The organism is Saccharopolyspora sp. NPDC049426 (genome assembly GCF_040676935.1).
Lineage (GTDB): Bacteria > Actinomycetota > Actinomycetes > Mycobacteriales > Pseudonocardiaceae > Saccharopolyspora.
In genome coordinates this window covers 1-55845 of record NZ_JBFAPZ010000021.1, presented here as the reverse complement: position 1 = coordinate 55845, position 55845 = coordinate 1, and the positions used below count along the sequence as shown (strand labels likewise).

Here is a 55845-nt window from a genome sequence, read left to right as displayed (position 1 = left end):
CTCGCAACGTCTTCGGTCGCGACGCCGACGGCTACGGCATCCTCATCACGATGCTCGCGGTGGGGACGCTGACCGGCGCGACGCTGGCCGCCCGCCGCAGCGCCAAACCCGGTTCCCGGTTGCGGCTGATGCTCATCGGCGCGGGCGTGTTCGGTGCGCTGGAGGCGGTGGCCGGGCTGCTGCCGTCCTACTGGCTGTTCGCCGCGTGCCTGGTGCCGGTCGGTGTCGCGGTCATGACCTTCACGACCAGCGCGAACTCGACGGTGCAGCTGGCCGTCGAGCCGACCATGCGAGGTCGGGTGATGGGTCTCTACATGCTGCTGTTCATGGGTGGCAAGCCGCTCGGCGGTCTGGCGTCGGGCTGGCTGGCGGAGGTCTTCGGCCCGCGCTGGCCGCTCGTGCTCGGTGGACTGCTCTCGCTCGCCGCCGCCGTCGGGGGCGCCGTGGCGCTGTCGCAGCAGCGCAAGAAGGGGTTGATCCAACCGCAAGGTTAGGCTAACCTAATACATGTCCGCTTCGTGGTGGGAGCGGTAGTCAGTTCGGGAACAGATCGAGCCCCGGCCTCCTTCGGGAGACCGGGGCTCGATCATTACCGGCGGCAAGAACTTGTCGGAGCACTCACCGCCGAGCCCGGAGTTCGCGATTTCAGTGGAAATCAGGTCTCCGATTTCCACTGAAATCCGGTCAGGCCGTGGGCAGGCGCAGGCCGTTGAGGCCGTTGCGGGCGTCGTCGAAGCGCTTGGCGACCTCGTCCCAGTTGACGACGTTCCACAGCTGCTTGACGTAGTCGGCCTTCACGTTGCGGTACTGCAGGTAGTAGGCGTGCTCCCAGATGTCGAACACCAGCAGGGGAGTGGTGGCGATCGACAGGTTCGAGTGGTGGTCGCGCAGCTGCTGGGTGATCAGCCGCTGACCGACCGGGTCCCACGCCAGCACGCCCCAGCCGTTGCCCTGGATCGTGGTCGACACGGCCTCCATCTGAGCGCGGAACTTGTCGAACGATCCGAAGTCCTGGTCGATGGCCGCGGCCAGCTCGCCCGTCGGCTTGTCGCCGCCGTCCGGGGACAGGGTCTTCCACCACACCAGGTGCAGCGAGTGCCCGGCGAGGTTGAACGCCAGCGTCGTCTCCAGGCCCACGATCGAGGAGAAGTCGTTCTTGTCCCGGGCCTCGGCGATCTTGGCGATCGTGTCGTTCGCGCCCTTGACGTAGGTGGCGTGGTGCTTGCTGTGGTGCAGCTCGTTGATCTCCCCGGAGATCGCCGGCTCCAACGCCGCGTAGTCGTAGTCCAACTCCGGCAGCACGTACTCGGGCACCGAAGTCTCCCTCCGTAGTCGACACCTTCTGGTTGTTGCCACCCTATGGCAATTGACCAGGTGTGGCCACAGGCGCCCTGCGGAGTGTCAGCGGACCGGCCAGCTGTGGACCGGATCGCCGTTGTCGGCGAGCTCGATGTAGCGGCGGAGCATGGTCGTCAGCGCGGCGTGCCGGTCGGCTCCATCTGCCTCCAGGTGCGCGACCACGTCCCGCTGCCAGCTGGCACCGTTCTGCCTGGCCAGCGAGCGCTGCTCGATGACCCCGAGGTAGCGGGTGCGGGCCTCGTCGGAGACGCCGCAGGCCCGCAGGCCCTCGTGCGCCATCGGCAGCAGTCGACGCAGGACGAGTTCGTCCGGCGTGACCCAGCCCGAGCCTGGCCAGTAGAGATGCGCGTCGAAACCGTGCCGGGCGCCCGCGTAGAAGTTCTCCTCCGCAGCGGCGAACGACATCTGCGTCCAGAGCGGACGGTCCTGTTCGGTCAACGCGCGCTGGGCGCCGTAGAAGAACATCGCGTTCGCGACGACGTCGACCACCGACGGCCCGGCGGGCAGGACGCGGTTCTCGATCCGGAGATGGGGGACGCCCCCCACCAGGTCGTAGACCGGGCGGTTCCAGCGCCAGATGGTGCCGTTGTGCAGGCGCAGCTCGTTGAGCTTCGGGGCGCGGCCGTTGTCCAGCGCGGCCACCGGGTCCTCCTCCTCCGGTTCCGGCAGCAGCGCGGGGAAGTAGCGGACGTTCTCCTCGAACAGGTCGAAGATCGAGGTGATCCACCGCTCGCCGAACCACACCCTGGGCCGCACGCCCTGGTTGCGCAGTTCCGTCGGGCGGGTGTCGGTGGCCTGCAGGAACAGCGGGATGCGCGTCTCGTGCCAGAGCGCCTTGCCCAGCAGGAACGGCGAGTTCGCGCCGATGGCGACCTGCACCCCGGCCAGGCACTGCGCCGCGTTCCAGTGCGCGGCGAAGTCCTCCGGCGCGACCTGCAGGTGCAGCTGCACCGAGGTGCACGCCGACTCCGGCGCGATCGAGTCCGCGTAGGAGCGAAGCCGTTCCGAACCGCCGTCGGCCAGCGGAACGCCCTCCATGTCCAGCAGCATCTCCTCGCCGCGAGCCAGGATGATCTGGTCGTTGAGCACCGAGTAGCGCGGATTGCTCGTCAGCGTGGACGGGTCGAAGTGCAGGCTCTGCAACGTCGGTAAAGCGCCGATCATGGCGATCTTCGCGCCCGCGTCGTGCGCCCCGCCGTCAGCGCGCACCAATGCCGCCCGCACGCCTTCCTCCAGGCGCAGCGCGCTGTCCCCCGCGAGCACTCGCGGTTCGACGTTGAGCTCGATGTTCTGCTGCCCCAACTCGGTGGTGAAAATCGCTTCGCTGATTTTTTCCAGCACCACCGCGTTGTTCATCGACGGCTGCATGTGCTCGTCCACCAAGCACAATTCCATCTCCAGCCCCATCTGTTGATGGGGGAAGGAGAATTCGCCATCGGCCAACATCCGCGCCAGTGCGTCCAGGCCTCGTTGCATCTTGTTCCGATAGCGTTGCCGATCAATCGGTTTGAAGGATCGATCGTCCACGTGCCGTCCCATGCCGTCTCCCTTTATCGGCAGCACGTCAGCGCCCAGCGCTGGGGAAACCACCGTGACACATCCCCACCTGGTGAGCCAGCGGCCAATACGGTGTCAGCGATCACTCGGTCCGCGCGCTCGGGGCGAAGCGGCAATCAGCCTTTTCGGCTCCGCTGAGGCGCGTGGAAATCGGCCGCCGGGAGCAGAGACGCGCGGTGTTCGGTGTTGTTCGCACCGGCAATCGGGGCAATGGCGGTGCGAAGCGGACGTCAACCAGTCCAATCCGATCAACGGCGGTGCGGCATCACTCAGCGTCGCCCCCTCGTCTGTTGGGGCGAGAACTTTCCCACGGAATTCGTTCGACAAGTCGCTAACGCCGCTGAGCGCACTCGCCGCGGAGGTCTGAACAAATCCTCCACGCGAATCGGAAATGGGGCGCAACGGCTCCGATTCGTCCCATCCGCCGCCGAAGCGGACCGAGGAGTGAATGAGATCGACCCATTACCCCCTCGATTCCCGACCCCGCCTCGGCGAAGCAAGGGAACCTTCCTGTCACCACCGCGGGCCTGCGACGTGAGCGTGGGAACCTTCCTGTCACCACCGCAGGCCCGCAACTTGAACATGGGAACCTTCCTGTCACTCCCGTCGGCCTGCGGGGTGAGCGTGGGAACCTTCCTGTCATCGCCGCTCGCGGTGCGGATGGGAGAATGGCCGGCGTGGCGCACATGGTCGAGATCAGCGACGTGGACGATCCGCGGGTCGACGACTTCCGCGATCTGTCTCGTGCGGACCGCCGGCCGGACCGGCCTGGCGGGCGCGGACTGGTGATCGCCGAGGGCGTGGTGGTGGTCGAGCGGTTGCTCGCCTCGCCGTACCCGGTCCGGGCGCTTTTCGGGGTTCGCCGCCGGGTCGAAGACCTGGCCGAGGCCACCGCCGACCTGGACGTTCCCGCCTACGTGGCCGACGCGGACGTGATGGCGCGGGTCGTGGGCTTCCACCTCAACCGCGGTGTGCTGGCCGTGGCCGACCGGGCGCCTGCTGTCGATCCCGCCGAGCTCGTCGCGCGGTCGCGGCGGCTGGCCGTGCTGGAGGGCATCGGCGACCACGAGAACCTCGGGGCGCTGTTCCGCAACGCCGCCGCGCTCGGCGTGGACGGAGTGCTGCTGGGCGCCGGATGTTCGGACCCGCTGTACCGGCGCAGCGTGCGGGTGTCGATGGGACACGTGCTGCGGGTGCCCTTCGCCCACCTCGAAACCTGGCCCGAAGACCTGAAACTGCTGCGCGACGAGGGCTTTCGGATCGCCGCGCTCACTCCGCGCGGGGATTCGAAGTCGCTCCGCGACGCCGGGCTCGACCAGGGCAGGGTCGCCGTTCTGCTGGGTTCGGAAGGTCCTGGGCTGACCGGCGAGGCGATCGAGGCCGCCGACGTCGCGGTGCGGATCCCGATGGCGGAAGGCGTCGATTCGCTCAACGTCGCCACGGCAGGGGCCATCACCTTCCACGCCCTGAGCGGGACCTGATGGACACCGGCTGGGAGCTGCACGCGCGGTCCGGGCGGGCCGTGCTGGTGCGCGGCGGCGGGACCGAGCACGACCCTGCGCGGCTGCGCCTGCCCGAACCGTTGGTCGCGGCGCTGCACGAGTGGGCGGGTGTCGCGGAGTTGGTGCAGACCGGTGAGTCCGCGCAGACCGGCGACATCGTGTCCCGTCGCGGTCGGCAGTTGGCGATGCGCCTCGCCGCGGAGACGGGCGGTCGCGTCGGCTACGTCGACCCGCTCAGCGGTGAACTCGCGCAGATCGGGCGGCCGCGTTCGGCGCAGGCGGTGCGTCGTCGGGGGAGGCCGGTCGCGCCGGTGCCTCCGACTCCGTGGGCGACCGGGCTGACGATCAGCGCGATCGTCGCGGTGATCGTGGCGGTCACGCTCGCGGTGGTCTCGCAGGGCCTGGCCGACGTCAGCGGAGCACTCGCGGTGTTCGTCAACATCGCCATCGCCGCCGGGTTCGCGCCCTCGATCTGGCTGGGACGCAACATCCCGGTCTGGCGCTGGGTCGCCTTCGGCACCGCGGCGGGCCTCGTCATGTCCTGGGTCACCGGGCTGCTCAGCCTGCTGGGCCCGGGTTAGACGCGAGAACGGCCAGGCCGCGAAGGGCCTGGCCGTTCTCAGTGGAACCGCTCAGCGGTGCGAGCGCACTCCCAGCAGGACGTCTTCCCACGAGGGGACGATCGGGTGGTTCTTGCGCGCGCGCTTGGGATCGGTCTTGGCGTCCTCGGCGGACTCGGTCTCCGGTGTGGCCGGGTTCTCGGTCGGCTCCGGGGTCTCCAGGTCCAGCGTCGGTTCGGTCGGCTCGACGGGTGCCGGTTCCGGCGGTTCGACGCGCTGGAGCGTGGGCTCGACGCGTGCCGCCGGCGGTTCGGGCAGCACCGGCTCCGGCTCGGGGTCGACCTGGTCGGGAGCCACCTGCTGGTCGAGCTGCAGCGCCTCGCGGGCCAGCTCGGTCACCGGGCGGACGGTGCGCAGCGGACGGTTCGGCGACGGGTCGAGCAGGTCCACGGCGTGCTCGTCGAGCGAGGCGACGGTGCCGCCGTGCGCTCCCGGGTGGAACACCCAGTGCGCGCCGTTCTCCGAGCGGCCGGCCTGCCAGGCCAGCTGCACGACCCACTTGTTGTCCTCGCCGCGCCAGGCGTCCCAGTTGGCCTCGGCGTAGTCGTGGCCGCGCATTCCGAAGGTGTGCGCGATGACCTCGCCGAGGGTCTGCACGTCGGGGCCGTCCTCGCGGACCGGGTGGGCGCGCTGCGCCATCTCCGCGATCTGGGCGCGTTCGAGCAGCACCGGGTAGGCGTAGCGCTCGATGCGGTGCTCGGGCAGGCCCGAGGTGGCCGCTATCTGGGCGACGGACGCACCGGAGCGGATGCGGGCCTGGATCTCGCGCGGCCGCATCTGCTGTTCCATCTCGATCTGCACCTGGCCCAGCCGGGTGAGGTCGCCGCGGGCAGCCGCGCGCAACCGCTCGTCAGCGGGCACGGTGAATCGCTCACCGTTCTCCGGGTCCTCGCAGATGACGGATTCACCGTCCTCGTCGAGCCCGACCACTCGCAGCGCTCGCATAACGCCAGCCTCCCGCCGACCTACATGTCACCAAGCTGTGACAGTAACCCGGCGCGCCGCCTTGACGCGGGAGGCACGCCGGGTACTCGTGTCGTTTGTTGGTCGCCCTGTCAGCTTCGATCTTGCCCTATGCGGGCGGGTCGCGCGAATGAGTTGAACTACTCAACTCCAGCGAAAATCACTCGTCGTGATCAACTTCGTCGCGGATCGCGACCGTGAAATGGCAACGGCCGCCGAGGAAACCCGCAGTTCACGGGTTTGCCTCGGCGGCCGCATAGCGCGATCAGGACAGCTGCGAAATCACCCAGTCGATGGACTTGGTCAGCTGGGTGATGTCGTTCGGCTCGATCGCCGGGAACATGCCGACCCGCAGCTGGTTGCGGCCCAGCTTGCGGTACGGCTCGGTGTCGACGATGCCGTTGGCGCGCAGCGCCTTGGCGATCGCGGCGGCGTCGATCGAGTCGTCGAAGTCGATGGTGCCGACGACCTGCGACCGCTTGGCGGGGTCGGTGACGAACGGCTTGGCGAACTCCGAGGACTCCGCCCAGTTGTAGAGGCGCTGCGAGGACTCCTTGGTGCGCGAGTCGCACCAGGACAGACCGCCCTGGCCGTTCATCCACTCGATCTGGTCGGCGAGCATGAACAGCGTCGCCACCGCGGGCGTGTTGTAGGTCTGGTCCTTGCGCGAGTTGTCCAGCGCGGTCGGCAACGACAGGAACTCCGGGACCCAGCGGTCCGAGGCGCCGATCTCGTTGATGCGCTCGATCGCGGCCGGGCTCATCGCGGCCAGCCACAGCCCGCCGTCGGCGGCGAAGGACTTCTGCGGCGCGAAGTAGTAGACGTCCACGTCGGCGGCGTTGAACGCCAGCCCACCGGCGCCCGAGGTGGCGTCCACCGCGATCAGCGCGTTCTCCGAGCCCGCCGGGCGGGACGGGGGCAGCATGACGCCGGTGGAGGTCTCGTTGTGCGCCCAGCCGATCAGGTCGACGCTCGGGTCCGACACCGGCTCCGGGGCGTCACCCGGGTCCGAGGAGACCACGATCGGGTCGCCGATGAAGGGAGCCGTCTTGGCGGCCTTGGCGAACTTCGAGGAGAACTCGCCGTAGGTCAGGTGCAGCGAGCGCTCGCGGATCAGGCCGAAGGTCGCGGCGTCCCAGAACGCGGTGGTGCCGCCGACGCCGAGCACGACCTCGTAGCCCTCGGGCAGCGAGTACAGCTCCCGCAGTCCCTCACGGACCCTGCCGACCAGGGACTTCACCGGCTTCTGCCGGTGAGAGGTGCCCATCACCGCGGCACCCTCGTTCGCCAGCCGGGTCAGCTGCTCCGGACGGACCTTGGAAGGTCCGCAGCCGAAGCGGCCGTCGGAGGGCTGGAGTTCGTCGGGCAGCTTCAAGGTGGTCGGGTCGGTGGTCTCGGCCTGCGTCATTCCGGCGCCTCCGGGCGTTGTTGTGGTGACTGTGCGGGGTGACCGGGAGAAGCCCGTCCCCGCGCGCCAGTGGCCAGGTCCGCCGGCGCCATTGCCGGCTCGGCTCAGTGTTGCAGCAGGGTTACCGCTCGGTGTCCAGCGGCCGCTGCCGCACCGCAACTTACTGCTGTTCGCCGCCGGGGCCAACCACACTGTGTCCCAGTAGGCCCGTTCGGGTCGGAACGATCAGGCGAATCCGGGTGCTCCGCAGCACTTCTTGTACTTGCGTCCCGAACCGCACCAGCAGGTGTCGTTCCGCCCCGGTGGCCAGGGCAGGTACCGCCCGGCGTGCGCCTCCTCGAACACATAGTCGTCCGGGGTCTCGGGATCGCCGGGGTCGACTCCGTACGCCGCGGAGAACTCCTCCACCGCGGCGACGGTGGTGGGAACCAGGCAGGCGCCGGAGACGACCTCGCCGAGCTCCCGCTGCACCGCGCGCCGGTAGTCCTCGTGGCTGGTGTCCTCGTTCCACCACTCCGGGTGCTCTCGCACCGAGCGGTCGAACTCCTCGGCGCTCCACAGCGGCACCGGGTAAAGGGTGAGCGAGAGGTTCCCCTCCTCGTCCACCAGACCGGCGAGGTCGCCTTCGGTGCCGGACAGCTGCTGGATCTCGTCGCGGACCTCCTCGCTGTGATCGAGGCACCGCTGGAGGAACTCGTCCATCGCGTCGGCGGGCAGGCCCGTGTCCTTGCGGGTGTGCCAGCGCTCCAGGAGGAGGTCGAAGCCCTGGTCGGTCGGCTCGAGGAGCTCGTCGAGGGACGGGACGATGTGGGTCGCGCCCGCGTTGAGCCAGCGCAGACCTTCCGGGATGTTACCGGTGGTGGCGTAGCCGACGTGGATGTCCATGTAGGTCATGGCGACCTTGCTCGGCTTCCGGCGCAGCTCGTCGAGCAGCGGTGCCGCTTGGTCGGCGCGTCCGTGGGTGAGCAGGTACGAGATGTAGGCGCCGCGCCCGCTGAGCGGACCGGCGTCCTCGTCGACGTCGAACGCCCTGGTCAGCGCCGAGTGCTCGCGCTCGTGCTCGTCCGCCGCGTGCCAGTGCTCCGCGGCCTGGACCAGTTCGGCGCACGGGTTGTCGCTGATCGCGGCGTCCTCTTCGAGGGCCGCGGCGTACTGGGCGTGCAGGTTCGCCGAATCGGTCACGCCCGTCAAGGTATCCCCTGGTGGGTCGGCCACGCGGCCGACCCACCACGGGCTCACACCGGGGCGATGATCTGGGTGACGGTGTCCCAGCCGGCCACGTCCTGCGGCGAGCGCGGGGCCGGGCCGATGTACTGCGCCGACGGCCGGACCAGACGTCCGGTCCGCTTCTGCTCCAGGACGTGCGCCGACCAGCCCGCGAGCCGGGCCGCGGTGAACATCGAGGGCATCATCGCCGGCGGGACGGCGGCGAAGTCCAGGACCACGGCGGCCCAGAACTCCACGTTCGTCTCGATCTGGCGGTCGGGCCGCCTCTCGCGCAGCTCGGTCAGCGCCGCCTGCTCCAGCTGGCGGGCGACCTCGAAGCGAGGGGCCTTTAGCTGGTCGCAGGTGTTGCGCAGGACGCGGGCGCGCGGGTCCTCGGCGCGGTAGACGCGGTGGCCGAAGCCCATCAGCCGGTCACCGCGGTCGAGGATGTCGGCCACCACGCGACGGGCGTCTCCGGTGCGCTCGACCTCCTCGATCATCGGCAGCACCCGGGCCGGGGCGCCGCCGTGCAGCGGGCCGGACATCGCGCCGACCGCGCCCGACAGGCAGGCGCCCACGTCAGCGCCGGTGGAGGCGATGACCCGGGAGGTGAAGGTCGAGGCGTTCAGGCCGTGCTCGGCGGCCGACACCCAGTAGGCGTCCAGCGCCTGCACGTGAGCGGGATCCGGTTCGCCGCGCCACCGGGTGAGGAACTGCTCGGTGGTGGTCGTGGCCTCGGCGATCCGCGCGTGCGGAACCGGAGCCTGGTCGCCGCGCGCGGACTGGGCGATGTAGGACAGGCCGAGGGAGCAGGCTCGGGCGAGCTGCGCTCGCACCTGCTCGGCCTCGATGTCGAGCACCGGCTTGAAGCCGAATTCAGGCGCGGTCATGGCCAGCGCTGCCTGCGCGTCGGCCCGAACGTCACCGGTGCGCACCGGCAGCGGGAGGTCCTCGGCGAGCGGCAGTCCGCCGCCGAACCGGCCGTCCACCAGCAGCGTCCAGACATCGCCGAAGGAGACCGTGCCCACCAGGTCCTCGATGTCCACGCCTCGGTAGCGCAGCGCGCCACCGTCGCGGTCGGGTTCGGCGATTTCGGTCTGGAAGGCGACGACGCCTTCCAGACCGGGACGGAATTCGCTCATAGCTGCCTCGTCTCCTGGTCGTAGGGGTGCGCGCGTGCATGGCTGGGCGACGTGGCGGGGTTTGAGCCAACAGTGCACCCCGGGCGGAAGAAAGAGCAATGGCGCCGGGACGGGAAAAAATTCGAGGTTCAGTTGACCCACGGTGAATGGAACGTTTTGCACTTGGGTGAAAAATTCCGGAAATATTGCTGTTTCGCAAGTTGGCGGTCCGGATGTGGGCTGGGTGGTGTGGATTGCCAGCCCGTGGGCACGGGGACCTTTCTGTCACCGCCCGCGACGTGCGTCCGAGGGGTGCGATCCGTTCGAACCCGCCGAGCATCGGGTGGCCGGCTGCGTGGGCGATCCACTCCCACCATCCGGACGTCGAGGGCTTGACGCTCTCGCTGTGGTGAAGTGGGATGAGCGAAAGGTTCCCTTGCTCCTCCCGCAGCGCAACGGCTGTTCGGGTGACGTGGAGCTGTTGTGGGAACGATCACTGCATCGGTTGCGGAATCGATCGTGACCTATCGTCGATTCGGCTCCCGTTCCGATCCCGTTTACCGTCGTAACGAATGGCCGATGCGCCTCGCGCGCGTCGGCCTCGTCCAGCCCGTACCGTCCGGCGCCGAGCCGGAATGTCGAAGTCGAGTCGTGCCGTTCGCCGGACGAGTCAGGGAGGAAGAGGATGACGGAGGCCAACGTCGCGTTGCCGTCCATGCGTGTTTCCTACGAAGCCGGGGCGTTGCACGAGGATTCGCTCGCCGGCACTTGGCACGAGCAGCTGCAGCTCTGGTTCGACGAGGCCGTCTCGGCCGAACTGGTCGAGCCGAACGCGATGGTGCTGGCCACCGCCGATCCGGAGGGCTTCCCGTCCTCGCGGACGGTGCTGTGCAAGGGCTTCGACGAGCGCGGCGTGGTGTTCTTCACCAACTACACGTCCAACAAGAGCCACGACCTGAAGACGACCCGCGTTGCCGCCGCGACGTTCCCGTGGCTGGGCCTGCAGCGCCAGGTCAACGTGCGCGGCGAGGTCGAGAAGGTCAGCTCCTCGGAGACCGCCGAGTACTGGGCGGAGCGCCCGCGCGGATCGCAGCTGGGCGCTTGGGCGTCGCCGCAGTCGCGCGTGGTCAACGGCCGCGAAGCGCTGGAGAACTCCCTCAACGGCATCGAGCGCCGCTTCGGCGAGGCCGAAAGGGTCCCGGTGCCGCCGCACTGGGGCGGCTGGCGGATCCGCCCGGACTTCGTCGAGTTCTGGCAGGGACGTCCCGACCGGCTCCACGACCGGCTTCGCTTCCGCCGGACCGATGACACCTGGGCGGTCGAACGTCTCGCTCCGTGAGTGAGCCGCCGGGGAGTGGTGTAGAGCTCCGTCACACGGGCGGATAACCAGTGGTCCTTTAGCTTCGCGAAGGACTACGCTCCGTCCTTCGTGCGGCAGAGCAGCGGAACCATTCCCCGGCGTAGCTTCAAGTCCTTGTTCAGCAAGGTCTTCATCGACACCAGACCGCTGCACTACCCGGCCTACCGCAGGCTGTGGATCTCCAACATCGTCACCGCCGTCGGCGCCCAGTTCTCCGCCGTGGCCGTGCCCAAGCAGCTCTACGACATCACCGGCTCCTCCTTCTACGTCGGGTTGGCGGGCATCTTCGGACTGGTCCCGCTGGTGGTGTTCGGCCTGTGGGGCGGCGCGATCGCAGACGCCGTGGACCGCCGCAAGCTGATGCTCATCACCAACGGCGGGCTCGCGGGAACCTCCGTGCTGCTGTGGCTGGTCGCGTTCGCCGGCATCCCGTCGGTGTGGCTGGTGCTGGTGCTCTTCGCGCTCCAGCAGACGTTCTTCGCGGTCAACTCGCCGACGCGCGCCGCCGCCGTCGCCCGGCTCATCCCCGCCCACCTGCTGCCGTCCGCGCAAGCCCTGGGCTCCACCGTCTTCCAGCTCGGCTCGATCGTCGGACCGCTGCTGGCGGGAGTCCTGCTGCCGCTGCTCGGGTTGTCCGTGCTGTACCTGGTGGACGCCATCGCGCTGTGCCTCGCGCTGTGGGCGGTGTTCCGGCTGCCCGCGCTGCCGCCGCAGGACGGTGCGCCGAAGAAGGCCGGTCTGCGCTCGGTGCTCGACGGCTTCCGCTACCTCGGCCTGCACGCCGTGCTGCTGGCGTCGTTCCTGCTGGACATCATCGCGATGGTCTTCGGCATGCCGCGCGCGCTGTTCCCGGAGATGGCCGAGCGCACCTTCGGCGACCCGCCCGGCGGCGGTGCCGCGCTCGGCTGGCTGTACGCGGCGATCCCGTTGGGCGCCTTCTGCTTCGGGCTGTTCTCCGGCTGGCTGCACCGCATCGCTCGGCACGGCGTCGGCGTGACGATCGCCGTGGTGGCCTGGGGCGTGGCGATCATCGGCTTCGGCTTCGCCGACTCGCTGTGGCTGGCGGTGCTGTTCCTGGCGCTCGGCGGCGGGGCCGACCTGGTGAGCATGGTCTACCGCAGTTCGATCCTGCAGGCGGCGGCCACCGACGAGATGCGCGGCCGCATCCAAGGCGTGTTCACCGTCGTGGTCGCGGGCGGGCCGAGGCTGGCCGACACGCTGCACGGCCTGACCGGTGCCGCGCTGGGCACCGGACCAGCGGTGATGATCGGGGGAGTGCTGGTCGTGCTCGCCGCCGCGCTGTCGGCGGTGGCCCTGCCCGCGTTCTGGAAGTACAAGGCGCCCACCGGTGACGACGTGTGATCTGACCTGGGCGGAGCGTGCTCGTTGGGCACTTCGCCACGCTTGCGCCACTCGACGGAGTGCGTTTCGACCAGGGGCGGGCAGACAGTCGTCGGAGCCACCCTGCACACTTCTCCACTATGGCCAACGAAACGACCGTTAATGCGCCCGGCGGTGCGCACGAGCCTGGCCTCAAGAAGGTGATGGGCCCGAAACTGCTGCTCTTCTTCGTGGTGGGAGACATCCTCGGGACCACGATCTACTCGTTGACCGGGAAGGTCGCCGGCAAGGTCGGCGGGGCCCTGTGGGTTCCGTTCCTGGTCGCTTTCGTGGTCGCCTTCCTGACCGCGTTCAGCTACCTGGAACTGGTCGGCAAGTACCCGCGTGCCGGTGGCGCCCCGCTGTACGTGCACAAGGCGTTCGGCATCCACTTCGTGACCTTCCTGATCGCCTTCGCGGTGATGTGCTCGGGCATCACCTCGGCCTCCTCCGCCGCGCAGGCGTTCAGCGGTGACTACCTGACGGGCATCTTCGGCGACGGCGTCGAGCCCTACTCGTGGATGGTCGCGCTCGGCTTCCTGCTGCTGCTCGCCGCGATCAACTTCCGCGGTGTCGGCGAGTCGGTGAAGATGAACGTCGTCCTGACGTGCGTGGAGCTGACCGGTCTGGCGATCGTGATCGTCTTCGGTCTGATCGCGATCTTCGGTGGAAGCCACAGTGCCGACATCGCGCCGGACCCCAGCAGGCTGACGCAGTTCGACACCGACACCTCGCCGCTGCTCGCGATCACCTCGGCCACCGCGCTGGCGTTCTTCGCCATGGTCGGCTTCGAGGACTCGGTGAACATGGCCGAGGAGACCAAGGACCCGTCGAAGAACTTCCCGCGCGCCCTGCTCCTGGGCATGGTCATCACCGCGACCATCTACCTGGTCATCGCGGTGATCACCTCGACGCTGGTGCCGACCGCGGAGCTCGCCGAGTCCGACGGCCCGCTGCTGCTGGTGGTCAAGGCCGCGGCCCCGTGGTTCCCGCCGATCCTGTTCTCGCTGATCGCGCTGTTCGCGGTCACCAACACGGCGCTGATCAACATGCTGATGGCCAGCCGGCTGGTCTACGGCATGGCCAACGAGGGCGTCGTGCCGAGCGTGTTCGGCAAGGTGCACAAGGGTCGTCGCACCCCGTGGGTGTCGATCCTGTTCACCAGCATCATCGCGGTCATCCTGGTGAGCTCGCTGGAGATCTCCGACCTGGGCAGCACCACGTCGCTGCTGCTGCTCGTGGTGTTCGCGGTGGTCAACATCGCGGTTCTGGTGCTGCGCAAGGACGAGGTGGAGCACGACCACTTCAAGGCCCCCACCTGGGTTCCGGTGCTGGGTGCGCTGACCTGTGCGTTCTTCGCGAGCCCGCTGTCCGGCCGGCCGGCCACGGAGTACATCATCGCCGGGATCCTGCTGGGCATCGGCGTGATCTTCTGGCTGATCAACTACTTCGTGAAGGGCAAGACGGACTTCCAAGCGGAGTCCCTGAGCAAGTAGGAATTTCCACGTCCGACGAGGCGGTCCGGGACGCTGTTCGCGGTGTCCGGGGCCGCCTCGTGGTCGTAGAGTGGCGGAGTGCATGATCCTCTTCCCGCCACCGGCCGGCAGTTCGAGATCAGCTCGGGGACCGCGAAGGCGGTGATCACCGAGTTCGGCGCCGCGCTGCGCGCCTTCACCGTCGACGGTGTGCCGCACACCGAGACCTTCGACGCCGACCGGCTCCCGCCGTCGGCCGCCGGCGGCGTGCTGGTGCCGTGGCCGAACCGGGTCGCCGACGGGCGCTGGGCGCTCGACGGCGAGCCGCAGCAGCTGGCGCTGACCGAGCCCGACCGCAGCAACGCCATCCACGGGCTGCTGCGGCACGAGCCGTGGGCGATCGTCGAGCACACCGACTCCGCCGTGGTGCTGCAGGCGACGGTCTCGCCGCGTCCCGGCTGGCCGGTGCCGCTGCTGACCTCCATCGGCTACGCCCTCGACGGCGACGGGCTCACCGTGACCCACACCGTGGAGAACCTGGGTGGGCGCGCGGTTCCCTTCGGCGTCGGAGTGCACCCCTACCCGCGCGCGGGCAACGTCGAGACCGACGAGTGCACGCTCCGCCTGGCCGCCTCCACGGTGCTGCCGGTGGACGCCGACCGGCTGCTGCCGGTCCGGCCGCCGCGCGCGCTGGAGGGCGACGAGGTCGACTTCCGCACCGGTCGCCGTCTTGCCGGCGTCTGGCTCGACACCGCCTTCGGCGGCTCGGTCTCGGCCCCCGATGACCCGGCCGGTCTCGTGCGCCACTCGCTGACCGGGCCCGACGGTCACGGCGTCCAGCTGTGGGCCGATCCGGTCTTCAAGTGGGTCCAGGTCTACACGGCCGAGGACTTCCCCGAACGAGGTCGCGCCATCGCCATCGAGCCGATGACGTGCCCGCCGGACGCCCTCAACTCCGGCACCGACCTCATCACCCTCCAGCCGGGCGAGGCCTGGACCGCCCACTGGGGCCTCAAACCCCTCTGACCTGCGACACCTGCGGTACAACCGATTTCAGTGGAAGTCGGGTTCCCGGTTTCCACTGAAATCGGGTCAGGGTTTGGTGAGGTGGCGGGCCAGGACTACGCGCTGGATCTGGTTGGTGCCCTCGAAGATCTGCAGGACCTTGGCCTCGCGCATGTAGCGCTCGGCGGGGAAGTCGCGGGTGTAGCCGGCGCCGCCGAGGACCTGGACCGCGTCGGTGGTGACCTTCATGGCGGCGTCGGTGGCCACCAGCTTCGCCACCGACGCCTGCTCTCCGAAGGGCAGTCCCGCGTCGCGGCGGCGGGCGCCGTCGAGGTACATCGCGCGGGCCGAGTGGATGGCCGCGGACATGTCGGCCAGCAGGAACTCGATGCCCTGGAACTCGATGATCGGCCGGCCGAACTGCTTGCGCTGCTGCGCGTAGTCGACCGCGAGGTCCAGCGCGGCCTGGGCCAGACCCACCGCGCAGGCGGCGATGCCCAGGCGGCCGGAGTCGAGCGCGCACAGCGCGATCTTGAGCCCGTCGCCTTCCTCGCCGATCAGCCGCTCGGCCGGGACGCGGGCGTCCTCGAAGTACAGCGGCGTCGTGGGTGACCCGGTGAGTCCCATCTTGTGCTCGGGAGGTCCTGCGGTCAGGCCCGAGATCGCGGAGTCCACCAGCAGGCAGCTGATGCCTCGCGCGCCTTCGCCGGTGCGCGCCATCAGCGTGTAGAAGTCCGCCTCGTTGCCGTGGGTGATCCACGCCTTCTGCCCGTTGATCGCGTACTCGTCGCCGGTCCGCTCGGCGCGGGTGCTCAGCGCGGCGGCGTCGGAGCCGGCGTGCGGTTCGGACAGCGCGTAGGCGCCCAGCGTCGAGCCGCCGATCATCTCCGGGAGCCAGCGCTCCCGCTGCTCGGCGGTGCCGAAGTGGGCGAGCGGGAAGCAGCTCATGGTGTGCACCGACAGGCTCACGCCGACGGTCATCCAGGCGCTGCTGATCTCCTCCAGAACCTGCAGGTAGACCTCGTACGGCTGGGAACCGCCGCCGTGCTCCTCGGGGTAGGGCAGGCCGAGCAGCCCGGCGTCGCCGAGCAGGCGGAAGGCGTCGCGCGGGAACTTCCCGGCGGCTTCGTCCTCGGCGGCGCGGCCGGCGAGCTCGTCGCGGGCGATCTCGCGGGTCAACGCGAGCAGATCAGCGGCTTCCTGGGTCGGAAGCAGGCGGTCAACGGTCATGGCGCGCTCCCGCGGTCAAGTGTGAGTACCGGGCTGTCGTACTGCAACCAGTACTGTATGCGGTACTCCAGTACTGTGAAAAGGTCTGCTCTGAGGTTTCAGAGTCCTGTGGCAGGCTTCTCCCGATGAGCACTTCCCGAGCCGAGCGGGCGCTGAACCCCAGGCGAGCCGAACTCCTGGGCCGGCTTCGCGATCTGTTCCTCGCCGAGGGGTTCGCCCACTTCACCCTCGACGACCTGGCCGGTCGGCTGCACTGCTCGAAATCGACCCTCTACACGCTGGCCGGGAGCAAGGAGCAGCTCGCGGTCCGCGTCGTGGCGCACTACTTCAAGAGCGCGACCGAGGACATCGAGCGCCGCGCCGAGGTCGCCGACGACCCGCGCGAGAAGGTGCGCGCCTACCTCGACGCCGCTGCCGAAGCGCTGCGACCGGCGTCGCGGGAGTTCATTAGCGACATGGGCGCCAACCTCGCGACCCGCGCCACCTACGAGGCCAACGCTGGCGCCGCCGCCGACCGGTTGCGCGGGTTCATCGCCGAAGGCGTGCGGCAGGGCGTGTTCCGCGAGGTGCACGCGGGTTTCGTCGGCGAGATGGTCGGCCGCACCATCGCCGGCATCCAGCGCGGTGAGATCGGCGAGCGCACCGGGCTGTCCGACGCCGCCGCGTTCGCCGCGCTGTCGCAGTTCCTGCTGGGCGGATTGGCCCAGGAGAAGTCCCCTTCGGACACAGTGGAGGAAAATTGATCGTCATCGGCGGTGAGGCCCTGGTCGACCTCGTGCCGGATCCGTCCACCCCGGACGGAGAGCTCGGCCCGCTGCACCCGCTGCTCGGAGGTGGGCCCTACAACGTCGCCATCGCGCTGGGCAGACTCGGCGTGCCCGCCGCGTTCTACGCGAAGCTGTCCACTGACCAGTTCGGCGACCGCATGCTGCAACGGCTCACCGAGTCCGATGTGGACACCTCCCTGGTCCAGCGCGGTCCGGAGCCCACGACGCTGGCCGTGGTCGGGCTCGAGGCCAACGGCTCGGCCCGCTACAGCTTCCACACCGAAGGCACCGCCGCGCGCTTCGTCACCGACCAGCCGCTCCCGGACGGCACGACCGCGTTGTGCCTGGGCACGCTGGGCATGGTGCTCGAACCCGGCGCCACCGCGTACGAGAAGGTGCTGTTCCGCGAGGCCGAGCGGGGCGTGTTCATCGCGCTCGACCCCAACGTCCGGGCCGACCTCATCGCCGACGCGGACGCCTACCGGGCCAGGTTCTCCTCCTGGTTGCCCTCGGTCGGCCTGCTCAAGGTCTCCGACGACGACGCCGAGTGGCTCGCCCCGGGACGGGACGTGGTCGAGGCGGCCCGCGAGTGGCAGGCGCGAGGCCCGGCGGCCGTGGTGCTGACCAGGGGTGCCGACGGGCTCACCGCGGTCACCGCCGAAGGCGAGGTCACGGTGCCCGGCCGGAAGGTCGAGGTCGCCGACACCATCGGCGCCGGCGACACCGTGCAGGCGGCGCTGCTGGCGTGGCTCCACCGCAACGGCGCGCTGTCGCCGGCGAAGGTCCGCGCTCTGGACGCGCGGCAGTGGGAGCAGGCCCTGTCGTTCGCCGCCGCCGCAGCGGCGGTCACGGTGTCGCGTCCGGGAGCCGAACCGCCGTGGTCGGCGGAGCTGGACGCGTGATCGGAATCCATCCGGTGGTGTCCGAACACGCCCCGTGAGCTCAGCGGTCTGACTGCGGAAGAACGAATCCGGATTAGACCGTTTGGATTTCACACGTGGTCACGATGGTGGTCTCAGACGGTGGCGGAGCGTCGACATCGGCGCTCCGCCTACCGGTAAGTGTGATGTGATCGTGGTCCCACCTGCAAAAAAGAGGAAACGCGATTGCTGCGCGGGGACCCTTCGGCGGTCTAGCGTGACTACTGACAGGACCCCAACGGGGTGGTGCTGCGACGGTTCGGACACCCCGACCGGAGCGCGGGCGACATCGAGCCCTGCCGCTTGGCTGGGCAATCGCGGTCGTCATCACGCACCCCTTGACGAGCGCGAGAGGTTCCCGAATGCCCGACGACGTGACCGCCAAACGTACCGTCGCGCTGCGCTATGACGCCGGCGAGCACGAAATGCAGGTGACGCAGCCTACCGAGGGTGCGCCTGGCGTCGACCTCGGCAAGTTGCTGGCCCAGACCGGTTTGGTGACGTTGGATCCGGGCTTCGTCAACACCGCAGCCTGCAACTCCGACATCACCTACATCGACGGCGACGCCGGAATCCTCCGGTACCGCGGCTACCCCATCGAGGAGCTCGCGGCGAAGTCGAACTTCATCGAGGTCAGCTACCTGCTGATCTACGGTGAGCTGCCGACCAAGACGGAGTACGACGAGTTCTCCGAGCGCATTCGCCGCCACACCCTGCTGCACGAAGACCTCAAGCAGTTCTTCGACGGCTTCCCCCGCGACGCGCACCCGATGCCGGTGCTGTCGTCCGCGGTTTCGGCGCTGTCGACCTTCTACCAGGACAGCCTCAACCCGTTCGACAAGGACCAGGTCGAGCTGTCCACGGTCCGCCTGCTGGCGAAGCTGCCCACGATCGCGGCCTACGCCTACAAGAAGTCGGTCGGCCAGCCGTTCCTGTACCCGGACAACTCGCTGGGCCTGGTGGAGAACTTCCTCCGGATGACCTTCGGCTTCCCCGCCGAGCCCTACGAGGTCGACCCGACCCTGGCACGCGCGCTGGACCTGCTGTTCATCCTGCACGCCGACCACGAGCAGAACTGCTCCACCTCGACGGTCCGGATGGTCGGCTCGTCCGAGGCGAACATGTTCGCCAGCGTCTCGGCCGGCATCAACGCCCTGTTCGGCCCGCTGCACGGCGGCGCGAACAGCGCGGTGCTGGAGATGCTGGAAGACATCAAGAACAACGGCGGCGACGTCGACGCGTTCGTCGAGCGGGTGAAGAACAAGGAGCCCGGCGTTCGTCTGATGGGCTTCGGCCACCGGGTCTACAAGAACTACGACCCGCGCGCGGCGATCATCAAGAAGACCGCCGACGAGGTGCTGTCCAAGCTGGGCGCCAACGACCCGCTGCTGGACATCGCGCTGCGGCTGGAGGAGCGGGCGCTGTCCGACGACTACTTCGTCTCGCGCAAGCTCTACCCGAACGTGGACTTCTACACCGGCCTGATCTACAAGGCGATGGGCTTCCCGACGAAGTTCTTCACCGTGCTGTTCGCGCTCGGTCGACTTCCCGGCTGGGTCGCGCACTGGCGCGAGATGATCGAGGACCCGGCCCGCAAGATCAGCCGTCCGCGTCAGGTCTACACCGGTGCCGCCGAGCGCCCGTACAAGCCGATGGACCAGCGCTGATCTGAATCGTTACCTGAATCAAGTCTGAGGCCACGGCCTCCGACCGCGCAATGGGCCCCGGAGAGCCCGGCCGACAAGGCCGGCCCCGGGGCCTTTCTGCACCTCAACCCACCCAAACCCGGCGCAGAACCCGGATTGCCGCAGTATTCGGCCCACGGATTACTGCGGTATTCGGGGACCGGATTACGGCGGTATTCGGGGAGAGCCGGGGTCAGGGTTCGATTCCTGCCAGGGCTCTGGTGACCAGGTCCTCGACCTGGGGGAGGGCTGCGGCGCGTTGGGTGGGGTCGAGGCCCAGGCGGGAGCGGCGGTCGAGGACGTCGTCGACGTCGAGGGCGCCTTCGTGGCGGACCGCCCAGAGGACCTCGGCCGCGGTGAGGTGAAGGCCTTCCGCCACCGGCTCGGCGAGGTCCTGGTCGAGCTCGGTCAGGGCTGCGACGCGGGCGGCTTCGGTGCCGTACTTGGCGACGAGGGTGGCGGGAGCCTCGATGTCGGTGAGGTGACGTCGAGGGGCCGCGCCGACCAGCGCGATCTCGGTGGTCCGCGACGGCCCGGCCGAAAGGCCGCGGGCACCCACCGCGGCGTCCACGGCGTCGGCGGCCATCTTCCGGTAGGTCGTGAGCTCGCCGCCGATGACCGTGATGATCCCTTCCTCCGACGTGAGCACCGCGTGGTGGCGGGAGAGATCGGCCGAGTCCTTGCCGTCCTGCTGGAGCAGCGGCCGGAGACCGGCGAACGAACCGAGGACGTGTTCGCGGGTCAGCGGCACTCCCAGGACGTCGCGGATCCCGGCAAGCAGGAAGTCCACATCGGACTCGGGGACCTCCGGGACGGCCGGGATCGGGCCGGGCACCGGTTCGTCGGTCCACCCGAGGATCGCGCGACCGTCGGGCAGCGGGATCAGCAGCAGGAATCGCCCGGACATCGGCGTGACGACGGCTGTTCCGGCGATCCCGGCCGCGTCGGCGTCGACCACCAGGTGCGATCCGCGCGACGGGCTCAGCCGGACCTCCGGCACGAGATCACCTGCCCACACGCCCGCGGCGTTGACCACCGAACGCGCGCGGATCCGCAGCGACTCGCCGCTGCGCGCGTCCACCAGGTCGGCACCGCCGCCGTCGAGGGACGTCACCGCGCAGCGGGTGAGGATGCGCGCGCCGAACCCGGCCGCCGTGCGTGCCAGCGCCACCACCAGCCGCGCGTCATCGACCAGCTGCCCGTCGAAGCTCAGCAGACCGCCGCGCAGCCCGGCCGGGCGAAGGCCGGGAACCAGTGCGAGGGCCTCGGCCGAAGGGATCCTCTTGGGCGAGGGCAGGACGTCGGAGGGCGTCCGCGCCGCGCGCCGGAGCGCGTCACCGGCCCGCAGGCCCGCCTGCAGGAGGACCTCCTGGCGCCGCGAGACCCCTTCGTGCAGGGGGATGAGCTGCGGCAGCGGCCGGACCAGGTGCGGGGCCGTGCGGGTCATGAGCACGTTGCGCTCGACCGCGCTCTCCCGCGCCAGCGCGAAGTCGCCGTGCGCGAGGTGGCGAAGACCTCCGTGCACGAGCTTGCTGGACCAGCGGGACGTTCCCCACGCGAGGTCCTCGGCCTCCACCAGCGCCACCGACAGCCCTCTCGCCGCCGCGTCGAGGGCGACCCCGGTGCCGGTGACGCCACCGCCGACGACGAGCAGGTCGACTTCCTGCTCCGCCGCGGCGTGCAGGTCGGTTCGCAGCCGGGCGGAGTTCAGCGAGGTGGCGCGCAGCGAACCGGCGGGCAGCGGCGTGGTGATCATGAACGGCTCCTTGGCTGGAGAGCGCCGTCGAGGAGGTGGGCGAGTTCGTCCGTCAGCGAGTCGAGGCCGACGTCCTCGGTCGCCGGGCCTGCCGAGATGACGAACGACTGCGTCAGCAACAGCAGCGAGCGGGCCTGCACCGCCACGTCGCCGGGGCGGATCGATCCGTCGGCGTGCCCGGCGGCCAGATGCTCGCGAATGAACCCGTCGGCCGCCAGCTGGGTGCTGCCCAGCCGCTCGACCAGGTAGGGCAGCAGCAGTTCGGGGTCGGTTTCCAGGACTCGTTGCAGCAGGGGAGCTTCGTGCAGCAGTCTGATGCCGCGCACCATGACGTGCACGAGGCGCTGCCGCGCTTGGCCGGTCACCGCCGCTCGGCGTGCCTGGTCGAGGACGTCGCCGAACTCGACCGTGACGAGGGTCGTGACCATGCTGCCGACGTCGGGGAAGCGGCGGTAGAGGGTCATCCGGCTGACGCCTGCGGTGCGGGCGACCTCGGTCAGCGTGGTTCGTCGGACGCCGTTGGCCAGCACGCACGCGCGCGCCGCGCTGAGCAGGTCCGCGTCGGCGACCCGGTTGACCGCCTGCCGCTTGCCGGTGCGGGCGTGATGCGGATCAGCTCGCTCGATGCTGTGACAATCCGACTCCATGTGTCACACTTTAGCCGTGAACGGCGAGATCGAACACACCCTTCGCGGCAGCTGGACCCCGTCAGGGGCCGCGTCCGCGCCACTGTCCCCGGCCGCGCTGCGCTGGTTGCGGCACCGCATCGGACTCACCGTGACCACCACTCCGGCGGTCCCGTCGTCGCTCCTCGACGTACCCGGGAGTTCCCTCGCCGACACCCCGCGCGCCGAACTGGAAGCGCTGCTCGGTGAGCGGCACGTGCTCGTCGACGCCGCGGCGCGGCTGGGACGGGCGGGCGGCATGTCCTACAGCGACCTGGTGCGCCGGCGCGACGGCGCCGAACTGGCCGTCCCCGACGCCGTGCTGCTGCCCTCGGACCCGGAGCTGGTGCAGGGCGTGCTGGAGATCTGCGCCCGTCACGACATCGCGGTGGTCCCCTTCGGCGGCGGGACCTCCGTCGTGGGCGGGGTCGACGCGCTGCGCGGTGGGAAGAACGCCGTCGTCGCCCTCGACCTGGTGCGGCTGGACCGGCTGATCTCGCTCGACCCTGACTCCCGGATCGCCGTGCTGCAGGCCGGGATGCGCGCGACCGAGGCCGAATCACTGCTGGCCGCGCACGGTTTCACGCTCGGGCACTTCCCGCAGTCGTTCGAGCGGGCCACCATCGGTGGGTTCGCCGCGACCCGCTCGGCGGGCCAGGCGTCCTCCGGCTACGGGCGCTTCGAGGACATGGTCGAGGGCGTGCGGTTGGCGACCCCGGCCGGTGAGTGGAAGCTCGGTGTCGCCCCCGCGTCGGCGGCGGGACCCGATCTGCGCCAGCTCGCCATCGGCAGCGAAGGGAGCCTCGGCGTCATCACCGAGGTCGCCGTCCGGGCGCGGCCCGCGCCGAGGCGGAGCCGCTACGAGGCGTTCGTGGTCGACGGCTGGCAGGCCGGCACCGATGCCGTGCGCTCGCTCGCGCAGGAACGGGTGCTCGCCGACGTCACCAGGTTGTCGGACCCGACCGAGACCGAGGTGCAGCTCGCGCTGTCCGGTCAGCTCAAGGCGCGTGCGCTCGGGAACCTCCTGCGCGCCAAGGGCGTCCGCAACCCGTGCCTGCTGGTGCTCGGCTGGGACGCGGGTTCCCGCACCGAGCTCAAGCAGCGCCGGGCGGCCGCGGTGCGCGCGCTGCGCGACGTCCGGACCGTGCGGTTGGGCCGGGCGGCCGGGGAGTCGTGGAAGTCGCACCGCTTCTCCGGCCCTCGGCAGCGGGACGCCCTGCTCGACCGGGGAGTGTGCGTCGAGACGTTGGAGACCGCGACGAGCTGGAGCGGGCTGAGCGAGCTGCGCTCCGCGGTGCGCACGGCCCTGGTGCGCAACCTGCAGACCGGCAGCAAGCCGCCGATCGTGATGTGCCACGTCTCGCACGCCTACGAGACCGGTGCTTCGCTGTACTTCACGGTGCTGGCCCCGCGCGATTCCGAGCACGCCCTCGCCCAGTGGCAGCGCGCGAAGGAAGCGGCCTGCGACGCCATCGCTGGTCGCGGCACGATCAGCCACCACCACGCGGTCGGCGTCGACCACCGGCCCTGGCTGGAAGCGGAGATCGGCGACATCGGCACGGCGGTCCTGGCCGCGGCCAAGCGGGCGGTGGACCCGACGGGAATCCTCAACCCGGGCAAGCTCGTTCGCGACTAGCGCAGATGGGGCTGTACCGGAAGCCGAGGCCCCGGTAGACCTTCAGCGCCGGTTCGTTGTCGGCGTCGGCCATCAGGGTCACCGCGCCGAGCGGCGCGAGCTCCCTGGTCAGGAACGTGCAGACCTGCGTCGACAGGCCCCGGCCCCGGTGCGCGGGGTGGGTGGCGACGCCGGAGACGTAGCGCAGTCCCAGTGCCGGCCAGGAGTCCCCGGCGATCGAGATCGGGGTGCCGTCGGTGTCGCGGATCCCGGCCCACCGCACGGCTCCCGGGTCGTCGGGGAACAGGTACGAGCCGGGGTTGGCCTCGCGCAGCAGCGCGTCGATCGCCGGCACGTCTGCTCCGGTCAGCCACTCGACGTCGGGGGTGGGGCGCTGCGGCGCGGCGGCGTCCAGGTGCAGCCACCCGAACGTCGCCAGGACCTCGTGGCCCAACCGCTCGGAGACCCGGGAGGCCAGCGGAGCGGCGGCCAGCAACCGGACCTTCTGCCCGGTCAGACCGGGCAGGACCTCCCGCAGCAGCGCGACGACGTCGTCCTCGTCACCGGCGTGGACCACCCGGTCGGCGCGGTTGAGCCGGGGCGCGAACACGACCACCGCGTTCCGCGACCGCCACGCGGCCCCGCGCTCGTGCGGATATCCCGGTTCCAACGCCTGGGCCGCCCACCGCACCATCAGGTCGGACGTGACCTCCGCGACCTCGGCCGCACTCCTCAGCTCCTGCACACGCGCAGCGTAGGGATTCGAATTTCGCGCGAAATTCGAATCCCGTCCCCGTCGGAATGGGTCTCAGGACTTCTTGCGGCGGGAGAGGAAGCCGGTGGGCAGGCGGGGTTTGGTGATGGCGTCGCGGAGGTCCTCGAACGCCTCGTGAACGGCGAGGCGGGACTCCGACGGTGACGCGTCGGGAGCCTCCCGGTCAGCGGCCGGGAGGCCGGAGGAGCGCAGCCAGCGCTCGTCCCAGACGACCTGCATCGCGGCCGTCCAGCGCTGCTTGACCTCGGCCACGAGCTCGTCGCGGACCTTCTCCGACTCCTCCGCGCGCCGCTCGCCCGCCGCGACCTTCTCGCCGAGCTTCTCGGCGCTGTCCCGCTCGTGCTTGCGCATCTCCTTGCCCGCGGCCGTGGCCAGGGCGGTCAGCTCGCGGTAGCGCTCGGCCGCGGTCTCAGTCACCGGCTTCCTCCCGGACGTTGGCGTCCGACTCCGTCGAACGCTGGGCGGGCACCGGCGGCGCCCCGCCGAGGTCGAAGGGCAGGACCACTTCGGGACGCGAATGCACCGAGCGGTCGAAGAACAGTCCGCGGCGCGAACGCGGCGACCAGTTCACCGGCTGGCCCGCGGCGAACGTGCTGAGCTCCTGCCCGTGCACGTCGAAGGCGACCCACGCGCCGATGTCGTCCACCGGTCCCATGCCGAGGGTGTTCTTCACCCGCTGCACGCTGCGCCACCAGCCGATCACGTGCACCCGGGACTCCGGGCCCTGCTTGAGGATCTTGCGCAGGGAGTCCAGCGCGCACGCGCGGGTCACCGGGTCCTTGCGCTCCAGCGTCGTCTGCGCCGCGTCGACGGCGTAGAGCACCACGCAGTGCCGGACCGGGGACGCGCCCGCGTCGATGTCGTGGGCGATGCCGTCGAGCGTCGCCGAGATCTCGTCCAGGCCCACCACGTCCACCTCGTGGCCGCGCCCGCGGAGCTCCTCGGCCACGGCCCGGGCGTCCTCGTCGACGTCGTCGAGCAGGACACCGATGGTGAACCGGATCTTGCCCGGTTCGTGCTGGCGGGACAGCGAGAGCGCCGCCGCGCCGAGCGCGCTGGTGGTGTCCTCGCGGACCGAGCCGATCACCGCGATGTTGCGTCCCGGCGAGCGCGACAGCCGAACGGCGGCGGCCGTCCCCTCGACGTCGATGACCTGGCCGAGCAGCGCGCGCGGCGTGCTCACCGGCGCGGTCAGCTTCCGGAAGTCCTCCAGGGCCGACAGCTTCGGCAGGTTGGAACCGTCGAACAGGCGCGGCGGGTGTGAACCGGCCGCGCGTCGCTGCCACAGCCGTTGTTGCAGCTGGTGGAACGTGTCGCGGGCGGTGGCGTCGGGGATGCGGGCGATCTCGTTGCCGTGCTTGACGCCCGACTCGTGGTTGACCACCGCGTGCCAGCGCGGCAGGTCCATCGCCGCCTGGTTGTGCTCGGTGAGCACGCGCCGCGCCTTGGGCAGCGCGATGCGCAGGATGAACTGCTCGAAGATCGCCGGCTTGCCCCAGAACGCCTCGATGCCCGAGACGTCCTGGCTGGCCAGCACCAGGTGGATCCCCTGCGAGCGGCCGCGCCGCGCAACGTCTTCCAGCAGCTTGGTGGCCTGCGCGGTCACCGGGTCGCGGTCGGCGAACAGGTACTGGAACTCGTCGATCACCGCCACGACCCGCGGCCACCGGCCCTCGGGGTCCTCGGCGCGCAGCTCTTCGAGCTTGGTGACCTCGTGTTCCTTGGCCTTGTCGGCGCGACGGCGCATCTCGTCGGCGAGGAACCGCAGCAGTGCGAGCCCGAACTCGCGGTCGGTGTTGACGTTGACACCCACCAGCTTGGAGTGCGGCAGCCAGCTCGGATCGCGCTTGCCCGGGGTGAACTGGGCGAACGACACGCCTTCCTTGAAGTCCAGCAGGTACAGCTCCAGCTCGTCCGGCGAGTACCGGGCGGCCATCGCGCCGAGCATGCTGTAGAGGAAGTTCGTCTTGCCCGAGCCGCTCGGCCCGCCGATCAGCGTGTGCGGGCTGGCGTCGCCGAGCCGCATCCACACCTCTTCGCCCTCGTCGAACCCGACGGGAGCCTGCAGCTCGGAACGCGAGTGGCACTGCCACAGCTCGTCGGGCAGCAGGTCGTCGAAGTTGCGGACCCGCGCGCGGCGGGACTCGAACTCGGCCGCGATCGCCGCGCACGCCTTCGACGCCTTGCCGCGCGTGGGCGGTTCGTCCAGCGCCACCACGGCCTCCGGCCCGGTCATGCTGGTGCGGGCCCGGTTCTCGCCGATCAGCGTGATCGACTCGATGGAGCTGTTGACGGTCAGCGGGAGGTCGACGGTGATCAGCTGGAGCCCGCAGGCCAGACCGTTGCGGGCGATGCGCTGGAGCTGCTGCTGCTGTTCCTCGCGCAGCGGCTGGCCGTTGCCGAACAGCACCGCGATCCGCCACGGTTCGCCGCGCCTGCCGTTGGCGGCGGCCAGCGCGCGCAGCGTGGTGTGCTCGCCGAGCAGCGCGCCGGAGTGGATGCGCTTGATGTGGTCGGAGAGCACGTCGAGCATGTCGCCCAGCCGCGTCGGGTCGTGGGCGGTGAGCAGTCCGGCGCTGCTGAGCGGGTGCAGGTCGGGAAGCGTTCCGGTCAGTCTCGCGACGTCCCAGCTGTGGATGCGCACCTGGCCGGGCTCGAAGTGGCTGACGATCCGCAGCAGCAGGTTCTGCACCAGGGTTTCGGCGGTTTCGGGGACCTCGTCGGTGGTGATGCGCAGGTGCGCGAAGTCCAGCGCCGGGACCACCGCGGGGAACGACGGCGACAGCGGGGAGTCGGGGACGTTCGCGGTGCCGATGCGCCACAGCTCGGGCGGGTGCGCGACGTCACCGCCGCCGAACCCGCCGAGCCAGGTTTCGAACGGGTCCGATGCGCTGCCGGGCGAGTTCGCGGCGACCAGCTTCTCCAGGGACGGCGGGCCCTGCTCGGTCCAGTCCTGGAAGATCTCGTCGCGGTCGGCGAGCGCCCTGGCCAGCGCGGCCTGGAAGTGCGGGTCGGCCGGGTCGGCGATCTTCTCCGGCTCGCGTTCGGCCTCGGCCGCGCCGAGCTGCGCGATGCGCAGCGCGTACTCCTGCTCGGCGCAGGTGTCGAGCACCTCCTGGTGCGCGTTCTCGGCGGCGCCGAGGGCGGCGGAGATGCTGCGGCGCAGGTGCTCGAAGGCCGATTCGATGCGACTTCGCCGGTCACTGCGTTTCACAACACACCTCGGAGACCGAGTTACGGAACGTGATCAAGGTACCACCTCGAAATAAGCCCCGCCTAACCCATGCGCAGGCGCGAATACCGCGCAGTGGGACGGTGTTCCGCGCTCCGCCGACCGTCCTACAAACGGGTGGCGAAGTCGCGGATCGTGTTCAGGACGAGGTCGATCAGCCGTTGGGCGCGCTCGACCTGGTCATGCGTTCGGGGGAGTCCCGGCGGGAGGACGGTCTCCGGGTGCTCCGGGTCGAGCCGGACCAGCGCCTGACGCGCTTCGTCGAGCTTGCCCTGGCAGGTTCCCAGGTGCGCGCCGGCCTCTTCGAGCTGGCGCTCGATGCCCTGCAGGACCTGGAGGAGTTCGTCGAGCGAGGACACCGCTACAGCCGCCCGGCGTAGCTCTCGGTGGAGGAGATCGTCGCCGACAGCGTGCCCTGCGCGCCACCGATCGTCTGCAGGACTTCGGCGAGCATGCCGTAGGCGTGCTGCATCTCGTCCTGCGCGGTGCCCTGGATGGCGCCGGAGAGCGCGGCTTGCGCCTCTTCGAGGACGAGCGTCGTCTGCTGGAGGGCTGCGACGCCTTCCTGCATCTTCTGGTTGGCCAGCGAAATGCCTGCGCGAACTTCTTCGACGCCTGCCATGTGGATTGCGGTCCTCTCCCAGGGCTGTACGACTCTGCAAGGATTCACAAGGTAGTGCCCGAGCGAGATCAGCGCGCGGCCGGGCCACCCCTTGTTGATCACTGTTCGGTCTTACCTGGCAGGCATGTTGGAGTCAGTTGTCTACTGTGGATTCTTGATGATCCGGGGCGTCCTCCGGCTCCTCCGACCACGCCTCGATGAGCAGGCGTTCGCCGGCCGGGACGAGTTCGCCGACCAGTTCGGGATCGTCCACCACCGACCAGGCCGTCGGCGGAGCGCAGGCGACGCGGTGGCGGGCGTAGCCCGGCCCCAGCTCCCGCAGGAAGTTGCGCACCACGCGCGAGAGGGCCGCCACGTGCCAGCCCGTCTCCCCGGTGCCGCGGCTCATCGTCAGCGACCAGCAACCCGGCTCCTCGTCGGAGCAGTCGCCGACGGTCACGACCCGCCCGCCGACCCGTCTGACCAGGTCTTCGCAGGCTGCTCGTGCGGAGGCTTCGTCCTGCGCGCCGACGACCACCGTGATGAGCAGTTCGAGCTCGCTGTGTGCGTCCATCGCGGAAGATTCTTCCGCATCCGCAGCCGAGTTCGAACTCCTGAGAGGGTCAGGAGTTGATATCGCTCTCGTCGGGTTCGGCGAGGCCGTAGTAGGCGTAGAGGTCGCGGCCCTCGGTGTCGGTGAGCCGTCCGCCCTGGGCCTCGACGCTCGGGGCGTTGCGGACCCGGGTCCGGGAGACCGGGATCTCCAGCCGGTTCTCCGCCTTGATCGCGCCGTCGAGCGGTACGAAGGTCTCCCTGATCCCGAGCATGCCGAGCCGCACCGTGACCCATTCGGGCTGGTTGGTGTGGTCGTCGACGTAGACGTTGCCGACCCGCCCGACGCGGTTGCCGTCGCTGTCGAAAACCGGTGTCCCGATCAAGTCCTGCGCGCGCTCGACGTTCATGGCAGCCCCCGCTCCGTCGGACTTCAAGCTGCCCGGAAGAGCGGACGCCTGCAACCGCGCAAGCGACACGCCTCACTCGATCAGGTAATGATCGTCAGTATTATCAGCCGATCTGAGAATTCAGTGCTCGGCCGATGAAGTTGCGGACATCCGTCATGACCTCGGACTTGTTGGTCTCGTTGAACAGCTCGTGGCGCCCGCCCGGGTAGATGTGCTCGTGGAACTCGTGGCCCCGGATGCGGTCGATGCCGGTCCGGGTGTCGGCCTCCGGCACCAGCTCGTCGTCCTCGCCGTGCACCCACAAGGTCGGGATCTCCAGCGCCGGGCCCTCGTTGATCGCCAGCAGGCAGTCGTCGATCGCGCGCAGCGTGGGTCGCTTGAACGGGCCGTGCCAGACCAGCTCGTCGGCCAGGTACGCCGCGCCCACCTCCGGGTCGCGGGACAACGTCGCCGGGTCGATCGGGGTGTCCGGGATCTCGTCGTGCTCCAGCAGGTCGAGCACGTGCCAGGTGCCCAGCACCGGACCGGACAGCACCACTGCGGCCAGGCGGCGCTGGTGCTCCTGGGCGTAGCGCGCTGCGAGCATCCCGCCCATCGAATGCCCGATCAGCACCACCGGCAGGTCCGGGTGCTGCGCGGTCACCTCGCGGCGCAGCGCCTCCAGGTCGGCGACCAGGACCTCGGCGTCCTCGAAGTGGACGCGGTCGCCAGGCGAGCGGCCGTGGCCGATGTGGTCCGGTGCCCAGACCACGGCGCGTGCGTGGACCAACTGCTCCGCGACCCACTCGTAGCGGCCGGAGTGCTCGCCGTAGCCGTGCGCGATCAGCGCGATCCAGCCCGGGTTGTCCGCCGACCACTCGCGCACTGCCAGGGTTCCCAGGCTCCCCGCTACCTCGCGGTCCGTTGACTCGATCATGTCGCCACCCCAGCACACCGGCGCTGTTCCGGCCACCACCCCTGGTGTGATCCTCCGCTGCTGCGGCAACGCCCTTGAAGAGCCAGCGCCCGGCGTCGCGGCGTGCTCACAGCGAAGCCGCTGGCGAACCCGCGGCGGTGCGAGTCCCACACCTCAAGCAGCGGCTCCGCCGTCTTCCTCGACGGCTAGTGGTAGGCGGTTTCCTCGATGGCGCCGGTGCCGCAGACGACGTCGCCGGTCCACTCGACCGGAAGGGGATCCGTCTCGTCCGGCGGGATGACCTGCAGGCCGACCGGTGCGGGCTGGCACGGGTCGCCTTCATCGCCGTGCGGGACGGCGCTCCAGTGCAGCGTCGCTTCGGCCGACTGGCCGGGGGAGAGCCCGATGAGCGCGGGTCCAGGGTCGGCCGAGCGGGTGACGTTCGTGGGTAGCGGGTTCCCTGCGGCATCCACCAGCTGCATCCCGCCGTAGCCGTAGATCGTGCAGAACTGGTCGCTGGTGTTGGTCAGCGACACGTCCGCGTAGCGCTGGCCGGCCCCGGCGTCGACCGGCGACATGCTGCCGGTCAGCTGCGAGGTGTGGCAGCGCGGATCGCGCGGCTGGTCCGGTGCGTCCTGCGCGTGAGCGGGCAGGACCGAGCCCGCCAGCGCTCCAGCGGCCAGAAGTCCGGCGGACGTCCGCAGAATGCGTGCTCCGATGTGCCGGTTCACGGCCATCACCCCCGTTCCCGCCGCCCCAGCGGGTTGGTTCGGTCATTGCTCTGCTGTTGGAAAGACGCCCTCCGGCGGAAATGGTTGCCCCGCGCCGGAAAAACGGCGGTGGTTCGCGGGCCCGGCTTCCACTGTGCATCTGGTGAAGAAAACTCGCGACTAGGATCAGTGACTCACTGGAACAGGTGAGTGGAAATACGCACCAATCGCATTGCGTGCCGATCTCCTGGCGCTTTCGGGCGGCGATCTTAACCCGAATGGCGGAGCTGACGGTTTGTTGGACTTCGATAGTTTGAGCAGCGGCAGAGGCCAGAAGTTCAGGGGGTAAAAACATGGCCGAACGCATTCCCGGTATCGACGTAGCGCGATACCAAGGGGAGCCGAACTGGGGAGCGGTGCGCGGCGCCGGATACGTCTTCACCTACATCAAGGCGACCGAGGGCGTCGGATACGTCAGTCCCACGCTCGACGCCCAGCTCAACGGGGCGCGCGCGGCCGGCATGGTCACCGGGCTGTACCACTTCGCGCGACCGGACACCAACACGCCGCAGCAGGAGGCCGCCGACTTCGCCGCGCAGCTGGCGCGGACGAACTCCGCAGGCCCCGGCAACCTCCCGCCGTGCTTGGACATGGAGACCGACGCGCCCAACCTCGGCGGCTGGATCAAGGGCTTCATCGACGCGCTCCGCGCCCACACCGGGCGCAACGAGATCGTCGTCTACGCGTCCAGCTCCTGGTTCCAGGACAAGATCGCCCCGGAGACCTGGGTGGACCCGGGCGTGTTCCTGTGGGTCGCGCACTACGGGCGCAACCCCGGCGAGCCCGGGTACATGACCGATCGCGTCGTGATCCACCAGCACGCGTCCGACGGGCAGGTTCCCGGCATCGGCGGCAACACCGACCTCAACGTCTCGCTGGTGCCGCTGGAGGTGCTCACCGGAGCCGGGGCTCCGCCGCCACCGCCGCCCGCACCGCCGCAGGAGACCTACGTGGTGCAGCCCGGCGACACCCTGTCCGACATCGGCACCAAGCTCGGCGTCGACTGGCGGGAGATCGCGCGGGTCAACGGAATCGCCGACCCCGACCTCATCTACGTCGGTCAGGTCCTCAGGATTCCGCGCTAGAGCGACGTTCTCGCGGTGGCCCGGGTGGCTGGCCGCCCGGGCCATCACGATGTGCGAGTGGCTGAATCGAGAGGGAACGCGAAAGCAGGTGCCGGGAGTCGCTTTCCGCCCGGCGCACATTTCCTTTGGAAAAAGGTTCGCCCGGAATAACCGGTTCCTGGTTTTCCCTCGATCAACACGGGTTACCGTTTTCGTGAACATCACCCGAGGTGGAGGTGAACGCGATGGCGGACGTCGCTGCGCTGGTCCGGGCTCACTGGACCCGCGGTGCCCCCGGCCGAGACGCGCCGGGCGAACTGGTCACGGCGTTGTACCGCTGGTGGGTCGTCGCGATGGTGCTCAAGATCCTCGGCGCCACGTGGGACATCTGCTGGCACTTCCGGTGGCTGCGGGACGACCTGGCGCCGCCGCACCTGCTGAACACCGTCGGCACGGTGATGGTGATCGGGCTGGTGGTCATCCACAGCTACACCGGCATCGGCGTCGACAAGGCCACGCTGCGCTGGATGCAGTGGGGGCTGGGGATCTTCCTCGTCGCCGCGCCGCTGGACGTGATCAACCACCGGGTCAACGGGCTCGACATCACCGCGTGGAGCCCGTCGCACGCCCTGCTCTACCTGGGAACCGGGCTGATGAGCATCGGCCTGCTGGTGGGCTGGAACCGCTACGGCCGTGCCGACCGGTACTTCTACCCGGTCACCTGCTTCCTGTGGTTCACCGTGCTGGACAACTTCATGTTCCTCAACCAGCACCAGGAGTACGGCGTGCTCGGGCTCGCCGCGTGGGAACGGGGCACGCCCTACGCCGAGGACAGCCTGCTGCAGTTCGCCGCCGATCAGCTGCACCGGCCGCTGGACTACATTGCGGTGGAGAACTTCACGCTGCCCACGCCCGACTGGCTGTACCCGAGCTGGGCGGTGCTGACCGGGCTGGGCACGCTGCTGCTCGCGCGGATCCTCGTCGGGCGTCGCTGGACGGCCACCACGATCACCGTCGGCTACCTGGCCTTCCGCTGCGTGGCCTGGGTGCTGCTGGCCGCGGCAGGGTTCCCCATCTCCACCGTGCCGTTCTTCCTGCTGGTGGGGGCGCTGGCCATCGACCTGTCCTGCCAGCTGGTGACGCGGATGCGGCCGCTGGCCGGCGCGGTCGCGGTGACGTCCGCGGCCTACGCGGCGCTGTGGTTGCAGCACGCCTACATCGCCGCGCCGCCGTCGGACTTCGCCTCCGCGCTGTACGTGGTGGTGTTGCTGGCCGGGCTGTGGGGCCTGTTCGAGCACCTGGGCTCCGGCGGGGTGCGCCGCATCGAGCAGCACCTGGCCGCGGTGCGCGACTGGCGCGTCCGCGGCTGAATCAGACGATGACGGGGGCGCGGGAGAGGACGACGCCGAGCCCGAAGGCCACGCCCATGACGGCGACCTCGAAGGTCACCCAGGTCAGCAGGGCGGTCCGCTCGTGGCGTGCGATGCGCGGCAGGAGCCGGAACCGCATCTGGGCGCCGACCACGGCCAGCAGCACCAGGCACAGCGCCTTGCCCAGGAGGATCTGGCCGTACTGGGTGGTGACGAGGCCGACCAGGCCTGCGTTCGGCGTGATGACCAGCTCCATCAGGCCGTTGAACAGGCCCGATGCGCCGACCACGAGCAGCGCGAGCCCGGCGAGCTTCGAGAAGCGGGGCAGCGCTTCGGCGAGCAGGCCGCGCTGCGGTGCGACGAACAGCGCCACCGCGACCAGGCCGCCGACCCACATGGCTGCGCCGACCACGTGCAGCTCCATCGAGATCATGCTGAAGTCGTGGTACTGCCAGTCGGTGGCGTGGCCGGTCAGCGGCATCGGGAGCAGCCCGAGCAGCGCGACGATGGTGCGCAGCTCGGTGGGCACCGACTCGCCGAAGCGCACCGCGAGCAGGCCCACGACCGCGCACAGCAGCCCGCCGCCGGCGCTGGCCAGCAGGCCGGGGCCGGCGGGAACGTCGTTGACGTAGGTGATCACCAACGAGGTGGTGGCCGGAGCTCCCGGGCTGGCTTCCATGGCCTGCAGGACCAGCGAGAACAGCGCGCTGAGCATCCACACCAGCGCGGTGATCACCGCGATCGGGCGGGCCTTGGCCAGCACGGGTTCGGTGCGCGCGGGCTGGTCGAAGCCGAGCAGCTTGGGCAGCATCGAGAGCCCGACGGTGGCCAGCGCCGCCAGGTCCAGCAGCGCCCGCATCACGGGGATGCCGAAGCGGACCACGGGAGGCAGCGCGGGCAGTCCGGGGATGGTGCCGACGTCGGTGTAGGCGGTGGCCGCCAGCGCTGTCAGCAGCGCGGCACCCAGCAGAGCCACGACGACCAGCGCTCTGGCGTTGCGCGGACGCTTCTGCTCGGTCTGCTCGCTCCCGGACACCGCTTCGTGAACAGCCACGTTCCGCATGGTCTCACCCGAAGGTGGTTCGGCGACCACATGGCTCGCCTCAGATCACGCCTCGTGACGGAATTGTTCCTGAGCGCGAGGGCGGGTGGACGGCGTGATGTTCTCCCCATGTCGTTTGGATCACCGTTTCCCGCCGCAAATGTTGATCTTCATTTTCGTTGATGTTCCTGCTCCAAAGGCGTGTTCGGTGGAATGATTCCAATCCGGTCCATTTGTCCCGGGCCTGTTGCGGCGTCGCCGATGCCGTTGAGCGATGTGTTGCTGACAAAGTCCTCAGCGTTGTTGTTCTAGAGTCAGCGGCGTGATTCCGGCGGCGAGCGCACTTGTGCACCTGAAGTGCGCTACCCCCGTGCGCGATTCGCCGGGCCGTCGAGCAGTGTTCACCGGATCGGTTCCCGCGAATTCCACTCGACGTCGAACTGGTGGCGGACAATTCGTGGTCTGCTGTGACGCCGGGGCACCGGCACTACGGGATCACCCTGGGTTCACCCGGGGTAGGCCCGGGAACACTCCGGGCGGCTCCGAAGCACGTCCCCGCAGCCAGGCAGCGGGAGCTCAGCACGACGGCGGTTCGCGGCCGGCCGCCGCCGCTGGAATGCGAGAGAGGATCGCCTCAGGGAAATTGGGGGTCCGGCCCCGGATGTGCGCCGGGCTCGCGAGACGCGAGATTGAACGGTGTGAACGGACAGAGTCCCATGCGACACGCGCTAGGGCGTGATGCGCGATGACCGCACTTGCGGTGGTGCTGGCGGCGCTGGGCGCCTGCGGATACGCGCTGGGCGCGCGCCTGCAGCACGCGGCCGTGCACGCCACGATGGACGGTGGCGGGCTCGGCCTGCGCAACCAGGCCCTGCTGGTCCGCAACCCGCGCTGGCTGGCCGGACTCGCCGCGCTCGGCAGCGGCGCGCTGCTGCACGTCTGCGCGCTGGGGCTGGCCCCGCTCAGCGTCGTGCAGCCGATCGGCGTCCTCGCGCTGCCGATCACCGTGCTGCTCAACCTGCGCGAGCAGGGCTGCAGCCGGCGCGACGTCCACCCGAGCATGGTGCTGGCGGTGCTGGCCGCGACCGGTGGCCTCGCCGTGTTCGTCCTGCTGGCCGCGGGCAGCGCCACGCCGACGCCCGTCGGCGACGATGACCAGTTCACCGCCACCCAGATCGTCGCGGTGGCGGTCCTGCTACTCGGCGTGGTCGCGGTCGCGACCCGCTCGAAGGTGCGCTGCGTGCTCTTCGCCGCCGGCTGCGCGGTGGCCTACGGGTACGTGTCGCTGATGGCTCGCGCCGTCGCTCAGCAGGTCGGGACCTGGGACCTGCTGGCGATCAACCTCCTGTCCGTGCTCGGCATCGCCGTGGCGATGGTCGCGGGCGGCTGGCTGCTGCAGCACGCCTACGCCAGCGGCCCGCCCGACCTGGTCGTGGCCTGCCTGACCGTCATCGACCCGCTGGTGGCCGTCGGCCTGGGGATCGGCCTGCTCGGCGAGGCCGACCACGTCAGCGGCTGGGTCGCCGCCGCTGAAGCGCTCTGCGCGCTGGTGGCCTGCGCCGGGGTGTTCGCCCTGGCACGTCACCACCCGGACAACACCGAACACCGCACGTCGGACAGGCTGGACGCCGACCAGTCCCCGACAGAAGTTCCCGCCGGTACCGCCGGACACCGCACGTCCCCTCGTCCTAACGGGAGTTCCTCTTGACTTCGCAACCGTCGCGCAGGCGCCCGCTGCGGATCGTGGTCGGTGCGACCACCTACCCGCCTCACGTCAACGGGGCCGCCAACTTCGGGCACCGGCTCGCCACCGGCCTGTCCGCACGCGGGCACGAGGTGCACGTGGTGTGCCACTCGGACACCCGCGAGCCGCGCACCGAGGTCGAAGACGGTGTTCTGGTGCACCGGGTGGGCTCCTACAGCTCGCCGTTCCACCCGTCGATCCGCGGCCTGATGCCGTGGCAAGCGCGGCAGGCCGACGCGATGCTGGAGGAGATCCAGCCCGACATCGTGCACGTGCAGTCGCACTTCTTCATCTGCCGCGGGCTGATCGACTCGGCTCGCAAGCGCGGCATCGGAGTGGTGGCCACCAACCACTTCATGCCGGAGAACATCTTCGGCTACTTCAAGATCCCTCCGTTCCTGCAGAACGCCGCCGGACGGCTGCTCTGGCACAACCTGGTCAAGCACTACCGCAAGGCGCAGATGGTCACCGCGCCGACGCCGCGCGCCGTGCAACTGCTGCAGGACAACGGTTTTGACCGCACCGCGCTGCCGGTGTCCTGCGGCATCGACGTCGACCGCTACCGGCGCCCGGCCGCGCGCTACCGCGAGCAGAACCCGGACCCGGAGACGCGGACCGTGCTGTTCGTCGGCAGGCTCGACGAGGAGAAGCACATCGACGACCTGCTGCGTGCCATGTCGTTGCTGCGCACCGAGGTCCGGACCCGCTTGGAGATCGTCGGCAACGGCGCCCGCCGCGAGGCGTTCGAGCAGCTTGCCGACGACCTCGGCATCGCCGACAGGGTCCAATTCCACGGTTTCCTCAGCGATGAGGAGCTCCTGGATGCCTACGCCCGCGCCGACCTGTTCTGCATGCCCAGCATCGCCGAGCTGCAGAGCCTGGCCACCATGGAGGCCATGTCCGCCGGAACCCCGGTGGTGCTGGCCAACGCGATGGCGCTGCCGCACCTCGTCCGCCCGGGCGAGAACGGCTGGCTGTACCCGCCGCGCGACGTGCACGCGTTGGCGGGTGCGATCGGCGACGTGCTCGCCGACCGCACCACCATCGACCGGATGGGCCAGGCCAGCCAGCGGCTGGTCTCCCGGCACGACATCGACCAGGTCCTGGGTCGCTTCGAGTCGCTCTACCACCACGTGATCGACCCCGACAGCGCCGTGGAACTCGACGAGATCAGCACCGAGCTGGCGAGCTGACCATGATCGTTCCGGAACTGCACCCAATGGAGCGTGTAGCTCGGATCAACGGCTCCGACCTGCACTACTGGGTCTACCGCGAGGAGCTCGGGCCCACCGCCGAGACGGTGCTGATCGTGCACGGGCTGCGCGGCACGCACCACGGCCTGGAGCTCATCGCCGCCGGCCTGACCGGTCGGCGCGTCGTGATCCCGGACCTGCCCGGATTCGGGGATTCCGGGCCGATGAACGCGCGGCACGACGTCGCCGGCTACGCCGAGGTGATCACCGAGCTGATCGGTCGGCTCGGTGGCGCCGAGCGGCCGCTCGTGCTGATCGGGCATTCGTTCGGTTCGATCATCGCCTCCCGTCTGGCAGCGTTGAACCCGTCCTTGGTGCGCCGGTTGGTGCTGATCAACCCCATCGCCCAGTCCGCGTTGCGCGGGCCGCACGCGGCCCTCGCGGGCCTGACCGCCGCCTACTACACGCTCGGGGAGCGGTTGCCCTCCCGCGCGGGACGGTCGTTGCTGACCAACCGGTGGGTGGTGCTGGCGGCCAGCCGGGCGATGACCCGGACCCGGGACAAGCAGCTGCGCGGGTTCATCGACGACAACCACCTGCGGCACTTCAGCCGGTTCCACTCACCGACCGTGGTCAACCAGTCCTTCCAGGCCTCGGTGACCCACACCGTGACCGACTACGCCGAGCAGCTGCCCATGCCGGTGCTGCTGGTGGCCGGTGAGCACGACGAGATCGCGCCGTTGGCGGGACAGCGCGCGCTGGCCGCGCGACTGCCCGACGCCGAGCTCGTGGTCATCGCCGACGTGGGACACCTGGTCCACTACGAGACCCCGGATGCCGCGTCGGCCGAGATCGTGCGGTTCCTGGGGCGGAGCGACCACCGCGAGAAGTTCGCGATCCCGGAGCAGAGCCGATGAACCTCGTGGTCGACGCGCGCTGGACGCGCACCGATCAGCACGACGGCATCAGCCGTTACGGCGCGAGCCTCATCGAAGCACTGCACAACCTCCATCCCGTGACGATGCTGGTCCACGACGAGCGGCAGCTGGACCTGCTGCCCGACGGGGTTCCGCACGTGCTGATCAACAGCCCGTTCTCGCCGCGCGAGCTGTGGGTCTCGCGCACCCTGAACCGACTGGGCGCCGACGTGGTGTTCAGCCCGATGCAGATCATCGGCGGGTTCCGTCGCGACTACCGGCTGGTGCTCACGCTGCACGACCTCATCTACTACCGGCACCCGGAGCCGCCGGGGTTCCTGCCGCTGCCGGTGAAGATCGCCTGGCGGCTCTACCACAAGGCGTTCTGGCCGCAGCGCGTGATGCTGAACCGCGCCGACGCCGTGGTGACCGTCAGCGACACCACCCGTCGGTTGATCGAGCGGTACCGGCTGACGCGCAGGCCGGTCACCGTCGTGCACAACGCACCCCAGCCGCAGACAGTCCGGACGTCACCACCAGGACCGGGTGGAGGTCCGCGCGAGCTGGTGTACATGGGTTCGTTCATGCCGTACAAGGACGTGGAAACGTTGTTGGCGGGCATGGCTTTCCTTCCTGGACACCGGCTGCACCTGGTCAGCCGGATCGCACCGCAGCGCGAGGCCGAACTGCGCGACCAGCTGCCGCCGGGAGCGGACGTGGTGTTCTGGCGGGGGATCGGGGAGGACGAGTACCAGCAGCTGCTGGCTCGGGCGAGCGCGCTGGTCACCGCCTCTCGGGACGAGGGCTTCGGGTTGCCGGTCATCGAGGCGATGAACGCGGGGACGCCGGTGGTCTGCAGCGATCTGGAGATCTTCCACGAGGTCACCGGTGGGCACGCGAAGTTCTTCGAGTCGGGGAGGCCGAAGGACTTCGCCGATGCCGTGCGGACGTTGGAGGACGCAGACGCCCGCGCCGACCTGGTCGCGGCGGCCCGGACCCAGGCGGCGAAGTTCACCTGGCAGAACTCCGCCGAACGACTCCTGGACCTGGTGCGGGGCCTGACCGGCCGCGGTCAGTGACTCCAGACCTGGATGGCCCGAGCCACGTAACCGGCCTGCGGGGTCTGCGATCCTGATGGGTGGGTGTCGAAGTCGGCTTCCTCATCGCAGTGCGGATCCTGGTAGACGGTCACCGGATGGCCGGTGTTGTTCGCGAAGGACTTCGCCTCCCAGCCGGTTTCGAGCGTGACGCACTGCTCGACCCCGGTGGCCCGCAGCGCGAGTTCGCGCGACTGACCGCCGAACCCGGTCTCGGGCCAGACGCAGAAAGACCCTGCGGGACAACTGTTCCGGCTCACCTCGGCGTCGGCCGGTGGGCCGGCCAGCAGTGCTGCCAGCGACAGCACCGCCGTCAGCACCAGCCCCAGCGCGAGCGGCCAGCGGGATCGGAGCCGACCGGCGGCCGACCGGGGAAGGACGTAGGAGGACATGGCGGAAACCCTTTCGCTGGAGTGGGATTCGTTCCGGGTGCGGCGTCGATCGCCGCGTTGGAGCAAGATTGACGGCACCGCGGAAGCGTTTCCAGCGAATTGGCCGGATACACCACCTATGGGTGGTTCCTCAGGCGTGGAGAGCGATTCCGGAACACCCGGAGATCGACTCGCGCTCCCTGCCGGATACACCACGATTGAGGTATAAAGTCCACCACTACCCGTCGGTAATAGCGGAGGTCGGCGATGGCGCTGGACGCTGATGTGATCGTGGTGGGCGCGGGTCTGGCAGGCCTGGTCGCCACTGCGGAACTGGCCGATGCCGGTCGCCGCGTGGTGCTCGTCGACCAGGAACCCGAGGCTTCCCTGGGAGGTCAGGCGCACTGGTCCTTCGGCGGGTTGTTCCTGGTGGACTCCCCGGAGCAGCGCAGGCTCGGCGTGCGCGACTCGCACGAACTCGCCCTCCAGGACTGGATGGGCACCGCGGCCTTCGACCGCGATGAGGACCACTGGCCCCGCCGGTGGGCCGAGGCGTACGTCGACTTCGCCTCCGGCGAGAAGCGCGCGTGGCTGACCGCGCAGGGCGTGAAGTTCTTCCCGCTCGTGCAGTGGGCCGAACGCGGCGGTTACCTCGCCTACGGCCACGGCAACTCGGTGCCGCGCTTCCACGTCACCTGGGGCACCGGCCCCGGCGTGCTCGAACCGTTCCTCCGCCGGGTCCGCGAGGCCGAGGCCAAGGGCCTCGTCGAGCTGCGGTTCCGGCACCGCGTCACCGAACTGGTCACCACCGGCGGAGCCGTCACCGGCGTGCGCGGCAAGGTGCTCATCCCCAGCGACGCCGAACGCGGTCAGCCGAGTCCCCGAAAGACCAAGGGGGAGTTCGAACTCGCCTCGCAGGCGGTGGTCGTCACCTCCGGCGGCATCGGCGGGAACCTCCCGCTGGTGCGCAAGAACTGGCCCAAGCGCCTGGGCAAGCCGCCGAAGAACATGATCGCCGGAGTTCCCGACCACGTCGACGGGCGGATGCTCGAAGTGGTGGCCAAGACCGGTGGCCGGATCATCAACCCGGACCGGATGTGGCACTACACCGAGGGAATCCGCAACTACGCTCCCGTGTGGACCAGGCACGGCATCCGCATCCTGCCCGGCCCCTCGTCGCTGTGGCTGGACGCGAACGGCAACCGGCTGCCCGCACCGCTGTTCCCCGGATTCGACACCTTGGGAACGCTGCAGCACATCATGGGCACCGGCCACGAGCACACGTGGTTCGTGCTCAACCGGCGCATCATCAGCCGCGAGTTCGCCCTGTCGGGCTCCGAGCAGAACCCCGATCTCACCGGCCGCAGCGTCCGCCAGCTGCTGCAGCGCGGCGGCGGGGCGACCCCCGGACCGGTGATGGAGTTCGTGCGGCGCGGTGAGGACTTCATCGTCCGCAACAGCGTCGCCGCACTCGCCGAGGGCATGAACGAGCTCGGCGACGGCCACATCGACGCCGCCGAGCTCGAACGCACCATCGTCGAGCGGGACCGCCAGGTCGCCTCAGGGCTCGGCAAGGACCTGCAGATCAACGCGATCCGGGAGGCCCGTCGCTACGCGGTGGACCGGCTGATCCGGGTGGCTGAGCCCCACCGGCTGCTGGACCCGGCGGCCGGGCCCCTCATCGCGGTGAAGCTCAACCTGCTGACCCGCAAGACCCTCGGCGGCCTGGAGACCGACCTGGACGGCCGGGTGCTCACCGATGGGGTGACGCCGCTGGAGGGACTCTACGCGGCCGGAGAGGTCGCCGGCTTCGGTGGCGGCGGCGTGCACGGATACCGAGCCCTGGAAGGCACCTTCCTCGGTGGCTGCCTGTTCTCGGGCAGGCAGGCCGGAAGGGCCGCAGCTGCGGCGGTGGGCTGAAAAAGGGAATCAAATGAAGCAGCCGCTCACGAATCCTGAAATCTGGCTGCGCTCATTGGTCACGTCGAGCCATTCCGAAACGGCTCGTCCGTCCCCGCAGACAATGGTTTCGCCGATCACCCTGCGGTGAATCGTCGCGGTGTCCCCGGGATTTCCGATTCCTCGCACCGAGGCGGTCGTGCCGGGTTCCGAGCGGATCCGGGTGCCGAAGGCGAGGAAGTCGGTGGTGTCCTGCTCAGGAGCCGCGTGCGCGGCCTGGACCAGGACATCTCTGATTTCGAGGGCGATGGTCGCGATGTGAGTTCCGAGCCCGGAGATGGGCACGATCGCGGCCACCGCCATGCCTAACAGGGCATTCCGAAGCTTGCGCATCACAACCCCCTTGGCCCGCCAGCTCGCTTCTCGACCGGATTTTCGGCGAAGTTCTGCGTTGGTCGGGACGGTTCCCAGTTTATTGACCGGAACCCGATTCCAGCAGTATCCGATCGGGTAAGACGAATTCGTGCGGGGCACGCACGAAGACCGGTGACGCGCAGCGGTCGGAACTCGCTCGGCAACACCTCGGGTGAGTGAGCCCACGCCCAACATCGACCCGGTCCGCGACGACGAAGGGCGCTGGCGGACCGCTCGGTCCGCCAGCGCCCTTCGAACGCTTTTCGCGCAGGTCAGCCGCTGCGCGAGCCGATTCCCGTGAGGGAGCGGACCTCCATCTCGGCCTGACGTTCGACGTCCTGCTCCGACTTGCCCACGAAGGTGCCGATGGCGGCGAACAGGAACGAAATCGGGATCGAGACGATGCCCGGGTTCTTCAGCGGGAAGAACGCGAAGTCCACGCTCGGGATGATCGAATCCGGAGAGCCCGACACGACCGGCGAGAAGGCCACCAGCAGCAGGCAGGAGATGAGCCCGCTGTAGATGCCCCAGAGCGTGCCGGTGGTGTTGAACCGCTTCCAGAACAGCGTGTACAGCAGCGTGGAGAGGTTGGCCGAGGCGGCGAAGGCGAACGCCAGTCCGACCAGGAACGCCACGTTCTGACCCATCACCAGGATGCCGCCGCCGATCGAGACCACGCCGATGACCAGCGCCGTCATCCGCGCCACCCACACCACCCGGTCGGAGTCGACCTCACCGCCGCGGACCACGCTGGCGTAGACGTCGTGCGCGAACGACGCCGATGCTGTCAGCGTCAGGCCCGCGACCACCGCCAGGATGGTGGCGAAGGCGACGGCCGAGATGACGCCCAGCAGGACAGTGCCGCCGATCTGGTAGGCAAGCAGCGGTGCGGCCGAGTTCTCCGCACCGGGTGCGGCCAGGATCGCGTCGCTGCCGACCAGGGCGCTCGCGCCGTAGCCGATGATCAGCGTGCACAGGTAGAAGATCGCCATCGTCCAGGTCGCCCACACCACCGAACGCCGCGCCTCGCGGGCGTTGGGAACGGTGTAGAAGCGCATCAGCACGTGCGGCAGACCACCGACGCCGAGCACCAGTGCCAGCGACAGCGAGACGAAGTCCAGCTTGGTCATGTCGGACTTGCCGTACTGCGCACCGGGAGCGAAGATCGCGCGCCCGTGCGGGTTGTTGTCAGCGGCGGCCCGGAGCAGCTCGGACATGCTGTAGCTGAACTTGCCGAGCAGGAAGATCGTGATCAGCACGGCGCACAGCACGAGCATGGTGGCCTTGATGATCTGCACCCACGTGGTGCCTTTCATGCCGCCGACCAGCACGTAGACCATCATGACGGCGCCGACGCCGACCATCACCAGCATCTGTCCGAAGTCGCCGTGCACGTTGAGCAGCAGCGCCACCAGACCACCGGCGCCGGCGATCTGGGCGATCATGTACATGATCGTGATGGCCAGGGTGGACGTCGCCGCCGCGGCACGCACCGGGCGCTGCTTCATCCGGAAGCTGAGCACGTCGCCCATGGTGAAACGGCCGGTGTTGCGGGTGCGTTCGGCCAGCAGCAGCAGGTTGACCAGCCATGCGACCAGGAAGCCGATGCTGTAGAGGAAGCCGTCGTAGCCGTAGATGGCGATCGCGCCGGCGATGCCGAGGAACGACGCGGCCGACAGGTAGTCACCGGACAGCGCGATGCCGTTCTGCGCCCCGCTGAAGGCGCTGCCTGCGACGAAGTAGTCGCTGGCCGTGCCGCGGTTGCTGACGCGGTAGACGATGAACAGCGTGATCAGCACGAACGCCGCGAAGACGCTGGTGTTGATGATGACGCTGTCGTCGGGGATGACGTTGGGTTGGGCAAGGTTCATCGGTCGAACTCTCCGGCCTGCTCACGGATTTCGTCGACGCGCGGGTCGATGTGGCGGCGGGCGAACCTGACGTAGAGGGTGGTCAGCCCGACGGTGGTCACGAACTGCCCGATTCCCAGCAGCAATCCGACGTTGACGTCGCCCACGACGGGCTTCGCCATCTCCTCGGGGAAGTACGCCGCGGCCACCACGTAGCCCAAGTACCAGATGAGGAAAAACGCCGTCGCGGGGAAAACGAACCATTTAAGTCGACGGCGGAGGCTGCGGAATTCGGCGCTCTGCTGGATTGCGGTGAAATCGGGCCGGTCGGCGGTTGTGCGAACCGCGCTCTTCTCGATTCCGCCGAACGCCGCGCGTTGATTTCCGGGCTCGCGGGGGGAACCGCGCAGCGCGGATTGCGTTGCGTTGCTCATGCATCCTTCCTGGGGCTTCAGGGTGTGCCGGCCGGGGTCGCCGAGCTGGCGGAGGCGGGCAATTCTTATCACTGTTCTACCGCTATCGACACTGTGGGGAGCACCACCTGCGGTCTTCCATTTCACCCGTCTGAGCAGGGCCGGAGCCGGGAGTCCGCGACGGGTGGGCGACTCTCGGTTACTGGCGGGTAAGGCCAGGTCAGGGACCTGCCTCTTGAAGATCGAAAGTCGCTGACCAGGCGTTACAGCCTCTCTCGGGGAAGAGTTCCGAGGTTGTTTTAGCCCGAACGGGTGAAATTGCGTGAAGCGCTCCCGAACTGATTGAACACTCGGCGTGATCTCGCCTGTTTGGCGTAGCGCATTGCGAAAAAGCCCCCGGTGCTTTCCTTGCGGCAGGGGCATATAGTGCTTGGGCACTGAGAGGTAGTCGTGCGAACGGGAAGGGTCACGGTTCGATACCAGTGTCCGGAATGTACCGGCCGGGGAAGTCATTGGTGACGCTGAGTATCGTTGAGATCGTGAAGGCAGGGAGTCTCGCGTTGGTTCGCCGACCCCGCGCCCTCCCGGCAGGCCTGCCTTTCACCCCAGACCATCAGCACGACGATTGCGGGACCGCACGCATGCGCCGTTCGCCTACGCTTTGTTCGACACGCCTGCTTGACCAGCGCGGAGACGCACAGGGAGATCGCTCGTGAGCGGGGACCGGCGGTCCGCCGGCTTCCTGCAGTGGCGCAACTGGTCGCTGCCCACGAAGCTGGCCGCCGTCGTGCTGGTCCCCGTGCTGTTCGCGATCACGCTCGGTGTCGGTCAGATCCAGTGGCAGGTCGACCAGGCCGATCAGTACGGCCGGGTCGCGCAGGTGCTCGACGCCGAAGACCAGCTGGAACCGCTGACCAGCGGTCTGCAGCTGGAGCGAAACCACGCAGTGGAGAACCTCGTCGGTGACGGCGACATCGGCACCTTCACCGAGCAGGTCGGAGCCACCGACAAGGCGGCCGAGAACCTGCGGGTCATCCTCACCGAGAACGACGTCTACACCGACGTCGTCCACGAGCGCTTCGCCGAGACCCGCAAGGCGCTGGACGGACTGGCCGCGGTGCGCGCCGGCGTCCAGGCCAAGCGGGTCACCGCTATGCAGGCCGTCGGCGCCTACAGCCAGGCCGTGCGCGCGGCGCTCGCGCTGGACCGCGCGCTGACCACCAGCGTCGCCGACCCCCAGATCTCCAGCACCGCGACCGCGCTGACCGACCTGCTCAGCCTGACCGAGGAGGTCCGGCTCCAGCAGGCGCTGGTGCTGTCCGGGCTGCGGGACGGCTCGCTGGACGCACCCACGCTCGACAACCTCTCCGGTTCCCGCGCCCGACTGCTGTCGAAGATCAACGACGCGAGCTCCGGTGTGGCCAAGCACTGGCAGCAGCGCCTCGCGGAGCAGCTCCAGGTCCCGGCGATCGTGCAGCGCAACCAGATGCTCGGTGTGATCGTTCTGGAGAGCACCGACAGCAAGTCCAGCCGGGGCTTCTCCGTCGAGCGCGAGGCGTGGAACAGCACCAGCGACGGCTCCGCGGCGACCATCGAAGGCGGTCGCGGCGAGCTGGCGAACGAGGTTCGCACCATCGCGCAGGGCCTGGCCGATGACGCCAGCGACCGCGCCGGGTGGGACTCGGTGATGCTGCTGGCCTCGCTGATCGCCGCCGCCGGCGTGATCATCATGATCACCCGCCAGCTGCTCGGCTCGCTGCGCGAACTGCGGATCGGCGCGCTGGACGCGGCCGAGTACGACCTGCCCTCGGCGGTCACCGCGGTCCGCGAGGGCAAGGGCGCGGAGGCCGAGGTGCCGCCGCTGCCGGTCAACACCACCGAGGAGGTCGGCCAGGTGGCGCGGGCCTTCGACGAGGTCAACCGGCAGGCGCTGCGCCTGGCAGTCGAGCAGGCCGACCTGCGCCGCGGCTACAGCGACGCGTTCGTCAGCGTGTCCCGCCGCAGTCAGGCCCTGCTGGAACGCCAGCTGCGCCTGTTCGAGGAGCTGGAGCAGGACGAGGAAGACTCCGACCAGCTGGCCAGGCTCTTCCAGCTCGACAACCTCGCGACCCGGATGCGCCGGAACAACGAGAACCTCATGGTCCTCTCCGGCAGCGACCTGGCCCGCCGCTTCACCCAGCCCACCGACCTCGCCGACGTGCTGCGTTCCGCGGTCTCGGAGATCGAGCAGTACCCGCGGATCGCGGTGCAGCCGACCCCGTCGGTGAAGCTGCGCGGCAACACCGCCAGCGACCTGGTGCGCCTGGTCGCCGAGCTGATGGACAACGGCGCGAACTTCTCCGCGCCGGACACCGTCGTGACCGTCTCCAGCTACCAGTCCGGCGACGGCACGGTCGTACTCGACGTCCTCGACAACGGCATCGGCATGGGCGACGACGACCTGGCCTCCGCCAACCAGCGGCTCGCCCGCGTCGCCGAGGACGACATCTCGACCTCGCGCCGGATGGGCCTGTTCGTGGCCGGACGCCTGGCCGCGCGGCACGGCATCAGCGTCGAGCTGCACGGCGGTCCCGACGTCGAGGGCGTGCGCGCCACGGTCCTGGTCCCGGCCGAGCACGTGGTCTCCGCCCAGCCGAGCGGCCAGTCGCAGATGCCGCCGTCAGCGCCGCCCGCGCAGGTCAACGGCCACTCGCTGCCGGGATTGCAGACCTCGTTCCCGGGCGCGGGTTCGCCGCTACCGCAGCGGGTTCCCGACCAGGACCGGCCCGAGGACGACGGTTGGCAGACCCACGAGCCGGTCCTGGCCCAGGACGACGAACAGGGCTTGGCGCACGGCGACGAGGAGTACAACGCCAACGCGCCGACCAGCCTGTTCGAGCCGGTCTTCCCCCACGACCAGGCCGAGCGCTCGGGCCAGTTCGACGGGAGCGGTTTCTTCGACTCCGGCTCCGGCCAGGCCAACGACTTCTTCTCGCCGGCCGGGGGTGAGGACTCGCAGACCAACAGCTTCTTCGGTTCCTCGCTGGACTACGACCGGCCCGTGACCCGGGAGGAGACCGAGGAGCCCGCCGAGGAACCGGCCCGGAACGACCTGGCGGGGCAGTGGTTCATGCCCGCGGCGTCGGACTCGATCTCGGAGACCGGCGAGTTCCACTGGCCGGAGACCAAGGACGGCGACTCCGCGCTGTTCACCTCCGGAAAGCCCGCCGAGGACGACGAGCCGCAGCTGACCTCGTCCGGTCTGCCGCAGCGCAAGCCGCGCAACCGGGCCGCCGCTGAACCCGCCGCCGAGGAAGCTCCCAAGAGCCGCAGCGCCGAGGACATCAGCAAGCAGCTGGCGCACAACGGGGTCCAGTTCGGCCACACCGACCCGGAGTCGGCGTTCAAGCCGTGGCCCCCGGACTCCTCGGAGCAGGCTCCCGAACTGCCCCAGGCCCAGCCCTGGATCCCGCAGACCCCGGAGGCGCAAGCCTGGGACTTCGCCGCGGACAAGGCCCGCGAGGCGGCGGAAGCCGCGGCGAACCCGCAGGAGACGTCGTTCACCAGCGCCGGGCTGCCCCGGCGCAAGCCGAAGGCGAACCTGGTCCCGGGAAGCGTGTCCAACCAGTCCCAGCAGCCGAGCCAGCCACGACGGCTCCAGCGCGACCCGAACGCGTTGCGCAGCAGGCTGTCCGACTTCCAAGGCGGCGTCAGCCGTGGCCGGCACCGGATGACCGACGAGGGCTGAGTGGTGGACACACGCGAGAAGACACGTGATCATCTCGGCAACGAACAGGAGGTTGCATGAGCGCACAGACTATTTCCCGCAGGTTCGGCTGGCTGATCACGGACTTCACCGAACGCGTGCAGGGAGTGGCGCACGCGATCGTGGTCTCGGCTGATGGACTGGTGCTGACCGCTTCGGCGACGCTGCCCAGGGATCGTGCCGATCAGCTCGCCGCTGTGGCCTCTGGTCTGCTGAGCCTGACGCAGGGATCGGCGAAGTGCTTCGAGGCCGGCCGGGTCGTGCAGACGATCGTGGAGATGGACCGGGGCACCCTGCTGCAGATGGGCATCAGCGACGGTTCGTGCCTGACGGTGCTCGCCGCTCCGCAGTGCGACATGGGGCTGATCGCGTACGAGATGACCATGCTGGTCGAGCGCGTCGGCCAGATGCTCACTCCGGAGATCCGCACCCAGCTGCAGAACAGCGCGGGCGCTGTGTCGGGTCAACTGGTGTGAGGACGCGATGAGCAGACGCTCGGAATACCCACGTCGAGACCGAAGACGGCAGAACTCGGGCGATGACAGCTTCGCCGATGTCGTCAACGCGTTCACGTTCGGCGCCAAGCCCAAGCGGGACAAGCGCAAGGGGCGCGAGGAGCCGGAATCGCCGCAGGACCATGAGCTGGACCAGCGTGCCAGGACGGTGTCGCAGGACCCTGCCGACGCCGTTCCCGAAGCTCCCGTAGCCTCCAGCATCCGGTCCTACACCTGGACCGGCGGCCGGACGAAGTCGAACTACGAACTGGCCATCGAGACCCTGGTTTCGGTCGGCGAGAATTACCGACCCGGCGCACCGGTCCGGCTGGAGCACCAGTCGATCGCCGAGCTGTGCCAGCAACCGCGTTCGGTGGCCGAGGTGGGGGCACTGCTGTCGGTGCCGATCGGGGTCGCCCGCGTGCTGCTGGCCGACATGGCCGAACTCGGATTGATCACCGTGCACAGCACGGTGAGCGAAAGCGGTAGCGCACCACACATGATGTTGATGGAAAGGGTTTTGAGTGGACTCCGTCGGCTATAGCGCACCCCAGCTCGGCTCGATGCCGGAGGCTGCCAACCGGGGTGGCACCAGCTCGACGTCGGCGAAGATCGTCGTCGCGGGCGGGTTCGGTGTGGGCAAAACGACGTTCGTCGGTTCGGTCTCGGAAATCGTTCCGCTGACCACCGAAGCGGTCATGACGGAGGCTTCCAAGGGCGTCGACGACCTCGACGCGACTCCGAACAAGACCACCACCACGGTCGCCATGGACTTCGGCCGCATCTCGCTGGCCTCGGACCTGATCCTCTACCTGTTCGGCACTCCCGGGCAGCAGCGGTTCTGGTTCATGTGGGACGACCTGGTGCGCGGTGCCATCGGCGCCGTCGTGCTGGTCGACACCCGCCGGCTGGCGGACTCGTTCTCGGCGATCGACTTCTTCGAGGACCGCGGCCTGCCCTACCTGGTGGGCGTGAACATGTTCGACGGGCAGATGCTGCACTCGCTCGAACAGGTGCGGGAAGCGATGGCGATCGGGCCTGAGGTGCCGATCGGCCCGGTGGATGCCCGGGACCGGGAATCCACCAAGCGCACCCTGATCGCGCTCGTGGAACACGCGATGCGGCACTGGACTTCGCGCCAGGCCATGTGAGCTCGACCGGGCGCCTTTGCGGTCAAGGGTGGCGGTTTCCGACCGAGGAATCGCCACCGAACCCGGAAAGGCGCCCTTCGTGCCGAGTTCCGGCGTCAGCGCTTCCGGCCGACGCCGCCGAGCAGGTTGTACTCGCCGTCCGAGGGCTCGGTCAGGCGCGGGCCGTCCGGCCACCAGTCGAAGAGGTTGACCAGGCCGGGCTCGATCATCTCCAGATCGGCGAACAGCTCCTGGATGCCCTCGCGACTGCGGTAGTAGCAGCTGCCCATCATCGAGTTGAACTTGACCTGCGACTCCTCGGCGAGCTGCGCGCGGGAGCTGCCGTCGCCCGGGTTGTGCAGGTGCGAGATCGCCAGGTACGAGCCGGAGGTCAGCGCGTCGAGGTAGGTGCGCATGATCGCCGCGGGGTTCTCGTCGTTGGTGACGTGGTGCAGCGTGTTGCTGTGGATCAACCCCACCGGGCGGTCCAGGTCCAGGTACTTGCGGACCGACTCGTGGTTGAGCACTTCCTCGGGATCGCGCAGGTCGGCGACCGCGAAGTGGGTGAACTCGTTCTCCTCCAGCAGCGCGCGGCCGTGCGCCGCGACCGAGGGGTCGTTGTCGACGTAGATGACCGTCGTCTCGTGGTTGATCCGCTGCGCCGCCTGGTGGGTGTTCTCCGCGGTCGGCAGGCCCGATCCCAGGTCGAGGAACTGGTCGACACCGGCGTTGCCCGCCATGAAGCGCACGACGCGGATCAGCCAAGCGCGGCACTGCCTGCCGACCTGGATGGCTTCCGGGGCGAGCTGCTGAATCTGCCGCAATACCTCGCGATCGACCTCGAAGTTGTCCTTGCCGCCGACGAACGCGTCGTACACGCGCGCGATGCTGGGCTTGGTGGTGTCGATCTGCGGGTGGGCGTCAGCCATGAGAGGGATCCGCTCGGTTGCCTTCGTGGGGGAATGATCTCGTACTAAGAGTATGCCGGGGGCATCAGCCGGTAAACAGCCCTCTGTTTGAGGTGCGGGTGACTTGCGCGACTGAACCGGCCGCGCCCGTGCGGGAAACCGGAAAACGTTGCCCGGCAAGCCACCGGGGGTGCACCGGGTGTTGCCGGGGTAGTGGCAGGATGACCGCGATGAGCGGAGCGGTACTGATCCTGGGTGGCCGGAGCGAGATCGGCGTGGCGGTCGCGGACCGCCTGGTGCGGCGCGGGAACGGCAAGGTGATCCTCGCGGCCCGGCGTTCGCAGGACCTCGACGAGCAGGAGTCGGCGCTGCTCGAAGCAGGTGCCGACGAGGTCGTGCGGGTCGAGTTCGACGCCGCCCGGCTGGACACCCACGAAGCGCTGCTGCGCGACCTGGCCGACGAGCACGGCCCGATCGGCACCGCGGTCATCTCCTTCGGGATCCTCGGTGACCAGCAGCGCGCCGAGTCCGAGGCCGCGCACGCGGTCGACGTCGTGCACATCGACTACGTCGCCCACGTCAACGTCCTCACGCACCTGGCGAACTTGCTGCGCGAGCAGGGTCACGGCCAGATCGTGGTGTTCTCCTCGGTCGCCGGTGTCCGGGTCCGCCGCGCCAACTACGTCTACGGCTCCGCCAAGGCCGGCCTCGACGGCTTCGCCAACGGCCTCTCCGACGCCCTGGTGGGCAGCGGTGTGTCGCTGCTGATCGTCCGGCCCGGCTTCGTCATCGGCCGGATGACCACCGGCATGGACCCGGCCCCCTGGTCGTCGACGCCGGACCAGGTCGCCGACGCCACCGACAAGGCCCTCCACCGAGGCCGCAGGGTCGTCTGGGTCCCCGGCATCCTCCGCTGGGTCTTCGCGGCCATGCACTACCTCCCCCAGCCCATCTGGCGCCGCATGCCCCGCTGACGAGAACCCCACCCGAGCAACCGCCGCCCCAAGGGCAAGCTGCAGGGAAGCCGCCCTGAGACACCGCCGCCCGGACCAGGCCTTGCTCCGAAGGCTGTGTCCCGACGGGGTCGGCCGTTCGAATTTCGCGCGAAATTCGAATTTCCTCACCCCGACGGGCGAAGGCGCGGCGTGTCGGCCCCGGCCTCTACGGTGCGGCGCATGGACTTCCACGCACTGCACGAAAGTGCCGAGCCGCTGCTATTGCCCAACGCCTGGGACTTCGCCTCCGCCGCCGCGCTGGCCGATGCGGGGTTCGCCGCGATCGGCACCACGAGTCTCGGCGTCGCGGCGGTTCACGGCGTGCCGGACGGCAGCGGGGGAACGCGGGACGAGACGCTCGACCTCGCGAAGAAGATCGTCGGGCTGCCCGTCCCGATCACGGTCGACATCGAGGCCGGTTTCCGCCTCAGCCCGGCCGAGATCGGCGATTTCGCCGCGGAACTGGCCGATCTCGGCATCGCGGGCATCAACATCGAGGACGAGCTCTGCGACCCGGCCCTCCACGAGCAGCGCATCGCAGCGATCCGAGACCGAGCTCCGGACCTGTTCCTCAACGCCCGAACCGACACCCACTGGCTCAACCCGAACCCGTCCCTGCCCGACGCGCTGGAACGAGCCCGCCGCTACGCCGGGGCGGGAGCCAGCGGCGTCTTCGTCCCCGGCATCAGCGCCGAGGACGACGTCCGAGCCCTGGTCGAGGCGGTCGACGTCCCGGTCAACGTCCTCTACAAGCCGGGCCAGAGCATCGAGGAGCTGGCCGCCCTGGGCGTCGCGCGCATCAGCACCGGCTCGTTCCTCTACCGAGCGGCCCTGCACGCCGCGGTCACCACGGCGCGGGAGATCCGCGCGGGTGGTGCCACGGCGGCGGACGTGCCCGGCTACCAGGCGGTGCAGGACTACATCATCGGCGGCCGGCGACGGGGTTCCGGCGGCTTGAAGTGACCGCCGTCGGGGCCGGTCTGCTTGCTGTGCCCGGCACCGAGGTACTTGCAGAACCACCGGTCGGCGAGTTCGGCGACCTTCTCCAGGGCTCCGCGCTCCTCGAAGAGGTGCCCTGCGTGCGGCACGATCTCGATCTTGACGTCGGTCAGGGGCAATGAGGTGAGCAGCTCGGCGGTCTGCCGGTTGAGGTTGAGCACTTCGCGGTCGTCGCCGCCGACGATCAGCAGCGTCGGGGCCTGCACCTCGGCCAGCCCGTCGCCTCCGAGATCGGGACGACCACCCCGCGACACCACGGCGTTGACCCGGTCCGGACGACGCGCGGCGGCCTTCATCGCCGCGGCCGCGCCCGTGCTCGCGCCGAACAGGCCGACCGGCATGCCGCGCGTGGCCTGCCAGGAGCCGAGCGCGTCGATGGCGGGCGTGAGCCGCTCGGCCAGCAGGTCGATGTCGAACCGGTACTCGTGCGTTCGCTGGTCGATCGACGCCTCGTCAGGCGTGAGCATGTCCAGCAGCAGGGTGCCGAAGCCCGCGTTGTGCAGGGACTCGGCGACCGCGCGGTTGCGCGGACTGCGCCGTGAGCTGCCGGAACCATGCGCGAACAAAACCACCGCCCGTGCAGGCGGTGGCATCACAAGGTCCCCTTCGAGCTCTCCGGCAGGGGTTTTGACGATCATTGGCTCGGTCGTGAGTTGAACCATGGGGAGCCTCCCTCGGTTTCCGCACGCAACGACTACCCCGACGGGTCCGCCACGACACGCCGCAGGTCACCCCACTGTCACCCGAGAGAGGCCGATCCGCAGGAGGAACTAGGAACGCACGGCGTTGCCGAGGGTCATGATCAGCCGGTTGTCCCAGGCGAACATCGACGACACGGCGACCAGGTCGTGCACGTCGTCGGCGCCGAGCCCGGCGGCGTGCAGCCGTCGGACGTCGGCGGCGGTGAGCGCGGCCGGCGTGTAGGTGAGGGCCCCGGCGACGTCGACGACGGCCCGCAGCCGCTCGTCGGCGATGGCGGCGGGACCGGCCTCGGCGAGCACCACGGCGGTCAGCGGGTCACCGGACAGCTCCACCTGCCGCTTGCCGTGCACGGCCGTGCAGTAGCCGCACCCGTTGATCAGCGAGGTCGCCAGCGCGGCGAGTTCGCGATCAGCCCGGCCCAGAGCGCCGTGACCGGTCATGATCGCCTCGCGCAGCAGGGTCTGCGCCGACAGCACCCCGGCGTCGAGCTTGAGGGTCTCCACGAAGTCACCGCCGGACACGACCCGCGACGCCCACCGCATCGACGGGAACGCCTGGTCGGGCGTCGACAGCGCGAACCCGTCGGCGGCCGCACCGGCCTCGATGGTGATACCGGCCTGGGACGCGGGACCGTCCCCGGCGCCGGCCACCAGCCGCAGCCCGCTCTCCAACCGCACCCGGAAGCTCGCGTAGGCGGCGACCTGCGTGGCGGTGACGACCTGGGCGGGGCTGAAGTGCTCCCGCAGTTCGGCGATCTCGTCGGCGCCCACGTCCGCCGGGTCGAGCGCGACCTGCTCGCAGTGCGCCAGCAGCGCCTGCGTCGACTCGGGCAGCTCACCCCAGCGCTCGACGTCCCGCACGACCTCGGCGTCGTCGAGCGCGACGGCCACCGAGTCGGCGTAGGAGGGGGACTCGTTGACCAGCGCGACGCGAAGCGCGATCCGCGCCCGATCGGCCTCGCCCAGTTGGGACTGGTCTTCGGGGCGGAGAACTGCGGCGTCGGCGTTCTCGGCGGCTTCCCGGACGTCCGGCCGAAGCACGGTGAGCGTTTCTGCTGCGCGATCGCTGACGGTCGTCATCGGCTCCCAATCGAATCGGAACGGATGCGCAGACCTTAGCGTTGCAAGATCGCTCAGTTGTGCGGGAGGTTGAGCTGCCAGGAAACCCCGTACCGATCGTTGACCCAGCTGAACTTACGCGAGAACCCGTAGTCGTCCGGTGGCATCAGCACCCCGCCGTCCTCGGAAAGCGCCTGGTGGAGCCGGTCCCGCTGCTGCTCGTCGACGCAGTCGACGTACAGCGACACCGACGGCGTGAAGTCGAAGGCGTGCGACACGGGCGAGTCGATGCACATGTACTGCCGCCCGCACAAGGTGAACGTGGCGTGCTGCACGGATCCTTCAGCCCCCTGCTCACCAGGGCCGTAACGGCTGATGGCGAGCACCTCGGCGTCGTCGAACAGGCTGATGTAGAAGTTCATCGCCTCCTCGGCCTTGCCGTTCTGGAACATCAAGAACGTGGAGATCTGCGTCGGCATGTCGCCTCCCTGGTGCGCCGGTTGATCGCGGGGCGAGTATTGCGGTCGCGACCGACATCCGCCCGAACAGGAGCCGACATGACGACCCCGAAGGTGCCTCTTGTGATCGACACGGACACCGCCCAGGACGACTGCATCGCCCTGATCGTCGGCCTCCTCGACCCCCGAGCAGACCTGCGCGCGATCACCATGGTCGCCGGCAACGTCGGCTTCGACCAGCAGATCCGCAACGCCTTCCTGACCCTCAACGTCGCAGGCCGGCTGGGCGAGGTCCCGATCCACCTCGGCTGCCGCCGCCCCCTGGTCCGCCCGTGGGAAAGCGCCGAGAACGTCCACGGCGACGGAGTAGGCGGCATGACCATGGACATGACCGGCTGCGACCCAGACCCGGAACACGCGGTGGACGCCCTCATCCGCCTAGGAGCTGTTTAGGAACGAGGGGTGCTGTCGGGAAGTAGAGAGGTCTCCGGTAGATGGATCAACGACCAAGAAGATCGACATCTATCCGGAGACCTCGGTGGGAAGCGTATCGGTTGGCGCGCGTAAGGATCTGACGGACCGGCAATGGGCGGCGTTGCAGCGCGTGTTGCCGCCTCAGCCGGTCGTGGGACGTCGTCCGAAGTGGACACGTCGGCAGTTACTCAATGGGGTCCGGTGGCGGGTGCGGGTCGGTGCTCCGTGGCGGGACGTGCCGGAACGCTATGGGCATTGGCAGTCGATCTACCAGCTGTTTCGCCGCTGGCAGCGTGAGGGCGTGTGGCCCTGGATTCTCTCGGCGCTGCGGGCGTGGGCGGAACAGGCGGGCCTGATCGACTGGCAGGTGTCAGTGGATTCCACGATCAACCGGGCCCACCAGCACGCCGCCGGAGCTCGCCCCCCGGCCCGATGAGCAGGTCGAACCGCCCGGCGACGAACCGGCCGATCACGCGCTGGGACGCTCCCGTGGTGGGCTCACCACGAAGATCCACCTGGCCTGTGAACAAGGCCGTAAGCCGTTATCGCTACTGATTACCGCCGGTCAACGCGCCGACAGCCCCCAGATGACCGCCGTACTGGAGGCGATCCGGGTCGCACGTGGCGGACGCGGACGCCCGCGCACCCGCCCGGAGCGGGTGCTGGCCGACAAGGCCTA

The 55845-nt window shown here is 69.4% G+C and carries 54 protein-coding genes and 1 pseudogene (1 of these 55 only partly in view); 28 read left to right on the top strand and 27 right to left on the bottom strand.

Features of this window, described 5'->3' with window-relative positions; all coding sequences use genetic code 11:
• A protein-coding gene (locus tag AB0J78_RS31600) for an MFS transporter (RefSeq protein ID WP_363795407.1) crosses the window boundary here: on the top strand, nucleotides 1–494 show its final stretch. It extends 730 nt beyond the left edge of the window; 494 of the gene's 1224 nt are visible here — the last part of the coding sequence; its start codon lies off the left edge, out of view; its stop codon occupies nucleotides 492–494.
• Between the two features lie 190 nt (nucleotides 495–684).
• Here AB0J78_RS31600 and AB0J78_RS31595 read toward each other — a convergent pair whose 3' ends face one another.
• Nucleotides 685–1314 carry a superoxide dismutase gene (locus AB0J78_RS31595; RefSeq protein WP_363795405.1) on the bottom strand — a complete coding sequence of 210 codons (630 nt, stop codon included), beginning with the start codon at nucleotides 1312–1314 and terminating at the stop codon, nucleotides 685–687.
• Nucleotides 1315–1401: 87 nt separating this feature from the next.
• The gene (locus AB0J78_RS31590) at nucleotides 1402–2898 is read right to left on the bottom strand and encodes a glutamate--cysteine ligase (protein WP_363795403.1); all 1497 of its coding nucleotides are present in this window, start codon (nucleotides 2896–2898) and stop codon (nucleotides 1402–1404) included.
• A gap of 686 nt (nucleotides 2899–3584) precedes the next feature.
• Between AB0J78_RS31590 and AB0J78_RS31585 the strand changes: the two genes are divergently transcribed.
• Both AB0J78_RS31585 and AB0J78_RS31580 read left to right on the top strand, forming a co-directional pair.
• Complete coding sequence (locus AB0J78_RS31585; RefSeq protein WP_363795401.1) at nucleotides 3585–4397, top strand: RNA methyltransferase; 813 nt, start codon at nucleotides 3585–3587, stop codon at nucleotides 4395–4397.
• Complete coding sequence (locus AB0J78_RS31580; RefSeq protein ID WP_363795399.1) at nucleotides 4397–4999, top strand: DUF2537 domain-containing protein; 603 nt, start codon at nucleotides 4397–4399, stop codon at nucleotides 4997–4999. The genes AB0J78_RS31585 and AB0J78_RS31580 overlap by 1 nt, the downstream gene beginning before the upstream one ends.
• 51 nt (nucleotides 5000–5050) lie before the next feature.
• On the opposite strand, the gene sepH is transcribed toward AB0J78_RS31580, so the two are convergent.
• From sepH to AB0J78_RS31560, 4 genes are all read right to left on the bottom strand, one after another.
• The gene (gene sepH, locus AB0J78_RS31575; RefSeq protein ID WP_363795397.1) at nucleotides 5051–5983 is read right to left on the bottom strand and encodes a septation protein SepH; all 933 of its coding nucleotides are present in this window, start codon (nucleotides 5981–5983) and stop codon (nucleotides 5051–5053) included.
• A 283-nt stretch (nucleotides 5984–6266) separates the two neighbouring features.
• Nucleotides 6267–7409 (bottom strand): phosphoserine transaminase, encoded by a 1143-nt coding sequence (serC, locus tag AB0J78_RS31570; RefSeq protein ID WP_363795395.1) that lies wholly within the window; start codon nucleotides 7407–7409, stop codon nucleotides 6267–6269.
• Between the two features lie 225 nt (nucleotides 7410–7634).
• Nucleotides 7635–8591 carry an SEC-C domain-containing protein gene (locus tag AB0J78_RS31565; protein ID WP_363795393.1) on the bottom strand — a complete coding sequence of 319 codons (957 nt, stop codon included), beginning with the start codon at nucleotides 8589–8591 and terminating at the stop codon, nucleotides 7635–7637.
• A 53-nt stretch (nucleotides 8592–8644) separates the two neighbouring features.
• On the bottom strand, nucleotides 8645–9757 hold the full coding sequence (locus tag AB0J78_RS31560; protein WP_363795391.1) for a citrate synthase 2: 1113 nt from the start codon (nucleotides 9755–9757) through the stop codon (nucleotides 8645–8647).
• Nucleotides 9758–10421: 664 nt separating this feature from the next.
• Between AB0J78_RS31560 and pdxH the strand changes: the two genes are divergently transcribed.
• From pdxH to AB0J78_RS31540, 4 genes are all read left to right on the top strand, one after another.
• On the top strand, nucleotides 10422–11075 hold the full coding sequence (pdxH, locus tag AB0J78_RS31555) for a pyridoxamine 5'-phosphate oxidase (protein WP_363795389.1): 654 nt from the start codon (nucleotides 10422–10424) through the stop codon (nucleotides 11073–11075).
• A gap of 135 nt (nucleotides 11076–11210) precedes the next feature.
• The gene (locus tag AB0J78_RS31550; RefSeq protein WP_363795387.1) at nucleotides 11211–12458 is read left to right on the top strand and encodes an MFS transporter; all 1248 of its coding nucleotides are present in this window, start codon (nucleotides 11211–11213) and stop codon (nucleotides 12456–12458) included.
• A 119-nt stretch (nucleotides 12459–12577) separates the two neighbouring features.
• A complete protein-coding gene (locus AB0J78_RS31545) occupies nucleotides 12578–13972 on the top strand; it encodes an APC family permease (RefSeq protein ID WP_363795385.1) in 1395 nt (464 codons plus the stop codon).
• 78 nt (nucleotides 13973–14050) lie between these two features.
• A complete protein-coding gene (locus tag AB0J78_RS31540; RefSeq protein ID WP_363795383.1) occupies nucleotides 14051–14977 on the top strand; it encodes an aldose 1-epimerase family protein in 927 nt (308 codons plus the stop codon).
• A 66-nt stretch (nucleotides 14978–15043) separates the two neighbouring features.
• Here the strand turns inward: AB0J78_RS31540 and AB0J78_RS31535 are convergent, their stop codons facing one another.
• The gene (locus AB0J78_RS31535) at nucleotides 15044–16186 is read right to left on the bottom strand and encodes an acyl-CoA dehydrogenase family protein (RefSeq protein ID WP_363795382.1); all 1143 of its coding nucleotides are present in this window, start codon (nucleotides 16184–16186) and stop codon (nucleotides 15044–15046) included.
• Between the two features lie 125 nt (nucleotides 16187–16311).
• Between AB0J78_RS31535 and AB0J78_RS31530 the strand changes: the two genes are divergently transcribed.
• The 3 genes from AB0J78_RS31530 (at nucleotide 16312) to AB0J78_RS31520 (ending at nucleotide 19540) form a co-directional block, all read left to right on the top strand.
• Nucleotides 16312–16929, top strand: coding sequence for a TetR/AcrR family transcriptional regulator (locus tag AB0J78_RS31530; RefSeq protein ID WP_363795380.1), 618 nt, complete (start codon nucleotides 16312–16314; stop codon nucleotides 16927–16929).
• The gene (locus AB0J78_RS31525) at nucleotides 16926–17855 is read left to right on the top strand and encodes a carbohydrate kinase (protein ID WP_363795378.1); all 930 of its coding nucleotides are present in this window, start codon (nucleotides 16926–16928) and stop codon (nucleotides 17853–17855) included. Before AB0J78_RS31530 ends, AB0J78_RS31525 begins: the two co-directional genes overlap by 4 nt.
• Nucleotides 17856–18235: 380 nt before the next feature.
• Nucleotides 18236–19540 (top strand): citrate synthase, encoded by a 1305-nt coding sequence (locus tag AB0J78_RS31520; RefSeq protein WP_363795376.1) that lies wholly within the window; start codon nucleotides 18236–18238, stop codon nucleotides 19538–19540.
• A gap of 211 nt (nucleotides 19541–19751) precedes the next feature.
• Here the strand turns inward: AB0J78_RS31520 and AB0J78_RS31515 are convergent, their stop codons facing one another.
• Nucleotides 19752–21314 carry a glycerol-3-phosphate dehydrogenase/oxidase gene (locus AB0J78_RS31515; protein ID WP_363795374.1) on the bottom strand — a complete coding sequence of 521 codons (1563 nt, stop codon included), beginning with the start codon at nucleotides 21312–21314 and terminating at the stop codon, nucleotides 19752–19754.
• Nucleotides 21311–21961, bottom strand: a complete 651-nt coding sequence (locus tag AB0J78_RS31510) for a TetR/AcrR family transcriptional regulator (RefSeq protein WP_363795372.1) — start codon at nucleotides 21959–21961, stop codon at nucleotides 21311–21313. The genes AB0J78_RS31515 and AB0J78_RS31510 overlap by 4 nt, the downstream gene beginning before the upstream one ends.
• A gap of 16 nt (nucleotides 21962–21977) precedes the next feature.
• Between AB0J78_RS31510 and AB0J78_RS31505 the strand changes: the two genes are divergently transcribed.
• On the top strand, nucleotides 21978–23615 hold the full coding sequence (locus AB0J78_RS31505; protein WP_363795370.1) for an FAD-binding oxidoreductase: 1638 nt from the start codon (nucleotides 21978–21980) through the stop codon (nucleotides 23613–23615).
• Here the strand turns inward: AB0J78_RS31505 and AB0J78_RS31500 are convergent.
• The 9 genes from AB0J78_RS31500 to AB0J78_RS31460 all read right to left on the bottom strand — a co-directional run bounded on the left by AB0J78_RS31500 (nucleotide 23587) and on the right by AB0J78_RS31460 (nucleotide 30790).
• Complete coding sequence (locus tag AB0J78_RS31500; RefSeq protein WP_363795368.1) at nucleotides 23587–24339, bottom strand: GNAT family N-acetyltransferase; 753 nt, start codon at nucleotides 24337–24339, stop codon at nucleotides 23587–23589. The two genes, AB0J78_RS31505 and AB0J78_RS31500, sit on opposite strands and share 29 nt — an antisense overlap.
• A gap of 63 nt (nucleotides 24340–24402) precedes the next feature.
• A complete protein-coding gene (locus AB0J78_RS31495; RefSeq protein ID WP_363795366.1) occupies nucleotides 24403–24786 on the bottom strand; it encodes a hypothetical protein in 384 nt (127 codons plus the stop codon).
• Nucleotides 24779–27583, bottom strand: coding sequence for an FtsK/SpoIIIE domain-containing protein (locus tag AB0J78_RS31490; protein ID WP_363795364.1), 2805 nt, complete (start codon nucleotides 27581–27583; stop codon nucleotides 24779–24781). Before AB0J78_RS31490 ends, AB0J78_RS31495 begins: the two co-directional genes overlap by 8 nt.
• Nucleotides 27584–27708: 125 nt before the next feature.
• Complete coding sequence (locus AB0J78_RS31485; RefSeq protein ID WP_363795362.1) at nucleotides 27709–27960, bottom strand: hypothetical protein; 252 nt, start codon at nucleotides 27958–27960, stop codon at nucleotides 27709–27711.
• Between the two features lie 2 nt (nucleotides 27961–27962).
• Complete coding sequence (locus AB0J78_RS31480; RefSeq protein ID WP_145745060.1) at nucleotides 27963–28223, bottom strand: hypothetical protein; 261 nt, start codon at nucleotides 28221–28223, stop codon at nucleotides 27963–27965.
• 133 nt (nucleotides 28224–28356) lie between these two features.
• Nucleotides 28357–28776 carry a hypothetical protein gene (locus AB0J78_RS31475; protein ID WP_363795360.1) on the bottom strand — a complete coding sequence of 140 codons (420 nt, stop codon included), beginning with the start codon at nucleotides 28774–28776 and terminating at the stop codon, nucleotides 28357–28359.
• A gap of 49 nt (nucleotides 28777–28825) precedes the next feature.
• Nucleotides 28826–29164 carry a PRC-barrel domain-containing protein gene (locus AB0J78_RS31470; protein WP_363795358.1) on the bottom strand — a complete coding sequence of 113 codons (339 nt, stop codon included), beginning with the start codon at nucleotides 29162–29164 and terminating at the stop codon, nucleotides 28826–28828.
• 103 nt (nucleotides 29165–29267) lie between these two features.
• Nucleotides 29268–30080 carry a lysophospholipase gene (locus AB0J78_RS31465; protein WP_363795356.1) on the bottom strand — a complete coding sequence of 271 codons (813 nt, stop codon included), beginning with the start codon at nucleotides 30078–30080 and terminating at the stop codon, nucleotides 29268–29270.
• A 185-nt stretch (nucleotides 30081–30265) separates the two neighbouring features.
• Nucleotides 30266–30790, bottom strand: a complete 525-nt coding sequence (locus tag AB0J78_RS31460) for a DUF4232 domain-containing protein (RefSeq protein ID WP_363795354.1) — start codon at nucleotides 30788–30790, stop codon at nucleotides 30266–30268.
• Nucleotides 30791–31122: 332 nt separating this feature from the next.
• Between AB0J78_RS31460 and AB0J78_RS31455 the strand changes: the two genes are divergently transcribed.
• Both AB0J78_RS31455 and AB0J78_RS31450 read left to right on the top strand, forming a co-directional pair.
• Nucleotides 31123–31914 carry a GH25 family lysozyme gene (locus AB0J78_RS31455; protein WP_363795352.1) on the top strand — a complete coding sequence of 264 codons (792 nt, stop codon included), beginning with the start codon at nucleotides 31123–31125 and terminating at the stop codon, nucleotides 31912–31914.
• 224 nt (nucleotides 31915–32138) lie between these two features.
• Nucleotides 32139–33263 carry a hypothetical protein gene (locus AB0J78_RS31450; protein ID WP_363795350.1) on the top strand — a complete coding sequence of 375 codons (1125 nt, stop codon included), beginning with the start codon at nucleotides 32139–32141 and terminating at the stop codon, nucleotides 33261–33263.
• Nucleotide 33264: 1 nt separating this feature from the next.
• On the opposite strand, the gene AB0J78_RS31445 is transcribed toward AB0J78_RS31450, so the two are convergent.
• On the bottom strand, nucleotides 33265–34317 hold the full coding sequence (locus tag AB0J78_RS31445; RefSeq protein ID WP_363795348.1) for a CopD family protein: 1053 nt from the start codon (nucleotides 34315–34317) through the stop codon (nucleotides 33265–33267).
• Nucleotides 34318–35050: 733 nt separating this feature from the next.
• Here AB0J78_RS31445 and AB0J78_RS31440 point away from each other — a divergent pair.
• From AB0J78_RS31440 to AB0J78_RS31425, 4 genes are read left to right on the top strand one after another with little or no spacing between them, the layout of a single operon-like run.
• Nucleotides 35051–36013: a hypothetical protein gene (locus tag AB0J78_RS31440; protein WP_363795346.1), complete on the top strand. Its 963-nt coding sequence runs from the start codon at nucleotides 35051–35053 to the stop codon at nucleotides 36011–36013.
• Nucleotides 36010–37242 carry a glycosyltransferase gene (locus AB0J78_RS31435; protein ID WP_363795344.1) on the top strand — a complete coding sequence of 411 codons (1233 nt, stop codon included), beginning with the start codon at nucleotides 36010–36012 and terminating at the stop codon, nucleotides 37240–37242. Before AB0J78_RS31440 ends, AB0J78_RS31435 begins: the two co-directional genes overlap by 4 nt.
• A gap of 26 nt (nucleotides 37243–37268) precedes the next feature.
• The gene (locus tag AB0J78_RS31430; protein WP_363795342.1) at nucleotides 37269–38159 is read left to right on the top strand and encodes an alpha/beta hydrolase; all 891 of its coding nucleotides are present in this window, start codon (nucleotides 37269–37271) and stop codon (nucleotides 38157–38159) included.
• Nucleotides 38156–39238: a glycosyltransferase family 1 protein gene (locus tag AB0J78_RS31425; RefSeq protein WP_363795340.1), complete on the top strand. Its 1083-nt coding sequence runs from the start codon at nucleotides 38156–38158 to the stop codon at nucleotides 39236–39238. Before AB0J78_RS31430 ends, AB0J78_RS31425 begins: the two co-directional genes overlap by 4 nt.
• Here AB0J78_RS31425 and AB0J78_RS31420 read toward each other — a convergent pair.
• Complete coding sequence (locus tag AB0J78_RS31420; protein ID WP_363795338.1) at nucleotides 39232–39648, bottom strand: peptidase inhibitor family I36 protein; 417 nt, start codon at nucleotides 39646–39648, stop codon at nucleotides 39232–39234. The genes AB0J78_RS31425 and AB0J78_RS31420 overlap by 7 nt on opposite strands.
• A gap of 246 nt (nucleotides 39649–39894) precedes the next feature.
• Here AB0J78_RS31420 and AB0J78_RS31415 point away from each other — a divergent pair, with 246 nt between their 5' ends.
• Nucleotides 39895–41547, top strand: coding sequence for an FAD-binding dehydrogenase (locus AB0J78_RS31415; protein WP_363795336.1), 1653 nt, complete (start codon nucleotides 39895–39897; stop codon nucleotides 41545–41547).
• Between the two features lie 9 nt (nucleotides 41548–41556).
• Here AB0J78_RS31415 and AB0J78_RS31410 read toward each other — a convergent pair whose 3' ends face one another.
• From AB0J78_RS31410 to AB0J78_RS31400, 3 genes are all read right to left on the bottom strand, one after another.
• Nucleotides 41557–41919: a hypothetical protein gene (locus tag AB0J78_RS31410; RefSeq protein ID WP_363795334.1), complete on the bottom strand. Its 363-nt coding sequence runs from the start codon at nucleotides 41917–41919 to the stop codon at nucleotides 41557–41559.
• Between the two features lie 293 nt (nucleotides 41920–42212).
• On the bottom strand, nucleotides 42213–43811 hold the full coding sequence (locus AB0J78_RS31405; protein WP_363795332.1) for a cation acetate symporter: 1599 nt from the start codon (nucleotides 43809–43811) through the stop codon (nucleotides 42213–42215).
• Complete coding sequence (locus tag AB0J78_RS31400) at nucleotides 43808–44350, bottom strand: DUF485 domain-containing protein (protein ID WP_363795330.1); 543 nt, start codon at nucleotides 44348–44350, stop codon at nucleotides 43808–43810. Before AB0J78_RS31400 ends, AB0J78_RS31405 begins: the two co-directional genes overlap by 4 nt.
• Nucleotides 44351–44915: 565 nt before the next feature.
• Between AB0J78_RS31400 and AB0J78_RS31395 the strand changes: the two genes are divergently transcribed.
• Genes AB0J78_RS31395 through AB0J78_RS31380 form a run of 4 tightly spaced genes read left to right on the top strand, consistent with a single transcriptional unit; the run spans nucleotide 44916 to nucleotide 49593 of the window.
• On the top strand, nucleotides 44916–47930 hold the full coding sequence (locus tag AB0J78_RS31395; protein ID WP_363795328.1) for a nitrate- and nitrite sensing domain-containing protein: 3015 nt from the start codon (nucleotides 44916–44918) through the stop codon (nucleotides 47928–47930).
• A 56-nt stretch (nucleotides 47931–47986) separates the two neighbouring features.
• Entirely contained in the window at nucleotides 47987–48424 is a 438-nt protein-coding gene (locus tag AB0J78_RS31390; protein ID WP_132673877.1) for a roadblock/LC7 domain-containing protein, read from the top strand.
• Between the two features lie 7 nt (nucleotides 48425–48431).
• Nucleotides 48432–48986: a DUF742 domain-containing protein gene (locus tag AB0J78_RS31385; protein ID WP_363795326.1), complete on the top strand. Its 555-nt coding sequence runs from the start codon at nucleotides 48432–48434 to the stop codon at nucleotides 48984–48986.
• Nucleotides 48967–49593: an ATP/GTP-binding protein gene (locus AB0J78_RS31380; RefSeq protein ID WP_132673875.1), complete on the top strand. Its 627-nt coding sequence runs from the start codon at nucleotides 48967–48969 to the stop codon at nucleotides 49591–49593. Before AB0J78_RS31385 ends, AB0J78_RS31380 begins: the two co-directional genes overlap by 20 nt.
• Nucleotides 49594–49688: 95 nt before the next feature.
• Here AB0J78_RS31380 and AB0J78_RS31375 read toward each other — a convergent pair whose 3' ends face one another.
• Nucleotides 49689–50501, bottom strand: coding sequence for an SAM-dependent methyltransferase (locus AB0J78_RS31375; RefSeq protein ID WP_363795324.1), 813 nt, complete (start codon nucleotides 50499–50501; stop codon nucleotides 49689–49691).
• A 209-nt stretch (nucleotides 50502–50710) separates the two neighbouring features.
• Between AB0J78_RS31375 and AB0J78_RS31370 the strand changes: the two genes are divergently transcribed.
• Both AB0J78_RS31370 and AB0J78_RS31365 read left to right on the top strand, forming a co-directional pair.
• Nucleotides 50711–51454 carry an SDR family NAD(P)-dependent oxidoreductase gene (locus AB0J78_RS31370; RefSeq protein ID WP_363795322.1) on the top strand — a complete coding sequence of 248 codons (744 nt, stop codon included), beginning with the start codon at nucleotides 50711–50713 and terminating at the stop codon, nucleotides 51452–51454.
• Between the two features lie 201 nt (nucleotides 51455–51655).
• A complete protein-coding gene (locus AB0J78_RS31365) occupies nucleotides 51656–52438 on the top strand; it encodes an isocitrate lyase/phosphoenolpyruvate mutase family protein (RefSeq protein WP_363795320.1) in 783 nt (260 codons plus the stop codon).
• On the opposite strand, the gene AB0J78_RS31360 is transcribed toward AB0J78_RS31365, so the two are convergent.
• From AB0J78_RS31360 to AB0J78_RS31350, 3 genes are all read right to left on the bottom strand, one after another.
• Complete coding sequence (locus tag AB0J78_RS31360; RefSeq protein ID WP_363795318.1) at nucleotides 52393–53067, bottom strand: alpha/beta fold hydrolase; 675 nt, start codon at nucleotides 53065–53067, stop codon at nucleotides 52393–52395. The two genes, AB0J78_RS31365 and AB0J78_RS31360, sit on opposite strands and share 46 nt — an antisense overlap.
• A gap of 177 nt (nucleotides 53068–53244) precedes the next feature.
• The gene (locus AB0J78_RS31355; protein WP_363795316.1) at nucleotides 53245–54255 is read right to left on the bottom strand and encodes a peroxidase-related enzyme; all 1011 of its coding nucleotides are present in this window, start codon (nucleotides 54253–54255) and stop codon (nucleotides 53245–53247) included.
• A 53-nt stretch (nucleotides 54256–54308) separates the two neighbouring features.
• On the bottom strand, nucleotides 54309–54713 hold the full coding sequence (locus AB0J78_RS31350; protein ID WP_363795314.1) for a VOC family protein: 405 nt from the start codon (nucleotides 54711–54713) through the stop codon (nucleotides 54309–54311).
• A gap of 78 nt (nucleotides 54714–54791) precedes the next feature.
• On the opposite strand from AB0J78_RS31350, the gene AB0J78_RS31345 reads away from it, so the two are divergent.
• From AB0J78_RS31345 to AB0J78_RS31330, 4 genes and pseudogenes are all read left to right on the top strand, one after another.
• Nucleotides 54792–55145: a nucleoside hydrolase gene (locus tag AB0J78_RS31345; RefSeq protein ID WP_363795312.1), complete on the top strand. Its 354-nt coding sequence runs from the start codon at nucleotides 54792–54794 to the stop codon at nucleotides 55143–55145.
• 85 nt (nucleotides 55146–55230) lie between these two features.
• A pseudogene (locus tag AB0J78_RS31340) lies at nucleotides 55231–55416 on the top strand (transposase); the annotation flags it as partial.
• Between the two features lie 51 nt (nucleotides 55417–55467).
• Nucleotides 55468–55602 (top strand): hypothetical protein, encoded by a 135-nt coding sequence (locus tag AB0J78_RS31335; protein ID WP_363795443.1) that lies wholly within the window; start codon nucleotides 55468–55470, stop codon nucleotides 55600–55602.
• On the top strand, nucleotides 55544–55845 hold a 302-nt coding region (locus AB0J78_RS31330; RefSeq protein ID WP_363795439.1), incomplete at its 3' end, for a transposase. The genes AB0J78_RS31335 and AB0J78_RS31330, both read left to right, overlap by 59 nt.

Coding starts and splice junctions, on each gene's coding strand:
- AB0J78_RS31480 (WP_145745060.1), bottom strand. CDS start 28,223: ATGGCAGGCGTCGAAGAAGTTCGCGCAGGCATTTCGCTGGCCAACCAG.
- AB0J78_RS31385 (WP_363795326.1), top strand. CDS start 48,432: ATGAGCAGACGCTCGGAATACCCACGTCGAGACCGAAGACGGCAGAAC.
- AB0J78_RS31580 (WP_363795399.1), top strand. CDS start 4,397: ATGGACACCGGCTGGGAGCTGCACGCGCGGTCCGGGCGGGCCGTGCTG.
- sepH (WP_363795397.1), bottom strand. CDS start 5,983: ATGCGAGCGCTGCGAGTGGTCGGGCTCGACGAGGACGGTGAATCCGTC.
- AB0J78_RS31560 (WP_363795391.1), bottom strand. CDS start 9,757: ATGAGCGAATTCCGTCCCGGTCTGGAAGGCGTCGTCGCCTTCCAGACC.
- AB0J78_RS31360 (WP_363795318.1), bottom strand. CDS start 53,067: ATGCCACCGCCTGCACGGGCGGTGGTTTTGTTCGCGCATGGTTCCGGC.
- AB0J78_RS31535 (WP_363795382.1), bottom strand. CDS start 16,186: ATGACCGTTGACCGCCTGCTTCCGACCCAGGAAGCCGCTGATCTGCTC.
- AB0J78_RS31345 (WP_363795312.1), top strand. CDS start 54,792: ATGACGACCCCGAAGGTGCCTCTTGTGATCGACACGGACACCGCCCAG.
- AB0J78_RS31390 (WP_132673877.1), top strand. CDS start 47,987: ATGAGCGCACAGACTATTTCCCGCAGGTTCGGCTGGCTGATCACGGAC.
- pdxH (WP_363795389.1), top strand. CDS start 10,422: ATGACGGAGGCCAACGTCGCGTTGCCGTCCATGCGTGTTTCCTACGAA.
- AB0J78_RS31365 (WP_363795320.1), top strand. CDS start 51,656: ATGGACTTCCACGCACTGCACGAAAGTGCCGAGCCGCTGCTATTGCCC.
- AB0J78_RS31470 (WP_363795358.1), bottom strand. CDS start 29,164: ATGAACGTCGAGCGCGCGCAGGACTTGATCGGGACACCGGTTTTCGAC.
- AB0J78_RS31405 (WP_363795332.1), bottom strand. CDS start 43,811: ATGAACCTTGCCCAACCCAACGTCATCCCCGACGACAGCGTCATCATC.
- AB0J78_RS31455 (WP_363795352.1), top strand. CDS start 31,123: ATGGCCGAACGCATTCCCGGTATCGACGTAGCGCGATACCAAGGGGAG.
- AB0J78_RS31375 (WP_363795324.1), bottom strand. CDS start 50,501: ATGGCTGACGCCCACCCGCAGATCGACACCACCAAGCCCAGCATCGCG.
- AB0J78_RS31415 (WP_363795336.1), top strand. CDS start 39,895: ATGGCGCTGGACGCTGATGTGATCGTGGTGGGCGCGGGTCTGGCAGGC.
- AB0J78_RS31585 (WP_363795401.1), top strand. CDS start 3,585: ATGGCCGGCGTGGCGCACATGGTCGAGATCAGCGACGTGGACGATCCG.
- AB0J78_RS31465 (WP_363795356.1), bottom strand. CDS start 30,080: ATGATCGAGTCAACGGACCGCGAGGTAGCGGGGAGCCTGGGAACCCTG.
- AB0J78_RS31425 (WP_363795340.1), top strand. CDS start 38,156: ATGAACCTCGTGGTCGACGCGCGCTGGACGCGCACCGATCAGCACGAC.
- AB0J78_RS31515 (WP_363795374.1), bottom strand. CDS start 21,314: ATGATCACCACGCCGCTGCCCGCCGGTTCGCTGCGCGCCACCTCGCTG.
- AB0J78_RS31450 (WP_363795350.1), top strand. CDS start 32,139: ATGGCGGACGTCGCTGCGCTGGTCCGGGCTCACTGGACCCGCGGTGCC.
- AB0J78_RS31350 (WP_363795314.1), bottom strand. CDS start 54,713: ATGCCGACGCAGATCTCCACGTTCTTGATGTTCCAGAACGGCAAGGCC.
- AB0J78_RS31370 (WP_363795322.1), top strand. CDS start 50,711: ATGAGCGGAGCGGTACTGATCCTGGGTGGCCGGAGCGAGATCGGCGTG.
- AB0J78_RS31430 (WP_363795342.1), top strand. CDS start 37,269: ATGGAGCGTGTAGCTCGGATCAACGGCTCCGACCTGCACTACTGGGTC.
- AB0J78_RS31475 (WP_363795360.1), bottom strand. CDS start 28,776: ATGGACGCACACAGCGAGCTCGAACTGCTCATCACGGTGGTCGTCGGC.
- AB0J78_RS31545 (WP_363795385.1), top strand. CDS start 12,578: ATGGCCAACGAAACGACCGTTAATGCGCCCGGCGGTGCGCACGAGCCT.
- AB0J78_RS31530 (WP_363795380.1), top strand. CDS start 16,312: ATGAGCACTTCCCGAGCCGAGCGGGCGCTGAACCCCAGGCGAGCCGAA.
- AB0J78_RS31410 (WP_363795334.1), bottom strand. CDS start 41,919: ATGCGCAAGCTTCGGAATGCCCTGTTAGGCATGGCGGTGGCCGCGATC.
- AB0J78_RS31590 (WP_363795403.1), bottom strand. CDS start 2,898: ATGGGACGGCACGTGGACGATCGATCCTTCAAACCGATTGATCGGCAA.
- serC (WP_363795395.1), bottom strand. CDS start 7,409: ATGACGCAGGCCGAGACCACCGACCCGACCACCTTGAAGCTGCCCGAC.
- AB0J78_RS31440 (WP_363795346.1), top strand. CDS start 35,051: ATGACCGCACTTGCGGTGGTGCTGGCGGCGCTGGGCGCCTGCGGATAC.
- AB0J78_RS31355 (WP_363795316.1), bottom strand. CDS start 54,255: ATGACGACCGTCAGCGATCGCGCAGCAGAAACGCTCACCGTGCTTCGG.
- AB0J78_RS31420 (WP_363795338.1), bottom strand. CDS start 39,648: ATGTCCTCCTACGTCCTTCCCCGGTCGGCCGCCGGTCGGCTCCGATCC.
- AB0J78_RS31510 (WP_363795372.1), bottom strand. CDS start 21,961: ATGGAGTCGGATTGTCACAGCATCGAGCGAGCTGATCCGCATCACGCC.
- AB0J78_RS31520 (WP_363795376.1), top strand. CDS start 18,236: ATGCCCGACGACGTGACCGCCAAACGTACCGTCGCGCTGCGCTATGAC.